The 57,671-nt window shown below is 70.9% G+C and carries 48 protein-coding genes and 3 pseudogenes; 24 read left to right on the forward strand and 27 right to left on the reverse strand.

The window, feature by feature from the left end:
- Together AAW14_RS12550 and AAW14_RS12555 are read right to left on the reverse strand one after the other, a co-directional pair.
- The coding region (locus AAW14_RS12550; protein WP_265563202.1) for a M48 family metalloprotease at nt 1-753 on the reverse strand (753 nt) is incomplete at its 3' end.
- Nucleotides 750-1,121: a BlaI/MecI/CopY family transcriptional regulator gene (locus AAW14_RS12555; protein ID WP_265563204.1), complete on the reverse strand. Its 372-nt coding sequence runs from the start codon at nt 1,119-1,121 to the stop codon at nt 750-752. The genes AAW14_RS12555 and AAW14_RS12550, both read right to left, overlap by 4 nt.
- A 121-nt stretch (nt 1,122-1,242) precedes the next feature.
- Here AAW14_RS12555 and AAW14_RS12560 point away from each other — a divergent pair, with 121 nt between their 5' ends.
- The gene (locus tag AAW14_RS12560; protein ID WP_265563206.1) at nt 1,243-1,977 is read left to right on the forward strand and encodes a phosphatase PAP2 family protein; all 735 of its coding nucleotides are present in this window, start codon (nt 1,243-1,245) and stop codon (nt 1,975-1,977) included.
- 125 nt (nt 1,978-2,102) lie between these two features.
- Here the strand turns inward: AAW14_RS12560 and AAW14_RS12565 are convergent, their stop codons facing one another.
- The 5 genes from AAW14_RS12565 to AAW14_RS12585 all read right to left on the reverse strand — a co-directional run bounded on the left by AAW14_RS12565 (nt 2,103) and on the right by AAW14_RS12585 (nt 7,573).
- Nucleotides 2,103-3,020, reverse strand: coding sequence for an oxidoreductase (locus AAW14_RS12565; protein WP_265563207.1), 918 nt, complete (start codon nt 3,018-3,020; stop codon nt 2,103-2,105).
- 41 nt (nt 3,021-3,061) lie between these two features.
- Nucleotides 3,062-4,432: an RICIN domain-containing protein gene (locus AAW14_RS12570; protein WP_265563496.1), complete on the reverse strand. Its 1,371-nt coding sequence runs from the start codon at nt 4,430-4,432 to the stop codon at nt 3,062-3,064.
- 63 nt (nt 4,433-4,495) lie between these two features.
- Nucleotides 4,496-5,206: a chitinase gene (locus AAW14_RS12575; RefSeq protein ID WP_265563209.1), complete on the reverse strand. Its 711-nt coding sequence runs from the start codon at nt 5,204-5,206 to the stop codon at nt 4,496-4,498.
- A 239-nt stretch (nt 5,207-5,445) separates the two neighbouring features.
- On the reverse strand, nt 5,446-6,768 hold the full coding sequence (locus AAW14_RS12580; RefSeq protein ID WP_265563211.1) for an aldehyde dehydrogenase family protein: 1,323 nt from the start codon (nt 6,766-6,768) through the stop codon (nt 5,446-5,448).
- A gap of 448 nt (nt 6,769-7,216) precedes the next feature.
- Nucleotides 7,217-7,573 (reverse strand): YciI family protein, encoded by a 357-nt coding sequence (locus AAW14_RS12585; protein WP_265563214.1) that lies wholly within the window; start codon nt 7,571-7,573, stop codon nt 7,217-7,219.
- A gap of 98 nt (nt 7,574-7,671) precedes the next feature.
- Here AAW14_RS12585 and AAW14_RS12590 point away from each other — a divergent pair, with 98 nt between their 5' ends.
- A complete protein-coding gene (locus tag AAW14_RS12590) occupies nt 7,672-8,715 on the forward strand; it encodes an acyl-CoA dehydrogenase family protein (RefSeq protein WP_265563216.1) in 1,044 nt (347 codons plus the stop codon).
- Between the two features lie 335 nt (nt 8,716-9,050).
- Here AAW14_RS12590 and AAW14_RS12595 read toward each other — a convergent pair whose 3' ends face one another.
- Nucleotides 9,051-9,239, reverse strand: coding sequence for a hypothetical protein (locus AAW14_RS12595; RefSeq protein ID WP_265563217.1), 189 nt, complete (start codon nt 9,237-9,239; stop codon nt 9,051-9,053).
- A gap of 206 nt (nt 9,240-9,445) precedes the next feature.
- On the opposite strand from AAW14_RS12595, the pseudogene AAW14_RS12600 reads away from it, so the two are divergent.
- From AAW14_RS12600 to AAW14_RS12620, 5 genes and pseudogenes are all read left to right on the forward strand, one after another.
- Nucleotides 9,446-9,673: pseudogene (locus AAW14_RS12600) on the forward strand (NAD(P)H-binding protein); the annotation flags it as partial.
- Nucleotides 9,674-9,722: 49 nt separating this feature from the next.
- A pseudogene (locus tag AAW14_RS12605) lies at nt 9,723-10,144 on the forward strand (DUF2867 domain-containing protein); the annotation flags it as partial.
- Entirely contained in the window at nt 10,141-11,520 is a 1,380-nt protein-coding gene (locus tag AAW14_RS12610; RefSeq protein ID WP_265563220.1) for a cryptochrome/photolyase family protein, read from the forward strand. The pseudogene AAW14_RS12605 and the gene AAW14_RS12610, both read left to right, overlap by 4 nt.
- 530 nt (nt 11,521-12,050) lie before the next feature.
- On the forward strand, nt 12,051-12,947 hold the full coding sequence (locus AAW14_RS12615; RefSeq protein WP_265563498.1) for a YihY/virulence factor BrkB family protein: 897 nt from the start codon (nt 12,051-12,053) through the stop codon (nt 12,945-12,947).
- An 84-nt stretch (nt 12,948-13,031) separates the two neighbouring features.
- A complete protein-coding gene (locus AAW14_RS12620; RefSeq protein WP_265563222.1) occupies nt 13,032-13,472 on the forward strand; it encodes an SPW repeat protein in 441 nt (146 codons plus the stop codon).
- A gap of 88 nt (nt 13,473-13,560) precedes the next feature.
- Here the strand turns inward: AAW14_RS12620 and AAW14_RS12625 are convergent, their stop codons facing one another.
- Nucleotides 13,561-13,836, reverse strand: coding sequence for an SRPBCC domain-containing protein (locus tag AAW14_RS12625; RefSeq protein ID WP_322741069.1), 276 nt, complete (start codon nt 13,834-13,836; stop codon nt 13,561-13,563).
- Nucleotides 13,837-13,991: 155 nt separating this feature from the next.
- On the opposite strand from AAW14_RS12625, the gene AAW14_RS12630 reads away from it, so the two are divergent.
- A complete protein-coding gene (locus AAW14_RS12630; protein WP_265563224.1) occupies nt 13,992-14,198 on the forward strand; it encodes a hypothetical protein in 207 nt (68 codons plus the stop codon).
- A 144-nt stretch (nt 14,199-14,342) separates the two neighbouring features.
- On the opposite strand, the pseudogene AAW14_RS12635 reads toward AAW14_RS12630, so the two are convergent.
- A pseudogene (locus tag AAW14_RS12635) lies at nt 14,343-14,523 on the reverse strand (amino acid permease); the annotation flags it as partial.
- Nucleotides 14,524-14,591: 68 nt separating this feature from the next.
- On the opposite strand from AAW14_RS12635, the gene AAW14_RS12640 reads away from it, so the two are divergent.
- Both AAW14_RS12640 and AAW14_RS12645 read left to right on the forward strand, forming a co-directional pair.
- Nucleotides 14,592-15,776 (forward strand): ROK family transcriptional regulator, encoded by a 1,185-nt coding sequence (locus AAW14_RS12640; protein ID WP_265563226.1) that lies wholly within the window; start codon nt 14,592-14,594, stop codon nt 15,774-15,776.
- Nucleotides 15,777-15,877: 101 nt separating this feature from the next.
- Nucleotides 15,878-18,658 carry a glycoside hydrolase family 2 protein gene (locus AAW14_RS12645; protein WP_265563228.1) on the forward strand — a complete coding sequence of 927 codons (2,781 nt, stop codon included), beginning with the start codon at nt 15,878-15,880 and terminating at the stop codon, nt 18,656-18,658.
- Here AAW14_RS12645 and AAW14_RS12650 read toward each other — a convergent pair.
- Complete coding sequence (locus tag AAW14_RS12650) at nt 18,645-20,102, reverse strand: hydrolase (RefSeq protein ID WP_265563230.1); 1,458 nt, start codon at nt 20,100-20,102, stop codon at nt 18,645-18,647. The two genes, AAW14_RS12645 and AAW14_RS12650, sit on opposite strands and share 14 nt — an antisense overlap.
- Before the next feature lie 368 nt (nt 20,103-20,470).
- On the opposite strand from AAW14_RS12650, the gene AAW14_RS12655 reads away from it, so the two are divergent.
- The gene (locus AAW14_RS12655) at nt 20,471-20,734 is read left to right on the forward strand and encodes a GlsB/YeaQ/YmgE family stress response membrane protein (RefSeq protein ID WP_265563232.1); all 264 of its coding nucleotides are present in this window, start codon (nt 20,471-20,473) and stop codon (nt 20,732-20,734) included.
- 187 nt (nt 20,735-20,921) lie between these two features.
- Here AAW14_RS12655 and AAW14_RS12660 read toward each other — a convergent pair whose 3' ends face one another.
- A complete protein-coding gene (locus tag AAW14_RS12660; RefSeq protein WP_265563234.1) occupies nt 20,922-21,776 on the reverse strand; it encodes a GNAT family N-acetyltransferase in 855 nt (284 codons plus the stop codon).
- Nucleotides 21,777-21,946: 170 nt separating this feature from the next.
- On the opposite strand from AAW14_RS12660, the gene AAW14_RS12665 reads away from it, so the two are divergent.
- The gene (locus AAW14_RS12665) at nt 21,947-22,360 is read left to right on the forward strand and encodes a GNAT family N-acetyltransferase (protein WP_265563236.1); all 414 of its coding nucleotides are present in this window, start codon (nt 21,947-21,949) and stop codon (nt 22,358-22,360) included.
- A gap of 189 nt (nt 22,361-22,549) precedes the next feature.
- Here AAW14_RS12665 and AAW14_RS12670 read toward each other — a convergent pair whose 3' ends face one another.
- Nucleotides 22,550-23,173, reverse strand: a complete 624-nt coding sequence (locus AAW14_RS12670; protein ID WP_416223293.1) for a chaplin — start codon at nt 23,171-23,173, stop codon at nt 22,550-22,552.
- Nucleotides 23,174-23,491: 318 nt separating this feature from the next.
- Here AAW14_RS12670 and AAW14_RS12675 point away from each other — a divergent pair, with 318 nt between their 5' ends.
- Nucleotides 23,492-25,057 carry an alpha/beta hydrolase gene (locus AAW14_RS12675; protein WP_265563240.1) on the forward strand — a complete coding sequence of 522 codons (1,566 nt, stop codon included), beginning with the start codon at nt 23,492-23,494 and terminating at the stop codon, nt 25,055-25,057.
- A gap of 43 nt (nt 25,058-25,100) precedes the next feature.
- Here the strand turns inward: AAW14_RS12675 and asnB are convergent, their stop codons facing one another.
- Complete coding sequence (gene asnB / locus AAW14_RS12680; protein WP_265563243.1) at nt 25,101-26,942, reverse strand: asparagine synthase (glutamine-hydrolyzing); 1,842 nt, start codon at nt 26,940-26,942, stop codon at nt 25,101-25,103.
- A 474-nt stretch (nt 26,943-27,416) separates the two neighbouring features.
- Between asnB and AAW14_RS12685 the strand changes: the two genes are divergently transcribed.
- Nucleotides 27,417-28,469: a Gfo/Idh/MocA family protein gene (locus tag AAW14_RS12685; protein ID WP_265563245.1), complete on the forward strand. Its 1,053-nt coding sequence runs from the start codon at nt 27,417-27,419 to the stop codon at nt 28,467-28,469.
- Between the two features lie 234 nt (nt 28,470-28,703).
- Nucleotides 28,704-30,137 carry a PP2C family protein-serine/threonine phosphatase gene (locus AAW14_RS12690; protein ID WP_265563246.1) on the forward strand — a complete coding sequence of 478 codons (1,434 nt, stop codon included), beginning with the start codon at nt 28,704-28,706 and terminating at the stop codon, nt 30,135-30,137.
- Between the two features lie 45 nt (nt 30,138-30,182).
- Here the strand turns inward: AAW14_RS12690 and AAW14_RS12695 are convergent, their stop codons facing one another.
- Nucleotides 30,183-31,682 (reverse strand): hypothetical protein, encoded by a 1,500-nt coding sequence (locus AAW14_RS12695; protein WP_265563248.1) that lies wholly within the window; start codon nt 31,680-31,682, stop codon nt 30,183-30,185.
- Nucleotides 31,683-31,913: 231 nt separating this feature from the next.
- Here AAW14_RS12695 and AAW14_RS12700 point away from each other — a divergent pair, with 231 nt between their 5' ends.
- Nucleotides 31,914-33,053: an aminoglycoside phosphotransferase family protein gene (locus tag AAW14_RS12700; protein ID WP_265563250.1), complete on the forward strand. Its 1,140-nt coding sequence runs from the start codon at nt 31,914-31,916 to the stop codon at nt 33,051-33,053.
- A 286-nt stretch (nt 33,054-33,339) separates the two neighbouring features.
- The gene (locus AAW14_RS12705) at nt 33,340-35,316 is read left to right on the forward strand and encodes an N-acetylmuramoyl-L-alanine amidase (protein WP_265563253.1); all 1,977 of its coding nucleotides are present in this window, start codon (nt 33,340-33,342) and stop codon (nt 35,314-35,316) included.
- 78 nt (nt 35,317-35,394) lie between these two features.
- On the opposite strand, the gene AAW14_RS12710 is transcribed toward AAW14_RS12705, so the two are convergent.
- The 7 genes from AAW14_RS12710 to AAW14_RS12740 all read right to left on the reverse strand — a co-directional run bounded on the left by AAW14_RS12710 (nt 35,395) and on the right by AAW14_RS12740 (nt 41,467).
- The gene (locus AAW14_RS12710) at nt 35,395-35,892 is read right to left on the reverse strand and encodes a hypothetical protein (RefSeq protein ID WP_265563254.1); all 498 of its coding nucleotides are present in this window, start codon (nt 35,890-35,892) and stop codon (nt 35,395-35,397) included.
- A 194-nt stretch (nt 35,893-36,086) separates the two neighbouring features.
- Nucleotides 36,087-37,004, reverse strand: coding sequence for a universal stress protein (locus tag AAW14_RS12715; RefSeq protein WP_265563256.1), 918 nt, complete (start codon nt 37,002-37,004; stop codon nt 36,087-36,089).
- A gap of 134 nt (nt 37,005-37,138) precedes the next feature.
- Nucleotides 37,139-37,381, reverse strand: a complete 243-nt coding sequence (locus AAW14_RS12720) for a DUF397 domain-containing protein (protein WP_265563258.1) — start codon at nt 37,379-37,381, stop codon at nt 37,139-37,141.
- An 83-nt stretch (nt 37,382-37,464) separates the two neighbouring features.
- Nucleotides 37,465-38,631, reverse strand: a complete 1,167-nt coding sequence (locus tag AAW14_RS12725; protein WP_265563260.1) for a thiolase domain-containing protein — start codon at nt 38,629-38,631, stop codon at nt 37,465-37,467.
- Nucleotides 38,628-39,698 (reverse strand): thiolase domain-containing protein, encoded by a 1,071-nt coding sequence (locus tag AAW14_RS12730; RefSeq protein WP_265563262.1) that lies wholly within the window; start codon nt 39,696-39,698, stop codon nt 38,628-38,630. The genes AAW14_RS12725 and AAW14_RS12730 overlap by 4 nt, the downstream gene beginning before the upstream one ends.
- The gene (locus AAW14_RS12735) at nt 39,695-40,636 is read right to left on the reverse strand and encodes a Zn-ribbon domain-containing OB-fold protein (protein WP_265563263.1); all 942 of its coding nucleotides are present in this window, start codon (nt 40,634-40,636) and stop codon (nt 39,695-39,697) included. Before AAW14_RS12735 ends, AAW14_RS12730 begins: the two co-directional genes overlap by 4 nt.
- Nucleotides 40,637-40,666: 30 nt before the next feature.
- Entirely contained in the window at nt 40,667-41,467 is an 801-nt protein-coding gene (locus tag AAW14_RS12740) for a crotonase/enoyl-CoA hydratase family protein (protein ID WP_265563265.1), read from the reverse strand.
- 186 nt (nt 41,468-41,653) lie between these two features.
- Here AAW14_RS12740 and AAW14_RS12745 point away from each other — a divergent pair, with 186 nt between their 5' ends.
- The 3 genes from AAW14_RS12745 to AAW14_RS12755 are packed head-to-tail and all read left to right on the forward strand — an operon-like array spanning nt 41,654 to nt 44,309.
- The gene (locus tag AAW14_RS12745; protein ID WP_265563267.1) at nt 41,654-43,273 is read left to right on the forward strand and encodes an acyl-CoA synthetase; all 1,620 of its coding nucleotides are present in this window, start codon (nt 41,654-41,656) and stop codon (nt 43,271-43,273) included.
- Nucleotides 43,274-43,308: 35 nt separating this feature from the next.
- Complete coding sequence (locus AAW14_RS12750; protein WP_265563269.1) at nt 43,309-43,842, forward strand: hypothetical protein; 534 nt, start codon at nt 43,309-43,311, stop codon at nt 43,840-43,842.
- A gap of 20 nt (nt 43,843-43,862) precedes the next feature.
- Nucleotides 43,863-44,309: a GNAT family N-acetyltransferase gene (locus tag AAW14_RS12755; RefSeq protein WP_416223295.1), complete on the forward strand. Its 447-nt coding sequence runs from the start codon at nt 43,863-43,865 to the stop codon at nt 44,307-44,309.
- A 170-nt stretch (nt 44,310-44,479) separates the two neighbouring features.
- Here AAW14_RS12755 and AAW14_RS12760 read toward each other — a convergent pair whose 3' ends face one another.
- Genes AAW14_RS12760 through AAW14_RS12770 form a run of 3 tightly spaced genes read right to left on the reverse strand, consistent with a single transcriptional unit; the run spans nt 44,480 to nt 48,626 of the window.
- Complete coding sequence (locus tag AAW14_RS12760) at nt 44,480-46,009, reverse strand: aldehyde dehydrogenase family protein (RefSeq protein ID WP_265563273.1); 1,530 nt, start codon at nt 46,007-46,009, stop codon at nt 44,480-44,482.
- Nucleotides 46,010-46,033: 24 nt separating this feature from the next.
- Entirely contained in the window at nt 46,034-47,431 is a 1,398-nt protein-coding gene (locus AAW14_RS12765; protein ID WP_265563275.1) for a VOC family protein, read from the reverse strand.
- Nucleotides 47,432-47,453: 22 nt separating this feature from the next.
- Nucleotides 47,454-48,626 carry an NAD(P)/FAD-dependent oxidoreductase gene (locus AAW14_RS12770; RefSeq protein WP_265563277.1) on the reverse strand — a complete coding sequence of 391 codons (1,173 nt, stop codon included), beginning with the start codon at nt 48,624-48,626 and terminating at the stop codon, nt 47,454-47,456.
- A 172-nt stretch (nt 48,627-48,798) separates the two neighbouring features.
- Here AAW14_RS12770 and AAW14_RS12775 point away from each other — a divergent pair, with 172 nt between their 5' ends.
- Nucleotides 48,799-49,719, forward strand: a complete 921-nt coding sequence (locus tag AAW14_RS12775; RefSeq protein ID WP_265563279.1) for a LysR family transcriptional regulator — start codon at nt 48,799-48,801, stop codon at nt 49,717-49,719.
- A 158-nt stretch (nt 49,720-49,877) separates the two neighbouring features.
- Nucleotides 49,878-51,521, forward strand: coding sequence for an APC family permease (locus tag AAW14_RS12780; RefSeq protein WP_265563281.1), 1,644 nt, complete (start codon nt 49,878-49,880; stop codon nt 51,519-51,521).
- A gap of 4 nt (nt 51,522-51,525) precedes the next feature.
- On the opposite strand, the gene AAW14_RS12785 is transcribed toward AAW14_RS12780, so the two are convergent.
- Complete coding sequence (locus AAW14_RS12785) at nt 51,526-52,491, reverse strand: LysR family transcriptional regulator (protein WP_265563284.1); 966 nt, start codon at nt 52,489-52,491, stop codon at nt 51,526-51,528.
- Nucleotides 52,492-52,656: 165 nt separating this feature from the next.
- Between AAW14_RS12785 and AAW14_RS12790 the strand changes: the two genes are divergently transcribed.
- Complete coding sequence (locus AAW14_RS12790; RefSeq protein ID WP_265563286.1) at nt 52,657-55,584, forward strand: FAD-binding and (Fe-S)-binding domain-containing protein; 2,928 nt, start codon at nt 52,657-52,659, stop codon at nt 55,582-55,584.
- Between the two features lie 81 nt (nt 55,585-55,665).
- Nucleotides 55,666-56,811, forward strand: a complete 1,146-nt coding sequence (locus AAW14_RS12795; RefSeq protein WP_265563287.1) for a Glu/Leu/Phe/Val family dehydrogenase — start codon at nt 55,666-55,668, stop codon at nt 56,809-56,811.
- A gap of 59 nt (nt 56,812-56,870) precedes the next feature.
- Here AAW14_RS12795 and AAW14_RS12800 read toward each other — a convergent pair whose 3' ends face one another.
- Entirely contained in the window at nt 56,871-57,404 is a 534-nt protein-coding gene (locus tag AAW14_RS12800) for an Imm7 family immunity protein (RefSeq protein WP_265563500.1), read from the reverse strand.
- Between the last annotated feature and the right edge of the window lie 267 nt (nt 57,405-57,671).

Consider the following 57,671-nt stretch of genomic DNA (forward strand, 5'->3'; position numbering starts at 1 on the left):
CCCGCTGGTCGCGGCGGGCGCGAAGGCCGGCCGCTGTTCGTCCGCGGCCCGGGCCGCGAGTGCGGCGCGACCGATCGCCCGGGCGGTCAGCCGCCGGTCCCCGACCACCGCGGCGGCGGCCTCGTCGGCGACGCGCTCGACGGCAAGCCGGATCACCCCGGCCACGGGCCGCAGCCCGGGGTGGCAGAGCGCGGCGAGTTCGGTGACAGCGAGGAAGTAGTGGTGGCCGCCCGCGTTGTGGGCCCGCTCGTGGGCGAAGAGCGCCTCGCGCTCCTGCGGGCTGAGGCTGCGGAGCATCCCGGTGGTGACGACGATGCGATGCGGCCGCCCGGGCAGGGCGTACGCGTCCGGGTGCGGCGAGTCGATGACGCAGAGGTCGCCCGCTGTCGAGCGCAGGTCCGCGTCGGAGGTGGCGGCCCGGAAGGCCCGCGCCTGGCGCAGCACGGTACGGACCACGGTCCACAGGCAGACGGCGAGCGCGCCGACCGAGAAGGCGGCCGCGGGCACGACGAACATGTACGAGCCGGCGCGCAGCGGGCGTACCAGTTCACCGAACGCGGCGAAGAGGGGCAGCTGGAGCAGCCCGGTGAGGACGAAGGCGCCCAGCGCGGTCAGGGAACAGCACACGAGCACGACCGTGGAGCCCGTCACCATCCACAACGCTGTCGCAGGTGCGAGCCGTTCCAGGGCGCGCCGTGCGAGCGGGCCCACCAGGAACGGCAGCGCGAGCGGTACGAGGAGCAGGAAGGTCACTGCTCACCGGATTCCAGCAGGTCCCGCAGGACGCGCTCGTCGGCTTCGCTGAGCTGGGCGACGAACCGGGCGAGCACGGTGTGCCGGTCGCTGTCCCGGTCCAGTTCGGTGTGCATGCGCCGGGCGGTGAGCCCGTGCGCGTCCTGGACGGGGAAGTACGCGTAGCCGCGACCCTGACGCCGACGGCCGACGATGCCCTTCTCGTGCAGACGCGACAGGATGGTGGTCACCGTGGTACGGGCGAGGCCGGCTTCGAGGCTGAGCTGCACCTGGCCGGGGGTCTGGGGCGCCTGCGCCGCCCACAGGGCGGCCATGACGCTGGCTTCCAGCTCGCCCGCCGGGCGACGCTCGTCCTTCGCTTCGGTCATGGAACCCTTCCTCGCCCCGTTGCCGTCTACATTTCTGTAGACCGTCTACAGGATTGTAGTCTTCACGGGTCCGGCCGAGGCCGAATGACCCGCCGGTCCATTATGAAAGGGGCTCACGGGCATGGGCGCATCATGGTTGCACCGCGCCGCGGCACGCCGTCGTCGGGACGCCGTCGTGAAGCGGGCGGACACGGCCGACCTCGCCGGTTCGACGGCGGTGGGCGCTCTGGTGGCGTTCGTGCTGTTGTCGCTGACCGTCACGGGACGGTCCGGCGCCCCGCTGGTCGGCGACAAGGACCTGTTGGACTGGTCGGTCGCCCACCGCCCGCCTGCCGCGGTGACGGTGGCCCGGGCGCTGACGTACACGGGTACCGGGTTCGTGCCGTATGTGCTCGCCGCCCTGGCCGGTCTGCTGATGGGACGCACGGTGCGGCAGCGCGTGCTCACCACGGCGGCCTGCCTCGCCTGTCTGGCCGTCGGCGAGGCCGTGCGGTACGGCGTGATGTCACTGACGGCGCGTCCGCGCCCGGCGACGCGGTACTGGGTGACACACGCGTCGGGCTGGTCGTTCCCCTCCGGCCATACGACGACTGCCGCGATCACCGCCGGACTGCTGACCCTCGCGATCCTGGCCCGTGCGCCGCGGGGCGCGGCCGCGCTCCGGGCCGTGGTCCTCGGATGGGGCGTGCTCGTCGGGCTCACCCGCGTGTATCTGGGCGTCCACTGGTTCTCCGATGTCCTGGGCGGCTGGCTGTTCACCCTGTGCTGGCTGAGCCTGTGCGTATACGTCGCCGCGCGGCTGGCCCCGCACATGGACGCCTGGAGATCACGATCCGCGCGGTCCCCGACGCCCTGAACGGGGCCGGCGGGCCCGGACTCCCCGTGGCCCCGCCCGGAAAATGCGGGCCGGCCGGCTCCTGGCCGACGTGGCGTCAGGACGTGTGCCGTCGTGGCCCCCCCCGGCGTCGGGGGCCACGAGGCTCACTTCCCCTGTCGGTGCAGCGCGTCGAGGCGGGCCATGTCCTTGTCCGTCAGCCGCAGCGCACCCGCGGCCACGTTCTCCACGAGGTGATCCGGGTTGCCGGTGCCCGGAATGGCCAGGACGTGAGTTCCCTGCTGGAGCGTCCACGCCACCCGCACCTGGGCGGGCGTGGCGCCGTGCGCCCGCGCGACGTCCTCGACCACGTCTCCCGTTTCGCCCGCGTCGCCGACCGCGCCGTACTGCCCGCCGTTGCCCGCGACCGCGTAGAACGGCACGAAGGCGATGCCCTGCTCGTCGCAGATCCGCAGGAGTTCGTCCGTGTCCGGGTCGGGTGCGTGCAGCCCGTACTGGTTCTGTACACACACCACGGGCCCAATCGCCTGCGCCTCGGCGAGATGGCGGGGTTCGACGCCCGAGATGCCGAGGTGCCGGATCAGCCCGGCCTCGCGCAGTTCGGCGAGCGCGCCGAAGTGTTCGGCGATCGAGTCCCAGCCGCGCATACGGCGGAGATTGACCACGTCCAGATGGTCCCGGCCGAGCTGCCGCAGGTTCTCCTCGACATGCCCGCGCAACTCGTCCGGACGGGCCGCGGCGCCCCACTCCCCCGAGTAGTCGCGGTAGGGGCCCACCTTGGTCACGATGACCAGGTCGTCGTCGTACGGCGCCAGCGCGCTGTTGATCAGTTCGTTCGCGGAGCGCAGCGAAGAGAAGTAGAAGGCGGCCGTGTCGATGTGGTTGACACCGAGTTCGACCGCCTTCCGCAGCACGGCGATCGACCGCTCGCGGTCGCTCGGCGTTCCGAGGTGGAAGGCGGCACTGCCCGTCAGCCGCATCGCGCCGAAGCCGATGCGGTGGACGGGCAGGTCGCCGAGTTTCCAGGTGCCCGCGGCATCCGCGGTGATCGTTTCGGGGGTCATCCGGGGATCATGCGCAGACTTCGCTCACCGGCGCACCCGGTTTACGGATACGTGTACGTGTTCAAGGTGTTCACGGCGGACGCCGGGTCGCCGAGGTCGTAGCGGTCGACGGCGAGGTAGTTGGGCTTCTTGCGGGCGGCGGGCTGGCAGAACCGCTGGGCGCGGTCGGCGAGTTTGGTGTTGTCCGTCTGTGCCGTGGCCGCGATCGTCACGTCACGGAAGTGGTTCATGACGAACAGCGGGCGAAAGCCCGGCTCGGTGCGGGTGAGCGGGATGGTGGTGTTCGCGTCGTACCAGCGGCTGTAGCAGGACCAGTCGGAGGAGCCGAGGCCCGAGCCCATGGACCAGTAGTTCTCCACCGTCCAGTCCCTCTGGTACATCACGCCGAAACTGTCGCGGGTGAGTCCTGCTGCCTCGTCCGAGGAGCGGCTGTGGTCGGTGAAGATCAGCAGGCGGTGGTTGGCGGCGATCAGATCGGCCACCCTCGGCCAGCCGTTCTGTTTCACACCCGTCCGGTCGGGCCGGTAGAGCACGTCCGGCAGGCCGTTGACGCGGGCCAGTTCGCTGCGCAGGACACCCGGATCGACATAGTCCTCGAGGAAGACGGTGATGAACTGATCGGGGTGGGCCTTGAGGAAGTCCACGATCCGCTGGACGTCCACCCACAGGGCGACCGGGCGGCTGACCAGGGTGCAGCTGTTGTGGCAGAGGATCGCGCCGTCGGGGGTCTGGTGGATGTCCAGCATGAATCCCCGTACGCCCTCGCCGAGTTGCTGGTCGATGCCGCGCACCTGGTTCGGCACCAGGTTCACGAAGGGCGGGGCGAATCCGCCGTCGACTCCGTTGGCGTAGGCGTTGTGCGCGGTGAGGAACGTGACCTGGTCGAGGGTGCGCTGATCGGCGGACGGCATGGGGCCGGTGGGCGACGTGACCGGGGTGAGGTACCAGGAGGAGAGGCCGCCGGGGGAGCCGACGGCCAACTGGGCCGGGTAGTTGGCGCCGGAGGGCTTGGCCGCGACGGTCAGATATCGCTCGGCCCCGGGGGCTTTGAGCGTGTACCGGTCACCATCGACGGGCGCGATCTCCCAGACCGCGTCGGCACTCGTGCACGCGACCGTGCGGGCCTGGTCGCCGGAGCGGCCGAGGCAACTGCCCGCGGTGTCGGCGCTTTCGAGGACGTACGAGGTTCCGCTCGCTCTCAGGTTCCACTGCTGGTGGTCCTCGTTGCCCTTCGGGTTGTGCTGTTCGACGGCTCCCCCGTTGTCGGCCGCGTCGAGCCCGGTGGCGGCGCTCTGGACATAGTAGGCGCCTGCGGACGGAACCGCGGCCGCGGCGCTGGAGGAGGCGGGGGGCACCACGACCGCGGCGGCCAGCGCCGCGGTCGTGGCGAGCAGGGCGTGGGGGGTGCGCATGACGGGTGTGCCCTTCGTCGGCAGATCGGTCAGGTGCATGACACCATCCCCTGCGGTCCGGCGTCAGCAGGAGAGGTTGCCGCCCGGTGAAACTCCGAGGATCTGCGTGAACCGCCGGTAGGCGTCGACGCGGCTCTGCACTTGGGCGGGGTTCTTGCCGTCGCACTCCAGGGCGCCGTTGATGCTGCGGATGGTCTGGCCGAAGCCCGCGCCGTTCACCATGGCGTTGTGGCCGGTCATGGAGCCGGGGCCGGACTGGGTGTTCCAGTACCACAGGCCCGTCTTCCAGGCGACGGCGGCGTCGTTCTGCACCCGGTAGGGGTTGTTGAGCAGATCGATGCCGAGCGCGTCGCCCGCGGCCTTGTAGTTGAAGTTCCAGCTGAGCTGGAGCGGCCCGCGCCCGTAGTAGGCCGACTGGCCCGCCGGACATCCGTACGGTTGGCTCCAGTCGCAGTAGTGCGGGTAGTTGGCGGTGTTCTGCTCGACCACGTACACCAGCCCGCCGGTCTCGTGCCCGACGTTGGCGAGGAAGGCCGCGGCCTCCTGCTTCCTCACCGTGTCGCTGCCGGTGTTCGCGAAGGCCGGATACGCACCGAGGGCGGCCGTGAGCCCGCCGTAGGTGTAGAAGGAGTTCCGGCCCGGGAACATCTGGTTGAACTGCGCCTCGCTCACGACGAACCCGGCGGCGGACGCCGTGGGAGCCGACTGCAGGACCAGGGCGGTGCCCGAGACGGCGAGCGAGGTCAGGACTGCGGCGATGCGGCGCCTCAACACAGGATCAACTCCTTTGTGCGACACGGCCGCTCCCCACAAGGGCAGGGCGGAGCCGAGCCTTGCGCGCACGCGCCGGCGGTACCGGCCACGGCGTGGGGGCGGCCGTGGTGGGGGGTGTGGAGGCACACTCAACCGCTTTGGTCTGTACCAGTCAAGGGTGTAGACCAGTCAACTGTCGTACCGGCAAGACGGCTCGAGCCCGGTCGCAAGCGCGACCGGGCTCGATGACTCGAGGAGACTCAGCCCAGCGGCTTCTCCAGAACCGCCTTGCGGTGGCTGAACGTCTCGATCGAGTAGCGGCCGTGATAGCTGCCCATGCCGCTCTCCCCCACACCGCCGAACGGCAGGTCGGAGACGGTGAGATGGGCGAGCGGCAGGCCGTAGCCGAGGCCACCGGAGGATGTCTCGGCGGCGATCCGCCGCCGGGTGTCGTCGGACTCGGTGAAGACGTACAGCGCCAGCGGCTTGTCCCGGTCGTTGATGAAGTCGATCGCCTCGTCCAGTCCGGACACGGTGACGACGGGCAGGATGGGGCCGAAGATCTCCTCCTGCATCACCGGGGACGTGGGGTCGACGTCGGCGAGGACGGTCGGCGCCATGTACTTCGTCGTACGGTCGCTGCCGCCGCCCACGACCACCCGACCGGAGTCGATCAGGCCACTGAGACGGTCGAAGTGGCGTTCGTTGACGATCCGGCCGTACTCGCCGTGGGCGGCGGGGTCCGTGCCGTAGAGCGCCTCGACGGCCCGGACGAGCGCCTTTTCGAGGCCGGCAGCGGTCTCCGGGTCGGTCAGGACGTAGTCGGGGGCCACGCAGGTCTGCCCCGCGTTGAGGAACTTGCCGCGGGCCAGCCGTTCGGCGACCACCTCGAGGCCGGCGCCCCGGTCGACGAACACCGGGGACTTGCCGCCGAGTTCGAGGGTGACCGGGGTGAGGTGCTCGGCCGCGGCCCGCATGACGATGCGGCCGACCGTGCCGTTGCCCGTGTAGAAGATGTGGTCGAAGCGCTCGGCCAGCAGGGCCGTGGTCTCCGGGACGCCTCCCTCGATCACGGCGACCGCCTCGGTGTCCAGGTATGCCGGCAGCAGACGGGCGAGTGCGGCCGAGGTGACCGGAGCCAGCTCACTCGGCTTGGCGACGACCGCGTTGCCCGCGGCCAGCGCGCCGATCATGGGAGTCAGCAGGAGCTGCGCCGGGTAGTTCCAGGGCGCGATGACCAGGACCACGCCCAGCGGGTCGTACTGCGTCCAAGCCGTCGCGTCCCCGCCGAGATGCGCGGGGACCGGAGCGGGCTCGGGGTTCAGCCACTCGCCGAGGTGATGCAGCGTGTGGTCGATCTCCCGGACCGTGAAGTCGATCTCGGTGCGGTAGGCCTCGGTGGAGCTCTTGCCCAGGTCCGCGTGCAGGGCGGCGGCCAGCTCCGGCCCGTTCTCCGTCAGCATGGTGCGCAGGCTGCGCAGCTGGGCCGTGCGCCACTCGACGGGCTTGGTGCGGCCGGTGCGGAAAGTGGCGCGCAGCCGAGCCACGGCTTCGGCGGGCTGCTCGGTGCTGGGGTGGTTCACGGTGCCTCGCAGGTGGTGCGGGGTCCTTGCGCGCAAGGACGTCTCTGGCCAGTCAGGTGTAAACGCCAACCTTTCAAATGGTCAAATAAATTCCGGCGCCGCGCACCACCCTGCGTATGAGCCTTACGTCACACCCGCCGGCCGCGCGGCCCGGGCCCGTTGCCACGCCACGCCACGGGGAATCAGACGTCCGCCTCTCCTGCGGCCCCACCCCGCCGCCGTTCCAGGCAGTCACCTTGCGCCGGGGTCCCGGGGAGGGCGATGGCCGCCTCGTGGGCGCCCTCGGCGTCGCCGCCCGGCCCGGGCGGCGCAGCAGTTCGGCGTGGACCGCCTGGACCGCTTCCTCTGCGAGGCCGATGTCGCCGAGGAAGATGAAACGGACGAGGACGAAGACCACGCCGCTGTACTCGGCACGTCGGACGGCCTCGGCGTCGCCGGGGCTCCGGCATCAGTCCTCGGCCGGATGCATGAAGGGGCGCACCTCGATGGGGAGGGTGGTCGCTCGGGTCGCCTTCCGGCCCCACTCGAGAGCCGCGTCCAGGTCAGGGGCCTTGATCAGGCAGAGGCCGCCCAGATACTCCTTGCCCTCGGCGTAGGGCCCGTCGGTGATCAGCACCTCGCCGCCCTCGGGCCGCAGGACGGTGGCCTTCTCGGGGCCCTGCAGTCCGCCGGCGAAGACCCAGGCTCCTGCCTCGCGCAGCTCCTCGTGGAATGTCTCGACGTTGTGCATGATCGCCGCGAGCGCCTCGGCCGAGGGCGGCTCGCCCTCGCTCGGCTGGATCACACTGAGCAGGTAGTACTTCATGACGTCCTCCTTGGCTCCATGGGGTTCTGTCACCTCCTACACGAACGGCACAGCCCCGGATCGACACCTCGCCCGAAGACATCGGGAGAATCCTCTTCATGACCACCGCCGCACACCCCCTCGTCGCCCGCGCCCGGCAGCTCGCGGACGACCTGCTCGCCCCACACGCCGAGCGCGTCGACCAGGAGGGCGTGCCGGCGAGCCATGTCGAGGCGGTGAAGCGGTCGGGGCTGCTCGGAGTGAGCGCGCCGGTCGAGTACGGCGGCGCGGCAGCACCCTCCTCGGTGGCCCGGCAGATCGCGGAGATCCTCGCCGGGGCGTGCTGCTCGACGTGGTTCGTGCAGACGCAGCACCACACGCCGGTGCTGACCCTGACGAAGAGCGAACTGCCCGTGCGCGAGCGCCTGCTGGGTCCGCTCGCGCGCGGCGAGCTGATGTCCGGGGTGGCGTACGCCCACCTGCGTGCGCACCCGCGTACCCCGGTTCGGGCCACGCGGGAGCGGGGCGGCTGGCGGTTCGACGGGACCGTCCCCTGGTACACGGGGTGGGGCCTGAACGACGTGATGCTGCTCGCCGGATGGACCGAGGCCGACGAGGCGCTCTTCGTCTTCACCGAGGCGCACGAGCAGGCGGGGCTGCGGGCGTCAGAGCCGGTGCGGCTCGCCGCTCTCACTGCCGCTCGCACGGTGGTGCTGGAGCTGGACGGGCTGTGGCTGCCTGACGAGGCGGTCGCCCTGCGGGCGCCGTACCGGCAGTGGACGGCGACCGACCGCGCGAAGACCGTGAACGCCTCACCGGCGGTGTTCGGCATCGCCGAGGCGGCGCTCGGCCTGCTGGACGAGGACACGGCGCAACCGCTGCGGGCCCGTGTCGACGAGGTGAGGCGCCGAGCCTACGCGCTGGCCGACCACCCCGTACCGCACGAGCACCACGAGGAGCGGCTGGCCCTGAGGACCCAGGCGTACGAGGTGATGCGGGCGGCCACCACCGCTGCGGTGGTGGCCGGCGGCGGCCGGGCGCTGGCTCTGACGAGCAGGGCGCAACGGCTCGCGCGCGAGGGGATGTTCCTGCTGGTCCAGGGCCAGACGGCGGAGTCACGCCGGGCACATCTCGACGTCCTGGTCAGGGGCGGCGCCCCGTGAGCGGGGCGGGGCTGTCATGGTGCTGCACCACCGCGTGGGAGCCACCCGGCACCGGCGGATTCAGAGCGGCGGCCAAGGCAGTGTCCACACTCAACCGGCCACGCTCACCCCGCCAACGGCACCTGGGCCCGAGCAACCGCGTGCCTCCCGAACGGATGCCGCCACAGGCCCCGCGCGGCGAGCCGCGGCAGCACCCCGCGCGGTCAGTACAGGATCTGCACGAGGTGTTCGTGCGCAGGGCGCGGGAGCTGAGCAAAAAACTCGGCTCCCACGCTCCGCGGCCGGGCGAGTCGGCGCCCGGCTCCTCGTGACCGTCCGGTCAGTCGTCGTCCCGGTCAGTCGTCGTCGCAGCCCTGGACCACCACCAGGAACGCGTCCGACTTGAGATCCATGATCACCTTGGCCGGCTCGCCCTGCGCGCGGCGCGCCGCCGCGTACTCCTCCGCCGGCCACGATCCGCGCGGAGCTCCCGCGGGAAACCGCTCCAACACCTTCGCGCTCATAGCGGCAGACACCTCCAGCATCGATCGACGAATCGAACCGACAACTCCCTTACGAACCGCCTGCCCGCGCTCGACGCGGACATGTCGGGCTCGCAGGACTCCTTCGCGGCTCCCCGCCCAGCACCCCCAACGCACGGTCACGACGAGAACCCCGTCGGCGCATCCGGAACGGCCCTCTCCGTGGAAGTGATCGTTGAAGGGACACCGACTGGGAGGAACGGGAACTGATGAACGGCGACGAGGCCGCACCGGGACCGCGTTGTCCGGTGACAGGCGCCGCGGGATGCATCGGCGGCCGGCTCGTCCCCGAGCTGCTCGCCGCGGGATACCGCGTGCGCGCTCTGGCCCGCTCCCCGGGAAAGCTGCGCGACCACCCATGGTCGGGCGAGGTCGAGGTGGCCGGCGGGGGCGTCACACGGTCCGCCTCGGTCGCCCAGGCCATGCGCGGCGTCGACGTCGCGTACCACCCGGTGCACGCCCTGGGCACCGGTCGCGGCTTCGAGCGGCCTGCGGCGCGGTCGACGCGGCGCAGCACGGCTGCGGATCGGCGGCTCATTGGACTTCTGGCGGGTCGAGGAGATCGAGCCGGGACATCTGCTGCGGCTGCGGGCCGAAAAGCGGCTGCCGGGCCTCGCCTTGCCGGAGATGTGAGCCGACAGGGACGCCGCCGGACGCACCCGGTACCGCCGGCGCGCCCTGTTCCATCCGCACAGGCTGCTCGCCCACGCCTGCCGGTGGAGCGTCTTCCCCTTCCACGCCCCCGTGTTCGGCGGATCGGCCCGCAACATCGCGAAGGCCGCGACCAGGGCCCCGCTCACTGCGAAGGGGGCACACGCACCCGCTCGCTGACCCGCGCATCCGCCCGGCCCGCCCCGGCCGGAAGCACCTCACGGCCCCTCCCCCGCATCCCGGAGTCCGCCCCATGAACGTCTCGGTCGTCCTGTTCACCTCCGACCTGCGGCTGCACGACCATCCGCCGCTGCGGGCCGCCCTCGACGGCTCCCGCCTCGTGGTGCCCCTGTTCGTGCGCGACCGGGGCGTGGTGGCGGCAGGTTTCGCCGCTCCGAACCGGCTGGCGTTCCTCGCCGACTGCCTCCAAGACCTCGACACCGCTCTGCGGGCCCGTGGCGGGCGTCTTGTCATCCGCTCCGGGGACGTGGTCGAGGAGGTGTGCCGGGTGGTCACCGAGGCGGACGCCGACGAGGTCCACATGGCGGCCGACGTCAGCGCCTATGCGCAACGGCGCGAGGCACGGCTGCGGCGGGCCCTGGAGGCGGAGGGGCGCCGGCTGTACGTCCACGACACGGTGACCACCGCCGTGGCGCCCGGTGGGGTGACCCCGGCCTCCTCGGACCACTTCGCCGTCTTCACGCCCTACTTCCGGCAGTGGTGCGGGCAGCAGCTGCGCGCCGCCCTCCCCGCGCCGCGCACCGTACGGGTGCCGGATGCCGTCGGATCCGAGGAACTCCCCGCACGCACAGGCCTCCGCGACCTGTCGGAAGGGCTGGCCACCGGCGGCGAGACGGAAGGCCGAAAGCGGCTGGCGGCCTGGCTGCGCGGCGGTCTTGCCGCGTACGCGGACCGCCACGACGATCTGGCAGGCGACGCCACCTCCCGTCTCTCGCCGCATCTGCACTTCGGCACGCTCTCCCCCGTCGAGGTCGTCCGCCGGGCGCGCGAGACGGACGGGCCGGGCGCCGAGGCCTTCGTACGGCAGATCGCGTGGCGCGACTTCCATCGTCAGGTGCTGGCGGCGCGCCCGGCCGCGGCCACAACCGACTACCGTACGAAGCACGACCTTTGGCGGTCCGAGCGTGCGACGCGCAAGGAGGTCGAGGCGTGGCGGGAGGGCCGCACCGGCTACCCGGTGGTCGACGCGGCGATGCGTCAGCTGCGCCACGAGGGCTGGATGCACAACAGGGCCCGTCTGCTGGCCGCGAGCTTCCTCACCAAGACCCTGTACGTGGACTGGCGCGTGGGAGCCCGGCACTTCCTCCGGCTGCTGGTCGACGGGGACCTCGCCAACAACCAGCTGAACTGGCAGTGGATGGCCGGAACGGGCACCGACACCCGGCCCAACCGGGTGCTCAACCCGGTCGCCCAGGCAAAACGCCACGACTCCGACGGCGTGTACGTACGGCGCTGGGTACCCGAGCTGGCGGCGATCGAGGGACCCGCGGTGCACGAGCCCTGGAAGCTCCGGGGTCTGGACCGTGCCGCGGTCGGCGACTACGTGGACCCGATCGTCGACCTCTCCGACGGACTCGCCCGCTTCCGGCGGGCCCGTGAACGGCGCGACTGAAGAGTCGTACCGGGGATCTGACCGGGTGCCGACCTTGACGAAGTGCGCGACCGGGAACGACGGCGCGCGGACGGCCCGGGCACTGCGGCGCCTCGCGATCAACGGTCCGCGTCACCCGGCAGCCGTTCGTACACCCTGCGCCGCAGGACCCGCGGGGGCGACGTGGTCCTCCCCGCCGGGCGTGACGACCTGCCTCCCGGCGACTTCGAGGCACTGCAGCCGGTCCGGGCCGTAACCGACCCCGTTCCGGCCGGAGTTCGCCGCAAGGGATCGGCTGCGGCACCGACTTCCTTCGACCGGGTGACGGAATGACCCCGACTTGACGGGTGAGGGGAAGGGAGTGAGTGAGTGACGAGTCCGCCGGTCGGTGCTGCGCAGGGGACATGCCGGGTGGTGCCACGGACAGCCGCGCGCGACGCGATTCGGACGGAAGGGCAGCCGTGGAAGGGCATGCGTCAGTACCCCGGAGGAGGCGGCCGTGGCCGCGACGGGCCGGCACACCGGCCGGCACCGCTGCGCCGCCCGCCTTGGTGGAGGCCCTCAACCGGCTCCGCGGCTCATGGCCCGTGCTGTGGGCGGCGCTGCGCCGCACACCGGTGGTGATGTGGCGGGACGACGTCTCGGACTGGGCCGCGGCCCTCACCTACTACGCGATCCTCGCGCTGCTGCCCACGCTCTTGATGACGTTCTCCTTGATCGGCGCGGTCAGCCCGCACCTCACGGACGCGCTGATCGCACGCGTCACCGCCTGGGCACCGGCCGAGGCCGGTACGGCCCTGCACAGCACGCTGAGCCGGCTCGCCGGGGAGCGGTCCGCCGCGCTCACGGTGGCCGTGGGCGGCGGGGCGAGCGCGCTGTGGTCCGCCTCCAGTTACCTGGCGGTGTTCCGGCGGGCCCTGCACGATCAGCACGGTGTGGCGGACACCCGCCCCGCCCTGCGCACCGCGCACCGCATCCTGCTCACCGCCATGGCGCTGCTGACCCTGTGGTTCTGCAGTGCGCTGCTGCTCGTACTGGGCGGCCCCCTGGTGCGGGAGCTGGGGCAGCGGGGCGGTCTGGGCGAGGCGGGTTCGACCGCCTGGACCTTGCTGCGCTGGCCCGCCCTGGTCGCGCTGGTGGCGCTCCTGGTGCTCGTTCTCTTCCGGACCGGACCGCCCGCGGCTCGCGTGCTACGGCATGCGGTGCCGGGCGGGGTGCTCGCCGCGGCGCTGTGGCTGGTCTCCTCCGTCTGCTTCACGGCGTACGCGGCGGGGCTCGGCACCTACAGCAGGCTCTACGGGCCGCTGGCGGGAGTGGTGGTCTTCCCCGTGTGGCTGTGGATGACCCATCTGTCCCTGCTGGCGGGCGCCCAGTTCACGGCCGAGCTGGCGCGGGCCGAACGCGGTGCCGGATCCTCCAAGTCCCCAACCCCTACACATAAAGAATAAATAAGCGCAGAATGAGCATGCGCGGCGCTCTACCGCACACCGCACCAGACGCGGTCAGGCCTGCAGAGTCAAAGGAGACGAGTCATGTCTGACGTCTCACACACCAGGGGTGACATCACCACCCACCCCGATGTACACGAAATGCGGGACCGCTACGCCCGCATGCTCGGTGGTCGCGATGTGGCGCTCGTGGACGGACCGGTGTTCCTGCTCGGTCTGTACTGCGCCGCGTCCCCGTGGATACTCCACTACACGACGAGCCAGCCGCCGCTCGTGACGCACAACCTCATCATGGGGATCGCGATCGGCCTGCTGGCTCTCGGATTCACCATCATGCCGGAGCGAATGTACGGCCTGAGTTGGGCGATGTGCGCGCTGGGCGCATGGATGATCATTTCGCCATGGATCGTCGGCACCGCCCCCGACACCGGAGTCGTCGTCAACAGCATCGTGATCGGCGCACTTGCCGTGGTGCTGGGCACGCTGTGCGCGGGCGCGGCGGCAAAGAGCACCTCCCGGGCATAGGCGGCCGTCCGGTCACCGGACACAACGGGAACAGAGGGTAACCACCGGCCGGTCCGCGCACGCGGACCGGCCTCCTCGCACCCGGCCCTCACCCGGCGGCCCCTCGGCGGTCCGGCAGCAGCCACGGCTCCTGCGGCAGCGGACTGCCGGTCTCGATCAGGGACTTCAGATTGGAAAGGACCGCCGCCCAGCCGCCGGCCGCCTGCGCCCGCTCGGCCTCGTCGACCAGATCCTCGTGGGTGACGGTGAGCCCGACGATGTCGCCGTGCGGCTGGATGTCGAAGGTGACCCTGGAGTACTTGTCCTCATGCGCCTCGTGCTCGGGCGCGGCCCAGGTGGTGACCAGGCGGGTCCACCCGGGCAACTGGCGCAGCGACGGCGGTGGTCCGGTCGTCCTGGACTTCGCCGACGCGTACTGGGGCCATCCGCGGTGGACGGTCTGCGCGCGCCCTCGACTTCCTCCCCTCCTCGGCCCGGGCGGCGGCGGCCCCCGCCTGGGCGGACGCCTGGACGGAGCACTTGCCGGGGGGCGATCCGGTCCGCGCCCTCGGGCTCGCCGAACCCCTCGCCCATCTCCCGTACGCCGTCCGCTACCAGGAGTTCCTCGACGGCATCGAGCGGTCGGAGCGGCCGTACCACGAGGGGGACCCGGCGGGGGCGATCCGGCGGGCCGTGCGCTGCCTGGAGCATCCGAGCCCGTTCCTCGCCGAGTTGCGACTGCCATGACCGATCGGACGGAAATGCCGCTCATCGGCGGACTCGCAGGCGTCGGTCCAGGAGGAACCACCCGGCGAGCGGATACCGGCGATCCTGGCGGCGCGGCAGCCGGGCAGGACCCCGCAGGTCCCACCCCGGCCGCCGGCCCCGTTCTCACGCCCCCGCCTCCCGGGGTGCGAGGTAGTCCTCGGTGATCTCCTTCGGGCCGAACGGCCAGACCTTCTCCAGCCGTGCCCAGACCACGAACGCCAGGCAGCCGAGCGCCGGCCAGGCCAGGGACCACTCGACGGGGTGGCCGCCGGGGGGCGTTCTTGTCCGCGTAGCCGTAGATGAGAGCCGATAAAGTCAAGGAGCCTTACTAGACGCGTCGAGGGTGTGTCATGAATGCGTGAGAATGGTGCGATGCCCGACAGCGACGCCGCAGAGCAGCCCGAACAGCCCTGGAGCCGCCGACGGCTGCGCAGCACCAACGAGCGACTGCTCCTGGACCGGCTGCGCGCCGCGGGCAGGGCCTCTCGCGCCCAGCTCGCCCGGGAGACGGGCCTGTCGAAGCCCACGGTCTCCAGCGCGCTCGCGGCTCTGGAAGGGGCCGGACTGGTCCACCAGGTCGGCACGCACACTCCCGAGCGGGGCCGGATGGCCGTTCTGTACGCCCCGGATCCGGCCGCCGGATACGCGCTCGGCATCGACATCGGACGCAGCTGGCTGCGGATCGCACTCGCCGACCTCGACGGCGAGGTGGTGGCCCGGGCGGATGTGCACAACCGGGCCCGCACCTCGGGCGCGATGGCCGACCTGGTCGTCTCCACCGCCCGGCAGGTGGTCGCCACCTCGGGTGTGGGGCCCGAGGAGGTGGCGCACGCGGTGGTGGGCACACCGGGCGTGTACGACGCGGAGCGGCGCCGGGTGCGGTACGCCATGCACCTGCCGGGCTGGGGCCGGGCCGGGCTGTTCGACCGGATGCACGACGAGCTGGGGATCCCGCTGGAGGTCCACAACGACGCCAATCTTGCCGCGCTCGGCGAGTACACGTACGGCGTCGGCGCGGGCAGCCGACTGTTCGCGTACATCCTGATCGGGACCGGACTCGGCATGGGGATCGTCAGCGAGGGCCGCCTGTTCACGGGCGCGCGCGGCGGGGCCGGGGAGATCGGATTCCTGCCGTGGCCGGGGCGGCAGAAGCCCGACACGCTGGAGGACGCGGTGTCGGGTGTGGCGGTCGTCGAGTCGGCGCGGGAGTTCGGCATGACCGGGCACCTCACGGCGAAGGCGGTGTTCGACGCGGCCCGGCAGGGCCATCCCGCCGCGGTCCGGGCGGTACGGCTGGAGGGCGAGCGGATCGCGCACACGGTGGCGGCGGCGACCGCCGTGCTCGACCCCGACCTGGTGGTGCTCGGCGGCGGCGTGGGCCACAGCGTCGACCTGCTGCTGCGGCCCGTACGGGAGACGCTGCGCACGCTCACCCCGCTGCGCCCGAAGATCGCGCCGAGCCGGCTGGGCGAGGACGCGGTGCTCCTGGGTGCGCTGGCGACGGCCCTGGGCACGGCGCGGGACGTCGTCTTCGAGCGCAGGTCGGCGCTGTCCTGACCAACTCTCGGGTGCGCAACGGCGATTGACACGGCCCCCGGGGAGCCCTAGCTTGTGGCGCGTTAGTAAAGTTTCCTAACTTTACAAGGCTGGAGACCGCCGTGTTCCGTCGCCCCGCCACCGGACGCCGTGCCGCCCCCGCTGCGGTCGCCCTGATCCTGGTCTGTTCCCTCTCCTCCGGTGCATGGGCGGGTGCCCGGGACCGGGTCCCGGCGCACCGGCCGCCCGGGCTCACCGCCGTGTCCTCCGTGGCCGGCAGCACCACCGCCCTGTCCGGGTACGCGATCCAGTCCACGGCGAAGGTCTCCGACCCACCGGCCGCCGTCTCCTCTCCCGGCTATCCTGCGAGCGGCTGGTACCCGGCGGGCCCCCGCTCCACCGTGCTCGCGGCGCTGCTCGCGGACGGCCTCTACCCGGACCCGTTCCACTCCACCAACCAGCAGAGGATCCCGAAGGCCGACTTCCAGGTGCCCTGGTGGTACCGCACGGACTTCACGGTCGCCGACACGAAGCGGCGCACCTCTCTGGACTTCAGCGGGGTGATCTCGGCCGCGGACGTCTACGTCAACGGGCGGCAGGTCGCCCCCGCCGCGGACGTGGCGGGCGCGTATACGCACCACGAACTGGACGTCACCTCACTGGTGCGGGCGGGCACGAACACGGTGGCGTTCCGCATCCGGCCCAATGACCCGGACAAGAACCTGACCATGGGCTGGATCGACTGGCTGCAGCCGCCGCCCGACGGCAACATGGGCATCGTCCGTGATGTGCTGGTGCGCCGCGGCGGACCGGTCGCGCTGCGCGAGTCGCACGTCGTCACGAGGCTCGACGTCCCGTCCCTGGCCTCCGCGGACCTGACGGTCAAGACGAAGGCGCGCAACGACTCGGACACGGCGGTCACCGCCACGGTCTGGGGGAGCATCGGTTCCGTCTCCTTCACCAAGGCCGTCCCGCTCGCCGCCCATGAGACGAAGACGGTCACGTTCACCCCGGCCGACGTTCCCGGCCTGCACCTGGCCTCGCCCAAGGTGTGGTGGCCCGCGGGTACGGGCGGACAGCCCCTGTACACCCTCGATCTCGGTGCTTCCGTCTCCGGCACCACGTCGGACACCGCACACGAGACCTTCGGTGTCCGGGACGTGAAGGCGCCGCTCGACTCCGACGGCGCACGGCAGTACAGCGTCAACGGCCGGAGGCTGCTCATCAAGGGCGGTGGCTGGTCACCGGACGAATTCCTGCGCTGGGACCGAACGTACGTCGAGGACCGCCTCAAGTACGCGCTCGATCTCGGGCTCAACACGATCCGTCTGGAAGGGCATCTGGAGCCGGACGAGTTCTTCGACCTGGCAGACCGCTACGGCATCCTCACCCTGCCCGGCTGGGAGTGCTGCGACAAGTGGGAGGGCAATGTCAACGGCGGCGAGCCCGGCGACAAGTGGACCGCCGCCGACTATCCGGTCGCGAAGGCCTCGATGGCCGCCGAGGCCGCCCGGCTGCGCGACCATCCCAGTGTCGTATCGTTCCTCGTCGGCAGCGACTTCGCACCCGACGCCACGATCGAGAAGAACTACCTGGACGCCCTGACGGCCGCCGACTGGCCGGTCCCGGTGGTGGCGGCGGCGTCGGACTCTTCCTCGCCCCGGCTCGGCAGTTCGGGCATGAAGATGACGGGCCCCTACGACTGGATCCCGCCGGACTACTGGTACGCCAAGCGCGAGGGAGGCGCCACCGGCTTCAACTCCGAGACCAGCGCGGGTCCGGACATCCCGACACTCGACACACTGCGGCGCATGATGACCCCGGCCGAGCTGGACACCCTCTGGAAGGACGGGAACGCCAGGCAGTACCACCGCTCGCCGTCGGCGACCTTCGGCACCCTCAAGCTGTACGACGACGCGCTGGCAGGACGGTACGGAGCGCCGACCGGTCTCACGGACCACGTGCGCAAGGCGCAACTCGCCCAGTACGAGAACGTACGGGCCCAGTACGAGGCGTACGGGCGCAACGCCACCGACGCCTCGAAGCCCTCCACCGGAGTGGTCTACTGGATGTTCAACAGCGGCTGGACCTCGCTCCACTGGCAGCTGATGGACCGTTGTCTCGACCAGGGCGGCGCCTACTTCGGGGCGAAGAAGGCCAACGAGCCGCTCCACGTCCAGTACTCGTACGACAACCGGTCGGTCGTGGTGGTGAACAACCGGCACGCGCCGGTGTCCGGACTGACCGCCCGCGTCACGCTGTTCAGCACCGACGGAACGCGGAAGTACGGCAGGACGGTGACCGGGGTGGGCGTCGCGGGCGACGGGGCGCACACGACCGTCGGGACCCTTCCCTCCTCGGCGAGCGGCCTCACGACCACGTATCTCGCACGATTGGTCCTGACGGACCCGGCGGGCAGGGAGATCAGCCGCAACGTCTACTGGCTGTCCACCAAGGCCGACACGCTCGACTGGGCGCACTCCGACTGGTATTACACGCCGACGACGAGCTATGCCGATCTGAAGGGACTCGCCTCGATGGCACGGGTGCCGGTGTCGGCGACGGCCTCCACCAAGGTGGACGCGGACGGCATGTCGATCACGACGGTCACGCTGCGCAACACGGCCGGCGGTGGTACGCCCTCGCTGCTCACGGACGCCCACCTCGTGGACGCGAACGGCAGGCCGGTGCTGCCGGTCCAGTGGTCCGACAACGAGGTGAGCCTGTGGCCTGGCGAGTCGGCGACGCTGACCGCCGTCTACCGGACCTCCGATCTGCACGGCTCGGCGCCGGGTGTACGGATCTCGGGCTGGAACACACCTCAGCAGACGGTCCCCGCGGCCCGAGTGGCAGGGGTGGGCCCAAACTTCGGGCCCACCCCCCGGGGCGTCAGCTCACATTGAGCGCGGTGTCGTCGATGACGAACGACGTCTGGAGGCTCGAACCCTCGGTGCCGGTGAACTTGAGGGTGACGGTCTGCCCGGCGTAGCTCGCCAAGCTGAAACTGCGCTGGGTGTAGCCGTCGGCGGCATTGAGATTGGAGTACGTCGCCAGGGTGCCCAGCACCGTCCCGGAACCGTTGAGAACCTGGACCTTGAGCGTGTCGTAGGCCGTGCCGGTGGAGGTCTCCGCCGTGTCGATGTGCAGAAAGAAGCTCAGGGTGGCGGTGGTGCAGGCGGAGGGGATGGTCACCGACTGGGACAGGGTGTCGGTGTGCGCTGATCCGTAGCCGTCCAGCCAGGCGTAGTACGAGCCCGTACGGGGCGACTCACTGCTGGAGTCGGTGATGACGCCGCTGCTGGCGCTCCAGTTGGTGGCGCCGGACTCGAAGCCGTTGTTGCCGAGGAGCTGAGCGGCCGTGCAGGTGGAGCCCCCGCCACCGCCGCTTCCCCCGCCGCTGCCGCTCGCGCCGGAGAGCCATTCGGTGGCGTTGAGGGCGAGGGCGGCGTTGGTGGCGCCGGAGTCGTTCCAGCCGTCGTACAGCGTGTTGCCGGGCTGGCCGGTGCCGTCGTCGATGGGCGAGCTGTCGCCCCAGAAGGCGACGCGGCCGCTGCCGAAGGTACTGGTCAGGAAGAACGCGCCGGTGTTGCCGGAGTAGCCGGAGCGGTAGAGCAGGCCCTTGACGGAGGAGTTGTCGGAGGGCTTGAGCGTGGCGGTGGTGCCGTTGGCGATCAGGCTCTTGGTGACGGTGCCGAAGGAACCGTGCAGGACAGGGTCGGTGCTGTCGTTGATGGCGGCGGGGTAGCCGGAGGCGATGTTCAGCGAGTCGATCGAGAAGCCGAACGGGTCGGTGGAGTCGACGCTGTTGTTGGTCATCAGATCGTTCAGGATCTTGACCGCGTCATAGCCGTCGTTGTTGCGGTCGGCCCCGGTGTGGTCGGAGACCATGAACAGACCGCCGCCGTTCTTGACGAAGGTCATGATGGCGGTCTTCTCGGCCGCGGTGAACAGGGTGTTGGGCTCGGGCAGGACCAGCGTGTCGAAGTTCGACAGGTCGGTCGAGGACGAGCCGCCGTAGGAGAGGCTGGAGCCCGAAGGAAGCGTCTTGAGGCTGTAGTTGCCCGTCTTCTGCAGGGCGACCCCCCAGGACGAGAGGGCTCCGGTCCAGTCGGTCTCGGTGGACGGGGACGGGTTCTCGCCGAGCGGGTCGGGCTGACTGGTGGAGATGATCCAGTCGGCGTTGCCGGCGGTCTCCGCGTGCGCGTTGTCGAACAGGACGCGGTGTGTCGTGGCCGCGTGGGCCGGTGTGGCGACCGAGGTCGCCTGGACGGCGGCGCCCGCGGTGAGCAGGCCGAAGACGGCGAGAGCCGTGGTGAGTCTGTGTCTGGAGCTGCTGAGGCCGAGCATCGGCGGACCTCCGTGAGGGGTTGGGGAAGGTGTGGTGCAGTGTGCGGCGGTGCAGTGTGGGGTGGTGCCCTGTGGGGTGCTGCGGGTGGTGCCCTGTGGGGTGCTGCGGGGCAGTGCGGGTGCGGTCTCTGCACATCTTCGCGCGTAGAAAGTCCCTCGCGGTCTGCGCGCGTAGAACTCTCTTCCTACGCCACCCGAGCGACGGACTGTTGAACGGTACATGGCATAACGAGGCCTGAACAGGAGAACGGTCCCCCGGCAGGACGAGGATTGACCCCCCATTGACCGGCAGTTGAAGCGGACCGGACTGTTGCCGCGCACGCCGGGCACATGAAAGAGGGCAGAGCCCTTCACATCAAGGGGTGAAGATGGAGATCTCGGGCATCCTCAGTGCCATCGTCATCGGACTCGTCATCGGTGTCCTCGGCCGACTCGTCGTCCCCGGACGCCAGCACATCGGCGTCCTCTGGACGATCGTCGTCGGCATCGTGGCGGCCTTCATCGGGGCCGGGATCGCCTCCGCGTTCGGCGTGGCCCACACCAAGGGCGTCGACTGGATCGAGTGGGTCATCCAGATCGGTCTGGCGGCTCTGGGGGTCGCGGCACTGGACCGGGCACGGGCGCGGCACTGACGGCGCGGACCCTCGTGCCGCATTTCCGTGCGGGACGAGGGCCGTGGCGGCTGCCGTATCTGAACCCGGCGGCTACAAAGCGATGGACGGGGTGGTCGTGCCCGTAAGGCCTCGGCCCGGACCCGAGGCCGAAACCGGCATGCCCCGGTCGTACCGGGCCGGTACGGCAGCGCGGTCCATGCGGGCCCTAACCCAGCTCAAGGGTGGTTACCCCGTACACGCGCTCCGTGGCGTAGGGCCGCACCGGGCCCGTGTACATGCGGGCCGTCTCGAAGGACGGAGTAAGGCCGGAGCGTTCGGCCAGGGACACCGCCGCCCTGTTGGGTTCGGGGACGTCGATGGCGATCTCCCGGCCCGCGGCTTCGGTGCACACCGCGGCGAAGAGGGCATCGGCGCCGTCGGGTGTGTCGGCGAACAGGGGGCCGATGCGCAGGCCGTCACGGGCGGGGCGGATCACCGCATAACCGGTCGGGCGGCCGTCCTCGAACCGGACGAGGACCCGATGTCCCGGGGCGGTGAGCCAGTGCGCCAGAAAGCGGGGGCGGTCGGCGGGGTAGCAGGCGGTGTCGTACGCCACGATGGCGTCGAGGTCGGCCTTCTCTGCCGGACGCACTCCGGGCAGTTCCTCACCGCCGCGGACGACGCCGGTGAACCGCACGGTGCGGTGCGCGAGTTCGAATCCGGACCTGCGGTAGTTGTCCTGCTGCGCCACCACACCGTCCAGACCGACGGTGCGATCGCCGGCGTGGGCGAGGGCCGCCTTCCAGGTGGTCAGCCCCAGTCCGCGGGCACGCAGGTCCGGGCGTACGAGATAGCAGCCCAGGAAGGCGTAGTCGGCACCATAGGTGACAACGGAGATCGCAGAGACGGGTTCTTCGGCGAGTCTGCCGATGAAGAAGCCCCGGGGGTCCTGGGCGAAGAAGGCCGGGCCGTCGGACAGTCCCGGGTTCCAGCCCTCGTCCGCCGCCCAGCCGCTGATCACCGGCCAGTCGTCGAGCGTGGCCCGGGTGATGACGAGGTCTTCGGGACCCGAAGAGGTCATCGCTGGCTCCATTCCGTGGGGGTCGGGGAACGCGGTGATCAGCCGCGCCGTCGGCATCCTTCCCGATCTCCGGTTCGCACGCCATGTGCGACCGGGGCGTTCCGGCCACACCCGGCCGACGCCGGTGCCACAGTGTTGAGCTGCGACGAGGGGTCGTAGGGTGACCGCTCATGACCATCGAACATGTGACGCTGCGACCCGTGGGCGAGGACGATCTGGCCGTCCTGGACAGGTTCCTGACGGACCATGAGGTGGCTTCGTCCTACCAGTGGTTCGGCTGGTGGGACCCGGGCCGGTGGCGGCGCGAGTGGGCCGGGAACGGCCTGCTCGGCGACGACGGGGGCACACTCATGGTGGTACGGGACGACGAGGGGCTCGGTTTCGTCGCCTTCCGGAAGGTCCGGCCCGCCCGCACCGTCTTCTACTGGAACATGGGGATCGGTCTGGTGCCGGCGGCCCGCGGCAAGGGCGTGGGCACCGAGGCCCAGCGGCAGTTGGTCCACTATCTCTTCGCGCACACGCCGGCCGAGCGCATCGAGGCGGACACGCAGGTCGGGAACATCGCGGAGCAACGGGCCCTGTAGAAGACGGGGTTCACTCGGGAGGGCGTCCTGCGCAGCGTCGTGTTCCGTGACGGGCGATGGCGCGACGGGGTGCGGTACAGCATTTTGCGAGGCGAAGCGGCGGTTACCACCCCCCGCTGACGTCGGCAGCAAGAGCGGCCCCGCCGGCCGCCCGTCGGGCGGGGCCCTCCTCGAGGTGACCGAACCGCCTCAGCGGGGCGCTCCCGGCCGGAAGCGGCGGTACAGCACCGTCCCGCCGAGCATCAGGGCCGCGCCTGCCGCGAGCGCGGGCAGGGTGGCGTCGGCGCCCGTGTGGGCGAGGGTGACCACGCGGCGCGGAGCGGAACGCGGCGGATGCGAAGGCGTGCGCACGGTCGGCGGTGCGACGGGCCGCGGAGTGGGGTGGGGCCGGACGCCGGAGGTGTTCGCCGACGTGTTGTCCCCGGCCGCGTTGCCGAGACCGGCCACGCTCACCGTGTTGCCGGTGATGTTCACCGGGAGGCGCACAGGCAGTTGCACACCGTTGTCGGCGAGCACTCCGGATGAATCCTTTCCGCTGCCGTACGCGGAGGCACCTCCCCCCGGAGCGGTACCGTGCCGCGCTCCGCCCCCTCCCCGGTTCCGGTTCGCGCAGGCGTTGCCCGCGGCCGAGTTCAGGAGCCCCGCCACGGTCACGGTGTTGCCGCACGCGTCGACCGGGATGTGCACCGGGAGCTGGATGGTGTTGCCGGAGATCAGTCCGGGCGAACCCGCCGCGGTGCCGTTCGCATCGGAGTCCGCGTGTGCCGGCATCGCCACGGCCAGCGCCCCCGAGGCGGCGGCCGTCGCGATCAAACCATTTCGGGTAACCCGTTTCATAGGTTCCCTGCCTTCCAGACATGTCGCGAGCGTTCGCTCGCACCCGCTAAAACGCCGAGGAGCCAATCCGAGTTATGGCTTATCTTCCTTTCACTCCATCGAGTGGCACGGTTGTCGAACTGACGGGAAAGCAGTCACCCGTACGGCGGCATGCGACGCGTGGCCCGCACCGGCGGCACGCGGGCGACGGCGCTCTGGGCCGCCCCACGGTCCGGAGGCGCACCCCGAAGGGCCCGCCTATCGTGATCCCAGGGACGTCGCCGGATCCGCAGCCGGGACACCCCCGGAGGCAACATGCTGACCCCGCACGGACGCCGCGCGGTCACCACGACGGCGGCCACGGCCGCGGTGCTCGCCCTGCTGGGTGCCGGAATGCCGTCGGTGGCCGCGGCAGGCGTCGGCCCCGATCTGTCCCGCTTCTACCACCAGAAGATCACGTGGTCCGCCTGTCCGGGCCAGGACATGCCCCCGGACCTGCAGTGCGGGCAGGTGACGGTTCCCCTCGACTACGCGAGGCCCGGTGCCGGGACCCTCGATCTGGCGCTCGCCCGTTACCGGGCGACCGGCAGGTCCCACGGCTCGGTGCTGCTGGACTTCGGCGGTCCGGGTGGCCCCGGGATTCCCCTTCTGGCGGCGGAGGGCAAGGACTTCATGGGGCTGACGAACGGCTACGACGTGGTGACGTTCGACCCCCGGGGGGTCGGACGGTCCTCACCCGTCACCTGCGGCGCGGGCACGGACGACGTGCCTGCGGCGAACGGTCCCGCCGACGAGACCGATCCTCGCGCGGCCCTCGCCCGGGTGCGTCAGCTGGCCGAGCGGTGCACCAGGCACGCCGGGCCGGTGCTGCCGCACATAGGCACGATCAACGCCTCCCGCGACATGGACGTGATGCGCCAGGCCCTCGGCGACAAGAAGCTGAACTACCTCGGCTTCTCGTACGGCACCCGGCTCGGTGCGGTCTACGCGGCCCAGTTCCCCCACAACGTGGGCCGGATCGCGCTCGACGGCGTGGACACCCTCACCGAACCCCTGGCCGAGCAGGGGCTGGCGGGCGCGCAGGGACAGCAGAGGGCGCTGGAGGACTTCCTCGACTGGTGCGTCAAGGACCTGGCCTGCCCGTTCGGGCAGGACGCGCGCTCGGCCCGGGACCAGGTCGTCCGGCTCGTCGATCTGCTGGACCGGGAGCCGGCGCCGACCGACCTCGGCATGCCGTTCACGGGTCAGGACCTGGTGGGCGCGATCGGCCAGGCACTGTTCACCAGGCAGCTGTGGTCGACGCTGGAGCTGGCGCTGTCCCAGCTGGTGGATCAGGGTGACCTCAGCGGGGTCCTGCGCCTGTCGGGCGTCGGCGTGTCCCTCCCCGTCGGCCCCCGGGCCCCGGGTGGGCTCGTCGGTCCCGAGGACGTGCCCTCCGACAACCTTCCGGCCGCCCTGATGGCGATCAACTGCGCCGACGACCCGGACCGTCCGAGCGCCGACCGCATCACCCAGGACATCGGCCGGCTGCGCGCCCAGTACCAGCAGGCGTCCCCGGTCTTCGGGCGCTACCGCCTCAACCAGGTGCTGATGTGCTACGGGCGGCCCAAGGGCACCGACTTCATCCGGGAGAGGGTGAAGAACGTGCCGAGCGCGAAGATGCTGCTCGTCGGCACGCGCGGGGACCCGGCGACCCCGTACCGCTGGACCGTGGAGACCGCAAGGCGGCTCGGTTCCTCGGCGGTGGTCCTCGACAACAGGGGCGAGGGCCACACCGGGTACTCGACCTCCAAATGCGTCCACGAGAAGGTCGACTCCTTCCTGCTGTACGGCACCCTGCCGTCCGACGGCAGCTCGTGCGGCCCGGACGTGTCGTACTGAGTCACCACGCCCGGGCTCTTCCGCGACGGCGAGGTGCCCGGCGTCAGGTGAGGGACACCTCCGGCCCGTAGATGTCCAGCCACAGCGCGAGGTCCAGCGCCCGTTCCAGGCCGTGCCGCGACGCCTGCGCGATCTGCGGTGTGTCGCGGTGGGCGAGCCGGTGCAGCCGGTCGCGGTCGATCAGGTCGAAGACCGGATGGGAGGGGCGGGCGAGGAGATCCTTGGCGTGTTCCTGGAGGGCCAGCGCGTACTTGGGGTCCTGCGTGGAGGGGTAAGGACTCTTGACCCTGTCGTACACGGACTGCGGGAGCACGTCCGCGGTCGCCTCCCTGAGCAGGCTCTTCTCCCGGCCGTCGAAGGACTTCAGCGACCAGGGGGTGTTGTATACGTACTCGACGAGCCGGTGGTCGCAGTAGGGCACCCGAACCTCCAGCCCGACCGCCATGCTCATGCGGTCCTTGCGGTCCAGCAGGACCCGTACGAAGCGCGTCAGATGGAGGTGGCAGATCCGCCGCATCCGGTACTCGAAGTCGCTCTCGCCGTCGAGGCGCGCGATGCCCGCGACGGCCGTCCGGTAGCTGTCGGACACGTACGACTCCATGTCCAGCGCCTCGGTCAGGTCGGGGCGCAGAACGTCGGCGTCGTCGCCGAAGTGCCGGCGGAAGCTCACGAGCCAGGGGAAGGCGTCGGCTCGCCGGGCCTCCTCGTCGAAGAACTGGAGGTAGCCCCCGAAGACCTCGTCCGCGGACTCCCCCGAGAGCGCGACCGTGGAGTGCCCGCGGATCGCCTGGAAGAGCAGATAGAGCGAGGCGTCCATGTCGCCGAAGCCCATGGGCAGGTCGCGGGCGCGCAGGACCTTGGCGCGTACGTCGAGGTCGGCGAGCGCCTGGGCGTCCAGGACGATGTCCTGGTGGTCGGTGCCGGAGGAGCGGGCCACGTCGTGCACGAAGGGCGTGTCGGGCGTGCCGCGCAGTTCGTCGGCGACGAAGTTGTCGGCCTGCCCGACGAAGTCCACCGCGAAGCTGCGCACTTTCTCGCCGTGCTCGGCCAGCTGCCGTGCGGCCAGGGCGGTCATCGCGGAGGAGTCCAGGCCGCCCGACAGCAACGTGCAACGCGGTACGTCGGCGACCAGCTGGCGGCGCACGATGTCCTCGAGCAGCGAGCGGACGGTGGCGATGGAGGTGTCGCGGTCGTCGGTGTGCGGCCGGGTCTCCAGCTGCCAGTAGACACGCCGGCGGGAACCCTGCCGGTCGACGGTGACGACGGTGCCGGGCTCGACCTCGTGCATGCCGTCCCACACGGCGTGTCCGGGCGTCTTGACCATCGCGAACAGCTCCCGCAGTCCGCCCAGGCGGACCCGGGCGCGGGACAGGGGGTTGGCCAGGATCGCCTTCGGTTCGGAGCCGAAGAGGACGCCGTCGGGGGTCGGGTAGTAGTAGAAGGGCTTGATGCCCATGCGGTCGCGGATCATCACAAGCTTGTCCTGGCGGCCGTCCCAGATGGCGAAGGCGTACATGCCGTTCAGCCGCTCGGGGAGCGCGTCGCCCCATTCGAGGTAGGCGTGCAGGACAACCTCGGTGTCGGAGTCGGTCGTGAAGCGATGGCCCCGGTCGGTCAGTTCGCGTCGCAGTTCTGTGAAGTTGTAGGTCTCCCCGGAGTAGACCAGTACGACGGTGCCGTCCGGGGTCGTCACGGACATCGGCTGGCGTCCGCCGGGCAGGTCGATGATCGCAAGCCTGCGGTGACCGAGGGCGGCGGGCCCCTCGGCCCATGTGCCGCTGTCGTCGGGGCCGCGGCACGACATGGCCTCGGTCATTGCATCCAATGTCGCGGTCTCGGTCCGCAGATCACGGTCGTAGGAGATCCAGCCGGTAATGCCGCACATATGGTTACCTCCCGCGTCCGGTCCGCCGGGAGGGATCGATGACCTGCGGCTTCTCGAAGCCTCAGCCATTCCCGGGAAACCGGTTGTATCAAGCATCTATATATCGAGCGTGCGGCACGCGCCCCTCACGGTCAACGCGTCCGTAACCGGACCGGCCCCTTGCGCCCCATCGTTTCGGCCGGTTTTTGCGTCCCGTGTACGCGGTGATCGGCCCGTGGCGGGCGGGAGCCGTCAGGTCTCGGCCATCGGCAAAGAGTTCCCCAACATCCGGCGCCGCCGTCCGTCACGGCGGCGAGACGGCGTATCGAGGCGGCGGGACGGCATACCGACGGGAACGGCGCCGGCGGCACCCTGACGACGAGCAGCACCCCCACCGGGGTACTCCGCGCCGCCGGGACCCCCGCCTGGCTGCGGAGACCACCGCCGGGCGGTCTACCCTGCGCGGGGACGGCCTCCGCAGAGGGAGTGCGACTCATGGGTGATCTGCTGGGTGTGGCGGTACTGGGCGCGGGGCACATGGGCGCGGACCACATTCGCCGGTTGGATCATGTGGTGAGCGGAGCGCGTGTGGTGTCCGTGGCGGACCCTGAAACGGATCGCGCCAAGGAGGCCACGGCCGGCATCGAGGGCGTCCTCGTGCACGCCGAACCGGCCGCCGCGCTGGAGGCGCCCGGTGTCCAGGCCGTGCTGGTCGCCTCGCCCGGGCCGGCCCACGAGGAGGCCCTGCTCGCCGCCTTCGCGCGCGGGCTGCCCGTGCTGTGCGAGAAGCCGCTGGTGCCGGACGCGGCCGGGGCGCTGCGCGTGGCGGAGGCCGAGGCCCGACTGGGACGGCGGCTCGCGCAGGTGGGGTTCATGCGACGGTACGACGCCGAGTACGTCCGTCTGAAGTCCCTGTTGGACAGCGGGCGGCTGGGGCGGCCGCTGATGCTGCACTGCACGCACCGCAATGTGTCCTCACCGCCCGGCTTCACCACGGCCATGCTGATCAACAGCTCCGTCTCGCACGAGATCGACACGGCCCGCTGGCTGCTGGGCCAGGAGCTGACCGCGGTGTCCGCGCTCCGCCCCCGGCCGTCCCGCAACGCGCCGGAGGGCCTGGTCGACCCCCAGTTCGTCCTGTTCGAGACCTCGGGCGGCGCGCTCGTGGACGTGGAGATCTTCGTCAACTCCGGCTTCGGCTACCAGGTGCGCTGCGAAGCGGTCTGCGAGGACGGCAGCGCCCGCATCGGGGAGGGGCACACGATGGTCGTCACGACCGCGGACGGGGCGTCCGAAGAGGTCGCGCGGGACTATCTCGTGCGGTTCGCGGAGGCCTACGACCGCGAGGTGCAGGCCTGGGCCGACGCCACCCGGCAGGGGCGGGTCACCGGGCCCTCCGCGTGGGACGGGTACGCGGCCTCGGCGGTCGCCGAGGCGGGGGTGCGGGCACAGCTGAGCGGCGGCCGGGAAACCGTCGATCTCGCCCCGCGCCCGGACCTGTACGGGGGCGCGGGCGGTCGTACAAACGCCCCCCGAACGCACGCGTGAACGGTGACCCATCCGCCTCCGCAGTCCGTCAAGTCACGTAGGCCACATGCGACTTGAGCACCTCCGACGGGCCCCCGCTCGCTCCTCGCGCCCACTCCGCCGCGCCTATGGCATATGCCAGAAGCACCACCTTATCGTGTGTTGCCAAATCCCTTACAGCGCGTCCCGCGCTGTGCAACAGTCGTGGTGGTCCTTCCGTCAGCCTTGGTCGAACCGTCCTCATCGGAGCGCGTCATGCCACCCCCTCTCTCCGCGGACCGGCCCGCCGCCCAGCCGCCCGGCCGCGGCACTCTCGATGCGCTCATCTCGCAGACGAAGCGACTGCGCGGCGACGTGGATGCCGTACGACGGAAGGCACCCGAGGACGGCGCGGATCCGGAGAGCCGGTGGCAGCGCGCACTGTGCGATCTGGCACTGCACCAACTCAGCGACTTGGACGAGCACTTGGCGCAGCTGCGTGACGGTCCGTCGCCCACGCCCGCCGAACCGGCCACGGAACCGCCCACCGCGGAAGGCCGGACAGCCCCGCCCACGTCCCCGGGCGGCTCACTGCTCAGCCGCGTCGGCAGCGCGGAGTGGAATCTGCTGACCGATGCGGCGAGTTGGTCGGGCGAGCTGTACCGGATCCTGGGCCGCGACCCCTCGGCCCCCGCGCTCACCCTCGACGAGCTTCCCTCCGTGGTGCACGACGAGGACCGCCCGCTGCTGACGGCCATGGTCACCGACTGCCTGATCGACGGCAAGCCCATCGACGGGGAGTTCCGGATCCTGCGCCCCGACGGCGAGGTGCGCACCGTGCACATGATGGGCGAGCCCGTGCTCGACGCCGGCGGCAGCACCGCCTCGATGTGGGCCGTGCTGCGGGACGTCAGCGAACTGCGCCGCCACAGGCGGACCGTGCGCGAGACCCGTGACTCGCTGCACCTCCACCGCGAGCGGACCGAGCACCGGCTTGCGGTCGAGCTGCAGGAGGCCGTGCTTCCGCCATGGCGCGGCTCCCTGCGGCTCCCACGGCAGGGCCCCGGGGCCCTGGACGTGGCGGCCCGTTGTCTGCCGTCGTCCACGAACGCGCTGATCGGCGGCGACTGGTACGACGCGCTCGAACTGCCCGGCGGGGACTCGCTGCTCAGCGTCGGCGAACTGACGGGGCACGGGGTGACCGTGGCCTCCGGCATGGCGACGCTCATCGGCGCCCTGCGCGGCATGGCCATGACGGGCACCGAACCCGGCCGGCTGATGGGCTGGCTCAACCAGCTGCTCGACGCCTCCGTCCAGCCGGCCCTGGGCAGCGCCGTGTGCTGCCGTTACCGGCCCCTGACGCGCACCCTGAGCTGGGCGCAGGCAGGCCACCCCGTCCCGCTGCTGTTCCGCGACGGGACGGGGCGCACGCTGACCGCACCGGACGGCGTACTGCTCGGGGCGACCTCGGGGGCCGCCTATGGGCAGGCCGAAGTGACCCTTGCGCCGGGCGACCTGCTGCTGCTGCACACCGACGGGCTGATCCCGCGGCACAGCGGCACGGCGGCCGTCCGGAGGCTGCTCGACCTGGCTCCACGCTTCGGCGAAGCCCGTACGGCCCAGGACTGTGTGCGGACGGTCGTGGAGGAGTTCGGCGGGAGCGGGCACCAGGACGATGCCTGCGTGCTCGTTGCCAGGGTGGTTTCCTGACGATGGGTCGGTACCACCCCTGTCGTACGGGCGGGCTCAGGGCTCCTATGCCTGGGCCGTGTTGCCGCCCCTGGACTTCGACGGTCCCTTCGGAAGGGCCCGTTCGATCTCATCGCGCAGGTCCTGGATCTTCGGGTAGCCGGCGTACTGCGCGGTGAGCCGGTACATCTCGCGCAGCCGGTCCCAGGTGCGGTGGGAGGAGTTCGCCCCCATCGACGTCAGGGCCAGACGGGCGTACCGGTCGGCCTGTTCCGGGTCGTCCGCGATGAAGCACGCGGACGCGAGGGAGATGTGGTCGAAGATCTTCGACCGGTCCCGGCCCGCACCCCGCAGCTCCAGCGCTTCCTTGGCGTGCCGCTGCGCGATGAGGGCCGCGCCGGGCTCGTGTTCGGCGAGGGTGCGGTAGGCCAGGGCCTGCATCCCGTGCAGGTCCGCCTCGTCGAACATCTGCATCCAGCTCGGCGGCGGCACGTCTCCCTTGTCGGAGACGAAGAGGTCCTCCGCCTCGCCGAGGGTGCGCCGCATGGCCTGGCCCTTGCCCATGGAGGCCTGTGCCCAGGCCTCGATGGTGCAGAGCATGGCCTTGGTGCGCGGCAGCACCTGGTCGCCCGAGCCCGTCTTGGCGAGCTGCATCAGATCCAGTGCGTCGTCGGGCCGGCCGAGGTGCACCATCTGGCGGGCGGCGCGGGAGAGCGCCTCCCCGGCGCGGGGCCGGTCGCCGCCCTCACGGGCCGCGTGGGCGGCGATGACGAAGTACTTCTGTGCCGTGGGCTCCAGGCCGACGTCGTGCGACATCCAGCCCGCGAGGACGGCGAGGTTGGCGGCGACGCCCCACAGGCGCCGCTGCAGATGATCGGGGTGGTGGTAGGAGAGCATGCCCCCCACCTCGTTGAGCTGCCCCACGACGGCCTTGCGCTGCAGCCCGCCGCCGCGGGACGCGTCCCAGGCCCGGAACACTTCGACGGAGCGTTCCAGCTCCTCGATCTCCTGCGACCCGATGGGGGCCGCCTCATAGCGGTCGAACCCAGCGGGGTCGGCGTGCAGAGGATCGTCGAAGCGCGGGGCGTCGGCCGCAAGAGCCGGATCGGTGTGCAGCCAGTCGTGCATGGCGCTGCTGAGTGCGGATCCTGCGGCGAGCGCGGCACCCGCGCCCACCAAGCCGCGTCGGTTGAGCATGAGGTCCATTCCCGTGAATTCGGTGAGGACCGCAGCAGTCCGCTCGGGCGCCCACGGCACTCCGTCGGGGTGCTTCGCATTCCCGTCGTCACGTCGTTTCCCCGGGCGCCCGTGCCGGACCAGACCGAGGTCCTCGATGGTCACGACACGGCCGAGTCGCTCGGTGAACAGCGCCGCCAGCACCCGGGGCACGGGATCGCGCGGGATCTCTCCCATGTCGATCCAACGCCGCACCCGTGAGGTGTCGGTCGCCAGCTGGGGGTGGCCCATGGCCGCCGCCTGCCGGTTGACCATCCTCGCGAGTTCCCCCTTGGACCAGCCGGCCAGGCCGAACAGGTCCGCGAGGCGGGTGTTGGGTTGTCCGCTCACATCAAGCCCCCAGGTTCTCGGCTGAGTTGACAGTAGCCCCCTGTCAGTTGCTTGGGGACTATTCGCCAGGGTTCGCCAGGGTGCGCCAGATGGTGTGCCACGGGGCATCGGGTGTCAGGTAGGAAAGCGCCACCCCGACCCGGCCGCCGCGGACATTCCCCAGGGTGCACCAACGGCGTCCGGGGCGGGATCGCGTAACTCAGCAGGCACACGAAGGGATCTGTATCACCCATGTACGCAGCATCGTCCTCCGTGTCCGCCCCGCCCCGGCCGCTTCGCCCCCGCCCGGGCGCCGGCGGCCCCTACCTCGACCCCGCGCGACCCGCGGCCCCCGTGCTCGGTACCGGCAGGACGCGCCGCATGCCGGGTGTCGGCACCCAACCGCTCAGCGGGAGAATCGACTTGTCCGGCCCTCAGGGCGCGCAGCTGCGCACGGCGATCGCTTCGGTGCATCGCATCTGTCCGGAGTTCACTCCGGTGCAGGTGCTGCGCCGAAGCGGGCGCTCCGTGCTCATCGTCGGCACGACAGGGCGCAGTACGGCCGTCGCCAAGTGCTTACTGGATCAATCCCCCATCTGGTCCGACCGCTTCCAGCACGAGATAGCGGCATACCGGTCGTTCGTCCGGCACCGGCCGCCGGTACGAGTGCCCCGGCTGATCGCGGCGGATCCGGACAACTGCACCCTGGTGATCGAGCGGATGCCGGGCCGGGTGGCCGCCCTGCAGCGTCATCCGGCGGAGGCGCCGCCGCGGGCGGACATCCGGGCGGCGCTGGGCGCCATCTGCCGGCTGAACGCATGGCGTCCCCCGGCGGGCACGTTCGACGCCCCGCTCGACTACGCGGAGCGGATCTCCCGCTTCCATGAGCTGGGGCTGCTCACCGACCGGGACATGGGTGATCTGCAGAAGCTGCTGCACGACATCGCCCACGCGGCGGGCCGGCAGGGCATGGGCCAGTTCTGTCACGGAGACGCCCTGTTGTCGAACATCCTGCTCTCACCGGCCGGGCCGGTCCTGGTGGACTGGGAGCACGCGGGCTGGTACCTGCCCGGGTACGACCTGGCGACGCTGTGGGTGGTCCTCGGTGACGCCCCGGTGGCCCGGCGTCAGATCAGTCAGATCGCGCAGACCGCGGGACCGGCTTCGCGCGACGCCTTCCTGGTGAACCTGATGCTCGTCCTGACCCGTGAGATCCGTACCTACGAGACGGCCGTGCAGCGTTCGATGCACGACGCGACCCCGGCGGCACCGGGAGTGGCCCACCCGGCTGCTGCGCCGTCCGGCGAGGAACAGCGGCTGCTGCTGCGGCGGCTGCACGACGACTGCCAGTTGGCCCGGCGGGCCGTACGGGCAGCGGTCGGCACTCGCTGACGGGGACGAAGGTCCGCGGCGCGCTCGCGACAGCGGCGCACCGCGGGCCTTCGTCGTGTCCGGGCCCGGCGCCACCTGCGAGGCTCCCCCGTTCGGGTTCTTTGGTCCACTCCACTGACGCCCCGCAGGCCGTGCCACCACCGCCACGAAACTCCTCGCAACCCCCGCTGACATGGGAAATCGCCCGCCCCTGAGGGTGATTGACGGATCGTCGGGGAGCCGGTACCACTGACCCACGCTCGGCTCCCGCACTCCCCAGAGCGCCCGACCGTCCCAGGAGGCTGCCTTGCGAGGATCCGCCACCGACACCCACTTCCCCGCCGGGCACAGACGTGCCCTCACCACGGCGGGTACTGCCGTCGCCTCGACGGCGCTGCTGCTACCGCTGCTGGGCGCCGCCCCGGCCGCCGGGCACGACACCTCGGACACCCTGCAGAACGCCTTCGCCGCCGCGGCGGCCGAGTACCACGTGCCGCAGAGCGTGCTCCTCGGTGTCTCGTACCTCCAGTCGCGGTGGGACGCGCACCGCGGCGTGCCGAGCGTCTCGGGCGGCTACGGGCCCATGCACCTCACGGACGCCCGCACCGCGATCGCCGAGGCCGCCCATCACGGCGAGGGCACGGAGGACGCGCGCGGCGACCAGGCCCGTGCCGCGCTGCTGCCCACGACGAGGGCGCCGGCCGGCTCCCGGCTGCCGGCCCGGCTGCAGACGCTGCCCAGGGCAGCCACCCTGGCCGGTGTCCAAGCCGAGCGGCTGCGCACCGACCCGGCGGCGAACATCGCGGGCGGTGCCGCGCTGCTCGCCGCCGCGCAACGGCACCTCGGCGAGCCGCTCAGCACGGACCCGGCCGCCTGGTACGGGGCGGTGGCGCAGTTCTCGGGCGCGGACGACACGGCGACGGCGGCCGCGTACGCCAACGACGTCTTCGAGGTGATGCGCCAGGGCGAGCGGCGCACCACGGACGCCGGGCAGAGCGTGACACTGGCCGCGCAGCCGGGCCTGGCGCCCGACACCGCCCAGTTGCAACGCACCGGGCTGCGCGCGGGCGACGCAAGCGGGACCGAGTGCCCGAAGAACGTGTCCTGCGAGTGGATCCCGGCGCCGTACGAGCAGCTCGGGCAGGACGACTACGGCAACCACGACCTGTCCGACCGGCCCACGTCCCAGAGCATCAAGTACATCGTCATCCATGACACGGAAGGCCAGTGGGACGGTGTCATCAATCTGGTCCAGGACCCGACGTATGTGTCGTGGAACTACACGCTGCGCTCCACGGACGGGCTCATCGCCCAGCATGTGAAGGCGAAGGACGTGGCCTGGCACGCCGGCAACTGGTACGTCAACGCCAAGTCGATCGGCATCGAGCACGAGGGCTTCCTCGCCTCGCCGGACGCCTGGTACACGGAGGCGATGTACCGCTCGTCGGCGCGGCTGGTGCAGTATCTCGCCGCGAAGTACGGCATCCCGCTGAACCGGCAGCACATCCTCGGGCACGAGAACGTCCCGGGCCCGACGACCGCCACGATCCCCGGCATGCACACGGATCCGGGCCCCTACTGGGACTGGCGGCACTACTTCGACCTTCTCGGCAAGCCATTCCGTGCGACGGCCGACGCCAAGGGCGGCCTGGTGACGATCCGGCCGGACTACGCCAAGAACCAGCCGCAGTACACGGGCTGCACCGCCCAGGGCGCGCCGTGCCCGGCGCACGGGTCCAGCGAGGTGCGGCTGTACAGCAGGCCGGACGCGACCTCGCCACTGATCAAGGACATCGGGCTGCACCCCAACGGGGACGCCTCCACGATCGACGTGAACGACGTGGGCTCGCGTGCCTCCACGGGCCAGCAGTACGCGGTCGCCGACCGCAGCGGGGACTGGACCGCCATCTGGTACCTGGGCCAGAAGGCCTGGTTCCACAACCCGAAGAAGCAGCCGACGGCGGTGAACGCGTCCGGGTTCGTGGTGACGCCCAAGACCGGTCTCACGGACGTCCCGGTGTACGGCCGTGCGTACCCGGAGAAGGAGGCGTACCCGGCGGGCGTGCCCGTGCAGTCGGTCTCGCCGCTGCCGTACAAGCTGCCGGCGGGCCAGAGGTATGTCGTGGGCGACAAGGTCCCGGGTGAGTACTACTACTCGGTCACCTTCACCACGGACTCGCATCGGGTCGTGGTCGGCAAGGACCTGTACTACGAGATCCAGTTCGGTCACCGGGTGGCGTTCGTGCGGGCGGCCGACGTGACGGTGGTGCCGTCGGGGAAGTAGCGGCGCCGGCTGGACTTCGTCCGGAACGGCGGACGGCCCCCGCGTCCGCGGGGGCCGTCCGTGCGCGTGCGGCTGTGATCAGCCCTGCTGGAACAGCTCCGCGGGCAGCGGCTTCAGGAGCGCGTACAGGTCGTCGGTGATGGGACGGTCCCAGGCGGCGATGGTCACCAGGACGTTGTCACTGCGGTCGAACTGGACGCAGGAGATCCGGCTCTCGGAGAGCTTGAGGCGCCGCACGATGAGGAGGTTGTCACCCTGCATCACCGGGATGTCCTCGGTCCCGACGACGGTGACCTCCTCGTCGTTCTCCAGCGCGAGGAGGAGCTGGGCCACCTCGAAGGGGATCTCGTCCTCGGTGACGTCGCGGGCCGGGGAGCCTTCCGGCAGATTGCCGATGATCATCGCGGGGCCCCGGCCGCCGAACAGGTCGTAGCGCAGGAAGACGCCCTGGCAGCTGCCGTCGGGGGCGGGCAGCAGACCGGCACCGAGATTGCCCGGCCAGTCCCCCGGATCCATGGCCAGTACGTCGAAGTCGGGCCCGGCGGGAGTGGCGCTGCGGCGGCGGAGGAAGGACATGCCGCAATGGTACGTGGCCGAGCGCGGAGCGGGGCCGTGGGACCACCGCCGTCCGGTACGGGTCATCGTTCGAGGGCGACGGCCGCCGTACGGCCATCCGGCGGCGCACGGTCCCGGGCATTCGCGCAGCCCGGCCACCCAGGCGCAAGCGCCGGACCGGGCACGCGGGACGCCTCCGGAGGGCCGCCGCCCCGTCACTGCTCGGCAGGGCCGGGCTCCGCCACCGTCGGGATCACCGCGACGGGGCTCGCCGCGTGGAGCAGGACGGCCTGGGGCACGGACCCGATCATGCGGGCGGGTGCGAGGAGGTGGCGGCGATGGCGGCCCACGGCGACCAGTTCCGCGTCCCTGGAGGCCGCGACGAGATGGCCCGCCGCGTCGCCGGGCGGCGTCGAGAGGTCGACCTGCACATCCGGGTGCCGTTCGCGATGGACGGCGAGAAGGCCCGCGGCCATGGTCCGGATCTCGTCCTCGACGGCGTCCTCGTCCAGGGCCGGGGGCACGGGTGCGCCGGGCGGGGACCAGATCTGGACCGGAGGCCACGGATAGGCGGCGATCACCTGCAGCCGGGCGCGGCGCAGGTCCGCCTCCGCGAAGGCGAAGGCGAGGGTGGTCTCGGCGGGGCTGTCGACGTGCAGGCCCACCACGATGCGCGGTCCAGGCGGGAGGGGCGGGCCCTCATGCACCTCGCGTCCCGGGGGTGGCACCACCACCACGGGGCAGGCCGAGTCCCGTGCGGCCGCCACGCTGGTGGAGCCCAGCAGCAGACTGGCGAAGCCCCCGCGGCCCCGTGACCCGGTCACCATCAGCTGGGCCGTGTCGCCCAGTTCGGGCAGCACGGCGGCCGGTGCGCCCTGCGGCGTCTCGTACTCCACGGCCGGGAGGTCGGCCCGGCCCTCCAGATAGGCACGGACCTGCTCGAGCACCGGGTCCGTGGCCGGTTCCGGCGGCTCGGCGACCAGGATGTCCGGCTGCGCCCGGGGGGCGTACTGCCGCACGTGCACCACGCGCAGCGGCGCCCCGCGCAGCCGCGCGTCGGTCAGCGCCCACTGAAGGGCACGCAGACTCTCGTCCGATCCGTCGACGGCCGCGATGACCGGCGCAGTACTCATCGGTTCCTCGCCTTCCGGACACGGCGTTGATCGTTCCGGGGCCGGCCTGGCGCAGTCGGCGGCCCCGGGACGGGTTCAGCGGCCACGTGTCCGGAAATTCCGGAACGGGCGGGGCCCACCTCGGCGGGCCGGGCTCATGTGAGGTCGAACTCCCCTTCCCGCGCCCCCGACACGAACGCGCCCCACTCCGCGGGGGTGAAGATCAGGGAAGGGCTCTCGGGACGGCCACTGTTGCGCATCGCGATGAAGCCTTCGACGAAGGCGATCTGAACATCCCCGAGCCCTCGGCTGCTGGAGTGCCAGTCGGCGTTGCTGAGGTCCAGCTCCGGCTTCTCCCAGCCCGCGAGCGGCTGCTGCTGGATGGTGCTCTCGGCCACGTCCTCGCTCCTCCCGATTCGTCGTCCGCGGCAAGCCTAGCGATCGCATCCCACCGCCAACAGGTCACGCGAGGGCGATGCCCTCAGGAGGTCGGCGGCCGGTCTCCGACCAGCCACATCGAGAAGAACTGGGACCCGCCGCCGTAGGCGTGCCCGAGTACCCGCCGGGCCCCGTCCACCTGGTGCTCTCCGGCCTGCCCGCGCACCTGGAGCGCCGCCTCGGCGAAGCGGATCATGCCGGAGGCGCCGATGGGATTGGTGGACAGGACGCCGCCGGACATGTTGACGGGAAGGTCCCCGTCGAGTTCGGTCACCCCGGACTCGGTGAGCTTCCAGCCCTCGCCCTGCTCGGCGAATCCGAGGTTCTCCAGCCACATGGGCTCGTACCAGGAGAAGGGCACGTACATCTCCACCGCGTCGATGTCCCGGCGCGGGTCGGCGACCCCCGCCTGCCGGTAGACGTCGGCGGCGCAGTCCTTGCCTGCCTGCGGCGACACGAAGTCCTTGCCGGCGAAGAGCGTCGGCTCGCTGCGCATCGCGCCGCCGAGCATCCAGGCGGGCGGGCGGGGCGAGCGTGCCGCGCCCGCACGATCGGTGAGCACCATGGCGCACGCGCCGTCCGAGGAGGGGCAGGTCTCCGAGTAGCGGATCGGGTCCCACAGCATGGGTGAGGACTGCACCTTCTCCAGCGTGATGTCGTGTTCGTGCAGGTGTGCGTACGGGTTCTTGAGGGCGTTGCGCCGGTCCTTGTACGCGACCAGCGAGCCGACCGTGTCCGGTGCGCCGCTGCGTCGCATGTAGGCGCGTATGTGCGGGGCGAAGAAGCCGCCCGCGCCGGCGAGCAGCGGCTGCTGGAAGGGGATCGGCAGCGACAGGCCCCACATGGCGTTGGACTCGGACTGCTTCTCGTAGGCGAGGGTCAGGACGGTGCGGTGGACGCGGGCGGCGACCAGGTTGGCCGCGACGAGTGCCGTGGAGCCACCGACCGAACCGGCCGTGTGCACCCTGAGCATGGGTTTGCCGACGGCGCCCAGCGCGTCGGCGAGGTACAGCTCCGGCATCATGACGCCCTCGAAGAAGTCGGGCGCCTTGCCGATGACCACGGCGTCGATGTCGGCCCAGGTCAGCGCGGCGTCCTCAAGGGCCCGCCGGGCCGCCTCCCGAACGAGCCCCGCGATGGACACGTCCCGCCGCGCCGCCACGTGCTTGGTCTGGCCGATCCCGGTGACGGCCACGGACTCCTTGCTCATCGCGGGTCTCCCTCGAGTACGGCGACCAGGTTCTGCTGCAGACAGGGGCCGGAGGTGGCGTGGGCGAGCGCGCGGTCGGACTCCCCACGGTGGATACGGGCGGCTGCCTCGCCGATGCGGATCAGCCCGGCCGCCATCATCGGGTTGGCGGCGAGGGCGCCCCCCGAGGGGTTGACCGTGACGCTGTCGCCGAGCCTGAGCGCCTTGCGCAGGATCATCTCCTGCGCGGTGAACGGCGCGTGCAACTCCGCGGTGTCCACAGGCCGTTGGAAGGCACCGGCCCGCTCGGCGGCGAGCCGCGCGGACGGCGAGTCCGTCAGATCGCGCACCCCGAGCCCGTGTGCCTCGATGCGATGGTCGATGCCCCGGATCCAGGCGGGCCGCGCGCACAGCTGTCGGGCTCGCTCGCCCGCCGCAAGGATCACGGCGGCGGCCCCGTCGCCGACCGGCGGGCAGTCGCCGGTGCGCAGCGGCCGCACGACGTATTCCCCCTGTGGTACGCAACCCGTCAGCTGAGCGTGGGAGTTGGCGGCCGCGTCCGCCCGGTTGCGGGCGGCGACCTGGGCCAGTGCGGGCTCGTCGGTCTCGCCCCGGTCGATGAGCGCCTGTGCCTGAAGTGCGGCGAGCGCCACCGAGTCCGGCCACAGCGGAGCCACGTAGTAGGGGTCCAGCTGCCGGGTCAGCACGTCCCGTACGCTTCCGGGCGACGACTTGCCGTACGAGTAGACCAGCGCGGTGTCGGCGTCGCCCGTGAGCAGCTTGGTCCACGCCTCGTACAGCGCCCAAGCGCCGTCCATCTCGACATGCGACTCGGAGATCGGCGGCCAGGCGCCCACCCCGTCGAGAGCGAGAGTGAAGGAGAAGGCACGGCCCGCGAGATAGTCGCTGGAGCCGGAGCAGGTGAAGCCGATGTCGCTGGTATTCAGCCCGGTACGGTCGAGGACCTGGTGCAGGACCGGCATCAGCATCTCGACTTCGGAGAGTTCGTCGCTGGTGCGCCGGTGGTCGGTCTGCGCGAAGGCGACGACGGCGATCTCCCGGTGCCCTGGGGCTTCTTCGCGCGTCACAGCAGCTCCTTGTACGACTCGTAGTCCGCGTCCGGCTCTCCCGTGGGCCGGTAGTGATCGGGATGGCGCGCCCCGGGGGTCCACACCGGTTCGACCCGCAGCCCCATGCGCACCTGGTCGTAGGGGATGCCGCCGATACGGCCGTGCAGTGCGAGGTCGGCACCGTCGAGGGCGATGTGCGCGTAGACATAGGGGACTTCGATGTCCAGGTTCTTCGCCTTGATGTTGACGATGCAGAACGTCGTCACGGTCCCGCGCGGGCCCACCTCGACCTGCTCCGCAGTGGCCACGCCGCAGGTGGGGCAGGCACCCCGCGGCGGGACGTAGACCTTGCGGCAGGACGGGCAGCGCTCGCCGACGGTCCGCCGTTCGGACAGGGCGCCGAGGTAGGCGGACTGGGCGCGACCGGGCGAGTAGGTGTAGTCGAGACGGGCCGGGGCGACGATGCCGGTCACCGTGTCCTCGAACTCGCCACTGTGGGCCCCGGACTCGGCGGGATCGCCGTCGTACGGCTCGAAGCAGGCAATGTCCGTGATGGCGCCGGAGCGTTCGGCCGCCCAACGGATACGGACGCGCATACCGGTGCGAAGGACGTCGGGGCCCGGGGCGTCGAGTGCGTGCAGGAGGGAGGTGTCGGCGCCGTCGAGCCGGACCAGGGCCCACCCGAAGGGGGTGTCGAGGGGCTGGCCGCGGCGTGGCGCGTGGTTCCAGGCCCAGGTGGTGACGGTGCCGGTGGGGGCGACCTCGACGAGGTCGCGCAGTTCCTCGGCCGTGACCGGGTCGTACTCGACGGGCGGGACGAGGGTGCGGCCGTCGCCGGTCCTCACCCCGAGGACGACACGTTCGCGCAGGCCGGTGAGGAAGGCGCTCTGCACGGGTCCCAGGGAGCGGGTGAAGGGGAACTCGACGACGAGGGGGGCTTTGAGGACTTCGGGCATCGCGGATCTCTCCTTGTGTCTCCCGGCGGCTCAAGCGCGCCGGTAGACGGGCGGGCGTTTCTCGGCGAAGGCGCGGGTGCCTTCCTTGGCGTCGGCGGTGGCGAAGACCGGCCAACCGCGCTCGAGTTCGGCGGCCAGTCCGTCTGTCTCCGTCATCTCGGCGGTCTCGTACACGGATGCCTTGACGGCCTCGACGGCGAGCGGCCCGCAGGCATTGACCTGTTCGGCGATCTCCAGGGCGCGGGCGAGCGCGGTGCCGTCGGGGACCACATGGCCGACGAGTCCGATGCCGACGGCTTCGCGTGCCGTGTACGGGCGTCCGGTGAGCAGCATCTCCAGGGCGTGGGTGCGCGGGATCTGCCGCTGGAGGCGGACCGTCGAGCCGCCGATGGGGAACAGTCCGCGCCTGACCTCGAACAGGCCGAAGGTGGCGGAGTCGCCCGCCACCCGGATGTCGGTCCCCTGCAGGATCTCGGTGCCGCCCGCCACGCAGGGTCCCTCGACGGCGGCGATCACCGGTTTGCGGGGGCGGTGGTGGCGCAGCATCGCCTTCCAGTGCAGATCCGGGTCGGCGGTCAGCCGGTCGCGGTACTGCTGCCCGTCCATCCCCCGGCCGGCCAGGGCCTTGAGGTCCATCCCGGCGCAGAAGGAGCCGCCCGCGCCGGTGAGCACGATCGAGCGGACCGCGTCGTCCTCGTCGGCCTCGATCCAGCCGTCGTACAGCCCCACCAGCATCGGCAGCGAGAGCGCGTTCCTGGCCTCGGGCCTGTTGAGCGTGAGCACGAGTGTGGCGCCTTCGCGCTGCACGGTGAGGTGTTCCGTCCCACCCATCGCTTCCTCCCGTCTCCGGAACGAGAACAGGTTGCAGGAGGCGCGGAGACAGGACAAGGGTTTTCTGACAGACAGTCAGATTTCTTCTGCGGGGCCCTTCACAGTTGCGTCCCCCTTTGCTCTGATGACCGGCGGACCGATGCATGCCCCTTTCTTCGCCGAGCGTCGCCTGGGTCAGGAGGAGCGGTGGAGTACAACCTTGCCGACCTGTTCGAGTCGGTCGTCGACGTGGTTCCGGGCCGCGAGGCGCTCGTGTACGTCGACCACCCGGGCACGGGCGCGGAGCGTCGTCTCACCTACGCGGAGCTGGACGCGGCGGCCAACCGCATCGGACACCATCTGCTCGAGGCCGGCATACGGCCGGGGGAGCACCTGGGCCTGCATCTGTACAACGGGGTCGAGTACCTGCAGACGGTACTGGGGTGCCTCAAGGCCCGCATCGTGCCGGTCAACGTCAACTACCGGTATGTCGAGGAGGAGTTGGTCTACCTCTACCGGGACGCGGACCTCGCGGCGCTGGTCTTCGACGCGGAGTTCACCGACCGGGTGGCGGCGGCGCTGCCCCGGGCGCCGAAGCTGCGGCACATGGTGCGCGTGGGGACCCCCGCGCCGGGTGCCGCCGCGCTGCCCGCCGTGGACTTCACCGACGCCGAGGCCGCCGCCTCTTTCGGGCGCGGCTTCCCGGCGCGCTCGGCGGACGACCAGTTCATCATCTACACCGGCGGCACGACCGGTATGCCGAAGGGCGTGATGTGGCGCCAGGAGGACCTGTTCTTCGCCGGACTCGGCGGCGGCGCCCCGACGGGCGAGCCGGTCACGAAGCCGGAGGAACTGGCCGAGCGGGTCGCGGCCGGCGGTGAGGGCATCACCTTCTTCCCGGCTCCCCCGCTGATGCACGGAACCTCGACGCTCACGGCGTTCATCGGCTTCAACTTCGGCCAGCGGATCGTGATCCACCGCAAGTTCGTGGCGGAGGAGGTCCTGCGGACCGTCGAAAAGGAGAAGGTAACCAGCGTGTCGCTGGTGGGCGACGCGATGCTCCGGCCGCTGGTCGACGCGCTGAACGGACCCATGAAGGGCACGGACTGCTCGTCCCTGTTCAGCGTGTCGTCGTCCGGGGCGATCATGTCGGAGACCGTACGCACGCAGTTCCAGGCGCTCGTCCCGAACGCCATGCTGCTGAACAACTTCGGCTCGTCGGAGTCGGGTTTCAACGGCACCGCGACCCCCGACTCGGGACCGGGCAGGGGTTTCCGCATCCGCGTCAACTCCCGTACACAGGTGGTGGATCCGGTCACCCACGCGCCGGTCGCGGCGGGCGAGCCGGGGCGCATCGCACAGCGCGGGCACGTGCCGCTCGGCTACTACAACGACCCGGGCAAAACGGCCGAGACCTTCTTCGAGACGGACGGCGACCGGTGGGTACTGCTCGGCGACATGGCAACGGCCGACGAGGAGGGCGTGATCACGGTTCTCGGCCGCGGCTCGCAGTGCATCAACACCGGCGGCGAGAAGGTGTACCCGGAGGAGGTCGAGCAGGCGCTCAAGTCGCATCCGGACGTGTACGACGCCCTGGTCGCCGGGGTGCCGGACGCCACGTGGGGCAACCATGTGGCGGCGGTGGTGCAGTTGCGCGAGGGCGCGCCCCACCCGTCCCTGGAGGACATCCAGAACCACTGCCGGCCCCATCTGGCGGGCTACAAGGTGCCACGCCAACTGGTCATCACGGACACCATCCAACGCTCGCCCAGCGGCAAGGCGGACTACCGCTGGGCGAAGGAGGTGGCGGTGGCGGCGGACCGCTGAGCGCCCTTCGCAGCCCACGCGTGCATCATGGTCGTATGACCGATCTTGGAGAGTCCCAGCTCGACCAGCCTCTGACCTCTGTCAATTCGTCTACGTTGCTGGCGCTGGCTGATGGCTTCCACGCCCGCACGGTACGGCCACTGGGCAGCCGCGCGGTTGCCGGGCATCTGGTGAAGCCCTATGCGATCGAGGCGCCGGGACGGAGTGTGACGGACAAGGATCTGCAGACCGCACTGCGGGTCGCCGCCGATCACCTGTCATCGGCGTATCTGCGGGGTTCACTCGGGCTCGCCGTGGTGCTCGTCCACGCCGGTGGTGACGGCGACTACGTCCTCGTTCACACATGGATCGAGGGGTACATGTCCGACCTCGCCGTCTTCGTCGGTCCGGCCGGCGATGCTGCACAGCTCCGCCCCGGCCGGTCGGGCCTTGCTCCGTGTGTGTGGGAAGCGGCGGTCCTGGCTCACGAGCGGGATGCCGTCACCCGGCACGTGCTGGACGGGCGGGGTTTGCTCGACGAGCGGCTTGTGGCCTGGCGCGGCGATGTGCTCGAGGGTGAGGTCCGGTGACGGGCACCGGTTTGGCCAGGGTGCGCCGCGCACGCGTTGCCGATCTTCCTCATGTTGCCCAGCTCGTGTTCGAGCACGCCGCGTACGAGAGGGCGGCGCCCCCACCGACTGGCTTGGCCCGGCGGCTGGAGGCGCTGCTGTTCGCTTCGGAGACTCCGAGATTGCGGTGCTTCGTAGCGGAGTTGAACGACGGCGAGATCATCGGGTACGCCACGTGCACTCCGGAGGTGTCCACGTGGGACGGGGCAGAGTATCTCCACATGGACTGCCTGTTCCTGCGGGATGGTCACCGGGGTCTGAAGGTCGGCCCCCTGCTGGTGGAGGCCGTGGTGGCGGAAGCACTTGAGCTGGGGCTCGGACAAGTCCAGTGGCAGACCACGCCCTGGAACACGGACGCGATCAGGTTCTACGACCGGCTGGGAGCACAGGCGAAGGAGAAGCTGCGGTATCACCTGTCAATCGGCTGAACTCCGGTGGCCGGAGCCACAGACTGATCGCGGCCACCGTGACGGTGCCGTGAAACACTGGTCGGCGAGGTCTTGGACCAGAGGCCATCCTGACCACAGGCGGCCATCCTGACCATGGGCCGTATCCATCCCACCCCGGAGGACCGTTCACCCGGTCGCGAGGGACCCGATCAGAGGAAGCTGACGCCCTGGGCGAGGGTGAGTTCGCTGGAGTAGTTGATGGTGTTGGTGGCGGAGCGCATGTACGCCTTCCAGGCGTCGGAGCCGGACTCGCGGCCGCCGCCGGTGTCCTTCTCGCCTCCGAAGGCGCCGCCGATCTCGGCGCCGGAGGTGCCGATGTTGACGTTTGCGATACCGCAGTCGGAGCCGGCGGCGGACAGGAAGATCTCGGCCTCCTGCTGGTCGCGGGTGAAGATGCTGGACGACAGGCCCTGCGGGACGTCGTTGTGCAGCGCGATCGCCTCGTCGAGGGTGTCGTAGGTGAGCACGTACAGGATCGGCGCGAAGGTCTCCTCCCTTACGACGTCGCTCTGTTCGCCGACGCGGACGAGGACGGGCTCCGCGTAGGCGGCCGCGGGCGCGTCCTCGGTCAGGCGGCGGTTGCCGCCGGCCAGGATCTCGCCGCCCTGCGCCTGGACGCGGGCCAGAGCCTGCTGCATGCGTGTGAAGGCCTCGGTGGAGATGAGGGGACCGACCAGCGTGGTGTCCTCGAACGGGCTGCCGATCGGGAGCTTGCGGTAAGCGGCGGTCAGCCGCTCGACGAGGGTGTCGGCGATGTCGCGGTGGACGATGAGGCGGCGCAACGTCGTGCAGCGCTGACCCGCCGTACCGGCCGCGGCGAAGACGATGCCCTGGACGGCGAGGTCCAGGTCGGCGGAGGGAGCGACGACCGCGGCGTTGTTGCCGCCGAGTTCCAGCAGGCTGCGGCCGAAGCGGGCGGCGACGCGGGGGGCGACCTCGCGGCCCATGCGGGTGGAGCCGGTGGCGCTGACGAGGGCCACGCGGGGGTCGTCGACGAGCTTCTCACCCACCGCCCGGTCGCCGAGCAGGAGACGGTGCACATCCCGAGGAGCCCCGACCTCCTCGGCGGCCCGGGCGAGCAGGTGGTCACAGGCCAGGGAGATCAGCGGGGTGAGCTCCGAGGGCTTCCAGACCACGGTGTCGCCGCAGACCAGCGCGACGGCGGTGTTCCACGACCACACGGCCGCAGGGAAGTTGAAGGCGGAGATGACGCCGACCACCCCGAGCGGGTGCCAGGTCTCGGCCAGGCGGTGGCCGGGGCGTTCGGAGGCGATCGTACGGCCGTACAGCTGACGGGACAGACCGACCGCGAAGTCGCAGATGTCGATCATCTCCTGGATCTCACCGAGCGCCTCGGAGCGGATCTTGCCCGCCTCGATGGTGACGAGGTCGGCCAGGTCGCTCTTGTGCTCGCGCAGCAACTCCCCCAGTCGCCGCACGAGTTCACCCCGGCGCGGCGCGGGCGTGGTGCGCCAGGTCAGGAAGGCGGCACGGGCGGCCGCGATGGCCTCTTCGACATCGGTGTCGGTGGCGGCCGTCAGCCCGAAGAGGGGCTCGCCGGTGAGGGGGGTACGGGCATGGAAGTCGTCGCCCTCCGCCACCTCCACACCGACGTTCCTGAGGCCGGCCAGGGCGCGGGCGCGCAGATCGTCCGTGGTGGGCAGTGCGGTGCTGGTCATCGTGGTCCTTGTGGGTGTGAGGGGTCAGCCGAGGGCGCCGGTGAGGTCCAACTCGTGGGCGACGTGTGCGAGGGAGCGGTTCTGCTGCCGCTCGTAGAGGGCGAAGGGGTCGAGGACCTCGCGTCCGAGGGCACCGGAGAGCCAGACGGCGTCGTAGGCGGTGCCCTGCTGGTCGTTGTCGCGGGTGCCCTCGCCGCTGAGGTTGGACTGGAAGATGCCGGCGGCGGAGCGGGGCAGGAAGTCCTCGTAGACGATCGGCTCGGCGTGTACCCAGCCGTGCTCCACCAGTTCGCCGATGCTGGTGGGCGGCTTGCTGCCGTCGCGGGGGCGTTCGTCGGCGAGCCGGTAGGTGAAATAGGCCAGCCCCTCGGCGGCGAGTTCCTGCTCGCTGCCGGGCATGTGCCGCTCCCACACGGCGCGCGCGATGTCGCCTCGAGCCGCGGTGGAATTCCGCGAGGCCTGCTCGTCGATGTGGCTGAGGAGTTCGTCGTAGAGGGCGCGGCCCTCACGGGTGAGGGCGATGCCGCGGGCCTCGACCTCACCGAAGCGCACGCGCAGGGCGCCGCTTTCGACGCTGCCGTCCGCGAGGCGCATCGCGCGCGGCTCGGCCAGGGCGCGGAAGGAGGTCTGCCGCAGCAGGAGGTCGGGGCCCTTCCAGGCCGGCGGGCCCTGGATGGTGTCGATCATCTCGATGCCACGGTCCGTCATACGGCGGTACAGCTCGTCGATGTCCAGGACGCGTGGCGTGAGGTGGTTGATGTGCGTGCTGCGGACGCCGCCGATGTCGGCGGCGACGGCGGAGATCCGCTCCAGGGTCTCGTACCACGCCTTGTCGACCGGCTCGCTGGACAGCTCGAAGGCCGCGACTGCGAGTTGCAGGAAACGCTCGGCCTCGTCCTCCGGCAGTTCCCTGTCGGCTTCGGCCCGGTCGGCCAGCGCCAGCAGCTCCGGGGGAAAGAGTTCACGGCCGGCGAGGAAGGCTTCCAGGCGCGAGCGCAGGTCGGCGTCGAAGAAACGGGGGTCGGCGGGGGTGAGCATGGAGGTGAACACCCGGAAGGGGTTGCGGGCCAGTTCCTCGCCGTCGATGGGCCGGAAGGCGGTGGAGACGACGGGGACGGCGCTGGCCGCGGCCTCCCGCAGGTCGTAGAAGCCGACCGGGTGCATGCCGAGGGCGGCGAAGACGCGGGCGACCTCGTGCAGTTCCCGCGGTGTGCCGACGCGGATCGCCCCGTGCCGCTCGGCGGTCACGCGGCCGATGGAGCCGAGGCGTTCGGCGTCGGCTCCCTGCGCGCGCAGGACGTCCTCATTGACCTCGCGCGACACGTCCACCAGCGTCGTGTAGGCGGGAACCTCCTGGCCGTACATCTCCGACAGCCGCACCGCGAACGCGGCCCGCAGCTGCCACTGGCTGATCGTTGACATGGTTCGGCCTCTCGGTCGGGGTTCACACCACGTGAGCCTCGGGGCGGGTCTCGGCGCCGTGGCGGAATCGGTCGGCGCTGAGCGGGGTGATGTCGGTGAACGGCTCGCGCTCCAGGTACAGGTCGCGCAGGACCTCGCCGACCGCCGGCGCCTGCAGGAAGCCGTGACCGGAGAACCCGGTGGCGTACAGGAAGCCCGGCAGCTCGCCGGAGCGGCCGATGAGCGCGTTGTGGTCCGGCGTGACCTCGTACAGGCCCGCCCAGCCGCCGACGGTCTTCATGTCGGCCAGGGCCGGGGCGCGGTGGCGGGCGACGGTGCGGAACAGTTCCAGCCATTCCGGGGTCCAGGTGGTGTCGAACCCGTCCTTCTGGTCCGGGTCGGCCAGCCCGAACAGCAGACCGTCGTCGCTGTTGTGGAAGTAGGCGGCCGACGAGAAGTCGATGGTGAACGGGATGCGCGGGGCGGGCGGCGTGAGCGGCGCGGTGAATGCCAACTGCCGTCTGACGGGCCGGACCGGGAGGTCGATGCCGACCATTTCTCCGATCTGTGCCGACCAGACCCCGGCGGTGCAGATGACGGTGGAGCACGCAATGCGGCCCTGGTTGGTGCGCACGCCGGTGATGCGGTCCCCGGCCGTGTCGATGCCGGAGACCGCGGTGTGGGTGGCGATCGTGACGCCGGCCCGGGCCGCGGCCTGTACGTATCCCTGGATGACCAGTCCGGGGCGGGCGTGCCCGTCGGCCGGGGAGTACACGGCGGCCACGAGGCCGTCGGTGCTGACATAGGGGCACAGGCGCTGGGCGTCGTCGGGGCTGATCATGCGGCTCGGCACGTTCAGGCTGTTCTGGAGCCTGACGCCGGCCTCGAAGTCGCTCGCCTGCTGTTCGCTGTTGAGCAGGAACAGGTAGCCCACGGTGTCGAGCTTGATGTCGGCTCCGGGCCGGTGGGGGAACTCCTGGTAGGCACGCAGGCTGCGGTGGCCCAGCTCGATGTTGAGCGGGTCGGAGAACTGGGCGCGCACGCCGCCGATCGGCTTGCCCGAGCTGCCGCAGCCGAGCTCGCCGCGCTCGACGACGACGATGTTCTTCACCCCGGCCTCGGCGAGATGGAACGCGGTGCTCGCACCCATCACACCGCCGCCGATGATCACAACATCGGCGGAGGCCGGAACGGTGCGGAAGGCGGAGGAGGACAACGGGCCACTCCCTTCCGGGGGCCACCCAGTCGGACGAAGAGGGTCCGTTTCCGGGGGCGGCGGGGCTGTCAGTGCAGAGCGATGCCGATCAGCTATCTGTGCGTCATCGTGCAGCAACCCCACCGTTGACGTCTATCAACGGTTAATGCTTCATATCTTTTAGGATTCCTATATGGACTGGACGAGTGCGCAGCTGCGTTCGCTGGTGGAACTGCCGAGGCGCGGCACCATCACCGCGGTTGCGGAAGCCCTGGGGTACACCCCCGGCGGCGTCTCACAGCAGATCACCGCGCTGGAGAAGGCCACCGGCATGCAACTGCTGCGGCGAGTGGGGCGCCGGGTGGAACTCACCGACGCCGGGGCGACACTGGCCCTGCACGCCGAGCGCATCCTCACGACGGAGGCAGAGGCCGTCGAAGCGCTGGAGCGCACCCGCAACGAGATCTCCGGAACGCTGCGGATCGGGCTCTTCGCCACGGCCGCCGCCGAGCTCCTGCCGCCGGCTCTGCGACAGGTACGCGAGATGCATCCGGGCGTGACCGTGCGCAGCCGGGACATGGACGTGGACGAGGTGTACGACGCGGTCGCCGGCGGAAGCGTGGACCTGGCCTTGGGCCTGGACTACCCGGACGTACCCATCCCGCGAGATCCGTCCCTGCGGGTGATGGAGCTGTCCAGGGAGCGCTTCTCTCTCGCGGTTCCCACCGGAGCCATGCCCGGCCGGCCGAAGGTCTCGCTCGCCGACGCCAGGGAACTGGGATGGATCCTGCCGTCGGTCGGCAGCTACTACGGCCGCGCCGTGCTCACGGCCTGCCGGCGAGCCGGTTTCGAACCGCAGGTGCTGCACGAGGTGACGGACACGGCCGCCACCCTGGCTCTGGTCGAGGCCGGCGTCGGGGTCAGCGTGGTGACCGATCTGATGCTCCGGCTGCGTCCGTCCAGCCTCGAAGTCCTGGAACTGCACGAGACGATGGAGCGGCACATCGTGGTGGTGTTCCGCTCCTTCGCCGAGCACCGGCCGACGGTGGCCGCCCTTGTCGATGTCCTGCGCACCTCCGCGGGCAGGCACTCGCCGACCCCGACCCAGGCGTAAGCAGCGAGCCGGCAGCACACTCCTGACCGCCCGAGCAGAGCAAGATTCCCTTGGCCTCAGAGATGAAAGTTGTCGCGCTGCTGAGTCTTCCGGGTGTGGCACCCCCTGGGCAATGGTTTCAGGCCAGCCACCACCCCGACTCCACGGCGGGAGCCCGAATGACGGCCACATCCACATCTGCTGACGGCGGCTTGAGCGCCGGATCGCGACACCTCCGGCGAAACGTCGGTTTCTGGGGTCTGATGTTCGTCTCACTCGGATCGATCATCGGCTCCGGATGGCTGCTCGGGGCGCTGACCGCCGCCACGGTGGCGGGACCCGCATCGCTGCTGTCATGGATCCTGGCAGCCGCGATGCTGCTCGTCCTCGCGCTGGTGCACGCCGAACTCGGCGGCGCGTACCCGATGGCGGGCGGCACCGCCCGCTTCCCGTTCTTCTCCTTCGGCCCGCTGGCCGGATTCGCCTCCGGATGGTTCGGCTGGGTGCAGGCGGTGACCATCGCCCCGATCGAGGTCGAGGCGACGCTGTCCTACGTCTCGCACCTCGGCTGGGTGAAGGACAACATCGACATCCTGCACACGGACGGCACGCTCACCGGCACGGGCATCGTGATCGCCAGCGTCTTCATGCTGCTGTTCACGCTGATAAACGCGGTGGGCGTGAAACTGCTCTCCGACTCCAATGCGGTCATGGTGGTCTGGAAGGCGCTCGTCCCGCTGCTGACCGTTGTCGTGCTGCTGACCGTGTCGTTCCACTCCGGAAACTTCACCGCAGGCGGTTTCGCCCCCTTCGGGGCGCACGGAGTGTTCGCGGCGCTGCCCGCCGGTGTCGTCTTCGCGACGATGGGCTTCGAGCAGGCCATCCAGATGGCCGGTGAGGCGCGCAACCCTCAGCGGGACCTCTCCCGTGCGGTGGTCGTCGCCATGATCGTCGGCGTGGTCATCTACCTGCTTCTGGAGGTCGCCTTCGTCGGAGCCCTCGACCCGCACAACCTGGTGCACGGCTGGGCCAACCCGATCGGGAAGGGCAACTTCGGCCCGTACGTGACCCTCGCGTCCTCTGCGGGGATCGTCTGGCTGGCCGTCGTCCTCTACATCGACGCCGTGGTCTCCCCGGCCGGTACCGGCCTGCTCTACCTGGCGACCTCGTCCCGCCTGTCGTACGCGATGGGCAGTGAGCGGACGCTGCCGCGGTTGCTGTCCCGGGTGAGCCTGCGCGGTGTGCCGCTCCCCTCGATCATCGTGTCCTTCGTGGTCGGCGAGATCGTCTTCCTGCCGTTCCCGAGCTGGCAGTCGCTGGTCGGCCTGATCACCTCGGCCACCGTGCTGATGTACGCCTTCGGCCCGGTGTCACTGCACGCGCTGCGGCTTCAGGACCCGGACCGTGCGCGTCCGTACCGGCTGCCGGCCTGGAAGGTGCTCTCGCCGGTTGCCTTCGTCTGCGCCAACCTGATCATCTACTGGTCCGGTTTCGAGGCGGCATGGAAGCTCGGTGCCAGCCTGCTGATCGGTCTCGCACTCTTCTTCGGCACCCGGTTCCTCGGCGTCCCGGCGCATGAGCGCCCCGACCTCCACTGGAAGGCTTCGGCGTGGATGTGGCCATGGCTCGGTGGGCTGGTCCTGGTCGGCTACCTCGGCCGGTACGGCGGCGACGAGACCATTCCGGAGTGGTGGGACCTGGCCGTGGTGACCCTGTTCAGCCTGGCCGTGTACTACGGAGCCGTGCGCGCCCAGATGCCGCGTGAGTACGTGAACAAGGTCCTCGCCGCGGACGAGGAGGTCGTCCTGACGTCCAACGGGTAGGCCCTCACCGCAGCGGCCGTCGGTGTATCCGGCCCCGGGCCGAGATCTGCTCCGCCTGTCCGTCCCGGGTCGGGTGCACGTACGGCTCTCCTGCCGGTACCGCGCTGCGCAGGGAGCGGATCATCGTGCCGAGCAGCGGGTTGCTGTTCTCGCTTCGGTGCAGGGCCATCACCCGGCGGAACGCGGACCGGTGCGTGAGCCGGGTGGCCTCCACCGACGGGCTGGGCGCGTGCCCGAGCCCCGGCACGATCGCCACGCCGAGTCCGGCGGACACCAACTCCCACACGACGGCGTAGTTGTTGCTGCGGAAGGCCACCTCGGCCTCGAACCCGGCAGCCGCGCAGAGCCGGGTGAGTGAGAGGGCACCGGCCGTCCCCTCCCGGCTGGCGATCCAGCGGACTCGTGACAGCCCGGCCAGGCGTGGGCTCAGACCGCTGTCACGGGCTCTGAGCAGCACAAGGTCCTCGCGCACGAGCTGATGGCGGACCAGACCGTCCGGCCACTGCAGAGGACTGAGCCCGTACTCGTACACCAGCGCCACGTCCAGATCACCGTCGTTCAGCGCGGCGACGAGCTCGTCCGGCTCGCCCTCTTCCAGCTGGATCTGCGCCCGCGGATGGGTCGCGGTCAGCGCCGACAGCGCCGGTGGCACGAGCCGCACGCTTGCGGTGGGGAAGCTGCCCAGCCTCAGCCGACCGGTGGCGCCGGTGGCGAGCTGGTGCACCTGGTGGCCGAGGTCGTCGATGGCGGCCAGCACCGGGATGCTGAGGTCGACCAGCCGTTGGGCGGCCGCGGTCGCCCGGATGCCGTGCGCCTCCCGCTCGAACAGCACCAGCCCGGTCTCCTTCTCCAGCGCCGAGATCTGCTGCGAGATGGCGGAGGCGGTGTAGCCGAGGTCGCGGGCCGCGATGACGAACGAGCCGGTGCGCACGACGGCCCGCAACGTGAGCAGCTGCTGCGGCTTGAGCAATGTCTTCCTCCTGCCGGCCTCCAGAACGGATATTCGAGCATAAGCAGTGCTTTCCCTGGAGGGAGAATTCCTTCGTGCTGCTGGCTCTTGTGGGCCGCCGCACGGGTGCGGATCGTAGCCGTGACGAGGTCGTATGTGACCGATGAGGAACAAGGAGCAACCGCAGTGACGGCGACAGTGCAGGACCCGGAACGTCTCGACGCGGCAGCCGTGACCGAGGCGCTCGCGCAGGGCGACTGCGGTGAGGTGGACGGCGATGCCGGACGCCGGGCCCAGTACTCGGCCGACGCCTCCAACTACCGTCAGATCCCGTTGGCCGTGGTCTTCCCCCGCGAGCGCCGGCACGTGCTCAACACGATCACCGTGTGCCGCCGCCTGGGTGTCCCGATCACCTCGCGCGGCGCGGGCACCAGCACCTCTGGCCAGGCCGTCGGCTCCGGCGTGGTCATGGACTTCTCCCGCTACTTCAACCGCCTCCTCGCGCTGGACCCCGACGCGGGCACGGCGACGGTGCAGCCCGGCATCGTCCTGGACGACCTGCAACGGGCCGCCGGCGAACACGGCCTGGTCTTCGGCGCGGACCCCTCGACCCACAGCCGCTGCACGCTCGGCGGCATGATCGGCAACAACGCGTGCGGCTCGCACTCCGTCGCCTGGGGGCGAACCGCGGAGAACGTGCTGGAACTCGAAGTGGTCACCTACCGCGGGACCGTGCTGCGGCTCAGCGAAATGACCCAGGCGGAGATCGACGCAGCCGTCGCCGCCGGCGATGACCGCGCCCAGCTCATCGCGGCTCTGCACCGTCTGGCCGAGCACAATCTGGCCACCCTGCGCACCGAGTTGGGCCGGTTTCCCCGGCAGATCTCCGGCTACGCGCTCGAACACCTGCTGCCGGAGCGACGCTTCAACCTCGCCCGGGCGCTGGTCGGCAGCGAGGGCACACTCGCCGTCATCCTCTCGGCCACCGTCCGCCTGGTGGCTCCGCCGCCCGCCCGGGCCCTGGTCGTGCTCGGCTACCGGGACGCCTGCGCCGCCGCCGACGCCGTCCCGGCCCTGCTCAAGCACCGGCTCCTGGCGCTGGAAGGACTCGACCAGGCCCTGACCGACATCGTCACCCGGCCGGAGACCCGTCGGACGATCGACACCCTGCCTCGCGCGCAGGCGTGGTTGTTCGCCGAACTCGGCGGGCAGCAGGACGAACTCCCCCGGCTGGCCGAGGAACTCACCGCGGCGGCCGGCCGGACCGACGGGTTCACCGGCCATGAGATCGTCACCGATCCCGTACGGGACCGTCAGCTGTGGCGCATCAGGGAAGACGGAGCCGGCCTCGCCACCCGCCTGCCTGGGGGTACCTCGCAGCCCCCCAGGGCCGGGGGAGGCTCCGAGGCCTGGCCCGGCTGGGAGGACGCGGCCGTACCGCCCGACCAACTCGGCTCCTACCTACGCCGGTTCACCGAACTGCTCGGCCGTCATCAGCTGCAGGGAGCCGTCTACGGGCACTTCGGCGAGGGCTGCCTGCACGTACGCATCGACTTCGACTTCACCACCGAAGCCGGCACCGCCGTCTTCCGGGCCTTCGTCACCGAAGCCGCCGAACTCGTCGCCGCACACGGCGGCTCCCTCTCGGGAGAGCACGGCGACGGCCAGGCGCGCTCCGAACTGCTGCCGCTGATGTACGGCCCCGAAGTCATCGCCCTGTTCGAGCAGTTCAAGGGCGTCTGGGATCCCGACAACGGCCTGAATCCCGGAATGATCGTCGACCCGCTGCCCGTTGACGGCAACCTGCGGGTCAGCCCGCACCGCACCCCCCTGCCGCTGACCACCGTCTTCCCCTTCCACGCCGACGACGGCGACTTCGCCAAGGCCACCCGCCGGTGTGTCGGCGTCGGCAAGTGCCGCACGGCCGCCCCGCGCGGCGACGTCATGTGCCCCAGCTACCGCGTCACCCTCGACGAGAAGGACTCCACCCGCGGCCGCGCCCGCCTGCTGTACGAAATGACCCAGGGCGAGGTCATCACCGACGGCTGGCGGTCCACCGAAGTGCGCGACGCACTCGATCTGTGCCTGTCGTGCAAGGGATGCAGCGCCGACTGCCCGGTCGGCGTGGACGTGGCGACGTACAAGTCGGAATTCCTGCACCACCATTACAAGGGACGTCTTCGTCCGGCATCGCACTACACCATGGGCTGGCTGCCCCTGCTGTCCCGGCTCGCCGCCCGCATGCCCAGGCTGGTCAACGCCCTCACGGGATCCCGCCTCGCACCGGCGATCAAGCGGCTGAGCGGCATCGCCGCCGAGCGCGACGTTCCGCGCTTCGCCGACCGGACCTTCCTGGCCTGGTTCCGCGCCCGCACTCCCGAGGGCGACGGGCGGCGCGGCCCGGTCATGCTGTGGGTGGACTCCTTCAACAACCACTTCACGCCCGACGTCCTCAAGGCGGGTGTGGCAGTCCTGGAGCACGCCGGATACCGGGTCCAGGTGCCGGACGGCACCCAGTGCTGCGGGCTCACCTGGATCACCACCGGACAGCTGGGCGTCGCCCGACGTATCGCCCGCCGCACCGCCACCGCGCTCGCCCCGGCCACCAGCGCCGGCGTTCCGGTCGTGGGCCTGGAGCCGAGCTGCACGGCAGCGCTGAGATCCGATCTGCCCGAGCTCCTGGACGGTGACGCCGGCGCCCGTGCGCTCGCCCGGTCCACCCTCACCCTCGCCGAACTCCTCCTCCACCACACCCCGGGCTGGCAGCCTCCGCACCTCGACGCCCGCTCCATCAGCCAGACCCACTGCCACCAGCACGCCACCAGCGGTTTCACCGCCGACAGCGAACTCCTGGAAGCCATGGGCGTCGACAACAGCGTTCTGGACTCCGGCTGCTGCGGCCTGGCGGGAAACTTCGGCTTCGAACGCGGCCACTACGAGGTGTCCGTCGCGGCCGGCGAACAGGTCCTCCTGCCCGCGGTCCGGGCTGCCGCACCGGACACCGTCGTCCTGGCGGACGGCTTCAGCTGCCGCACCCAGATCACGCAGCAGACCGACCGCGGCGGGACGCACCTCGCCGAGCTCATCGCCCGCGCCCTGCCCCCGCAGCCCTGACCCACCGGCCCGTTTCCTCAGCCGGTTTCATCAGCCCGTTTCATCAGCAGGCGATTCATCAGCAGACAAGGAACCCGCACCGTGACTGACGCACTGTCTCTCGTCGACGACTGGGGCCCCGAAAAGATCGTCGTCGTCTCCCACCGGCGCACCGGCATGAAGGGCGTCCTGGTCATCGACAACACCGCACGCGGCGTCGGCAAGGGCGGCACCCGGATGAGCCCCACCGTCTCCGTCGGCGAAGTCGCCCGCCTGGCCCGTGTCATGACGTGGAAGTGGGCCGGCGTGGACCTCTTCTACGGCGGCGCGAAGGCCGGCATCGTCGCGGACCCGGCCTCGCCCGACAAGGAGGCGATCCTGCGAGCCTTCGCCCGCGCCCTGTCCAACGAGGTGCCCCGTGAATACGTCATGGGCCTCGACATGGGCCTGACCGAGGACGACGCGGCGATCATCCAGGACGAGCTCGGCGACCGCGGCGCGGCCGTCGGCACCCCGGCCCACCTCGGCGGGGTCGCCTATGACAAGCTCGGCGTCACCGGATACGGAGTCGCAGAGGCCGCCGACGCCGCCGCCGGGCACCTCCAGCTGCCGCTCAGCGGTGCCAGGGTCGCCATCCAGGGGTTCGGAGCCGTCGGCCGCGCCGCCGCCACGCGGTTCGCCGAACTCGGCGCCACCGTCGTCGCCGTGTCCACCGCCAAGGGAAGCCTGCACGACCCCACCGGACTGGACGTGCCCGCCCTGCAGGCCGCCAAGGAGGAGCACGGCGACGACTTCGTCACCCGCCACCACCAGGGCGCCGTCATATCACCCGGCAAGGAACTCACCGTCGACTGCGACATTCTGGTCCCGGCGGCCCTGCAGGACGTCATCGACGACACGACCGCGCACCAGATCAAGGCCAAGCTGGTCGTGGAGGGCGCCAACCTGCCCACCTCACCCCGGGCACAGTCCATCCTCGCCGAACGCGACATCCCCGTGCTGCCCGACTTCGTCGCCAACGCCGGCGGTGTCGTCGCCGCCGCCTTCGCCATGGACGCCCGCTACTCCGGATTCCGCCCCGAAGCCTCAACCATCTTCGAGACGATCTCCAAGCGACTGCGCACCAACGCCGTCACCGTCCTCGAAGAAGCCCAGCGCCGCGCCACCACCCCGCACATCGCCGGCCGCGGCCTCGCCGAGGAACGCGTCCGCGCCGCCATGCTCAGCAAGGGCCGCGTCGGCTCCTGACCCGACGAACCCGACGCGACTCAGTGGCCACCATCGACAGTCGGCCTCCTCGAAGCAGATCAGGGAGGCCGACGGCGAAGGGAGGCAACACGCCGGGACTTGATCGATGAGTGGATTTCCCTGTGTTGTGGACCTTCAGCCTCGCCGGTCGCCGGTCGCCGATCGATGCGGTCGATGGCCGCCCGAAGCTCGACCAGCCCCTCCTCCAGGGTTCCCGCGTCCGCCTCTTCGGGGGACTCAGCGATGCCGAACCAGCCGTGGAAAAAGCACCGTCGCTTCCCAAGCCGACGACGCCCGCCGGTCTCTACGCGGGCCTCGACCGGCCAACCCAGCTGATCGCGCAACCTGCCCGGATCGCCGCCGCGCCACTCGGGCCAGGGCTTGGACCAGGTCTGACCCTCCTCGGGAGGAACGTTGACCGGAAGGCCCGCCGCAAGGAATGCGCGGTGGTCGTCCGCGAACTCGAAGCCGTACTCCCGCTCGATGCGCGCGAACTCGGCATCTGTCAGCCCCGGCTCGAACTCACAGAGCCCTGTCTGCGCCAGGAGCCGTGCGGCCTCAGCGCCCAGGCGTGCCCCCTCATTGCTGATCACCGACGCACGGTAGCGCCGACCAGCGCCCGCCGTCACCCGAGTTGTGCACGGGCTCCGTCCCAGTTTCCGTCTCATCCGGCACCGTCCACGGCCGTACGGGCGAGCCCGGCCCAAGTCGAAGCCGGGACCAGAAGCTGGGACGTAGACCGATCAGGTACGGGACAATAGCGGCCGTGAATGACACGGTCGCGGTTGCCTTGGTCACTTCTTTGTCAACGCTGACCGCTGCAGCGCTGGCGGGCTCGGTCTCGGCCTGGACAACCAGTA

Origin of the sequence: Streptomyces hygroscopicus, assembly GCF_026168105.1 — a bacterium.
Taxonomy (GTDB): Bacteria; Actinomycetota; Actinomycetes; order Streptomycetales; family Streptomycetaceae; genus Streptomyces; species Streptomyces hygroscopicus_D.

Coding starts and splice junctions, on each gene's coding strand:
- AAW14_RS12555 (WP_265563204.1), bottom strand. CDS start 1,121: ATGACCGAAGCGAAGGACGAGCGTCGCCCGGCGGGCGAGCTGGAAGCC.
- AAW14_RS12560 (WP_265563206.1), top strand. CDS start 1,243: ATGGGCGCATCATGGTTGCACCGCGCCGCGGCACGCCGTCGTCGGGAC.
- AAW14_RS12565 (WP_265563207.1), bottom strand. CDS start 3,020: ATGACCCCCGAAACGATCACCGCGGATGCCGCGGGCACCTGGAAACTC.
- AAW14_RS12570 (WP_265563496.1), bottom strand. CDS start 4,432: ATGCGCACCCCCCACGCCCTGCTCGCCACGACCGCGGCGCTGGCCGCC.
- AAW14_RS12585 (WP_265563214.1), bottom strand. CDS start 7,573: ATGAAGTACTACCTGCTCAGTGTGATCCAGCCGAGCGAGGGCGAGCCG.
- AAW14_RS12590 (WP_265563216.1), top strand. CDS start 7,672: ATGACCACCGCCGCACACCCCCTCGTCGCCCGCGCCCGGCAGCTCGCG.
- AAW14_RS12595 (WP_265563217.1), bottom strand. CDS start 9,239: ATGCTGGAGGTGTCTGCCGCTATGAGCGCGAAGGTGTTGGAGCGGTTT.
- AAW14_RS12610 (WP_265563220.1), top strand. CDS start 10,141: ATGAACGTCTCGGTCGTCCTGTTCACCTCCGACCTGCGGCTGCACGAC.
- AAW14_RS12620 (WP_265563222.1), top strand. CDS start 13,032: ATGTCTGACGTCTCACACACCAGGGGTGACATCACCACCCACCCCGAT.
- AAW14_RS12640 (WP_265563226.1), top strand. CDS start 14,592: ATGCCCGACAGCGACGCCGCAGAGCAGCCCGAACAGCCCTGGAGCCGC.
- AAW14_RS12650 (WP_265563230.1), bottom strand. CDS start 20,102: ATGCTCGGCCTCAGCAGCTCCAGACACAGACTCACCACGGCTCTCGCC.
- AAW14_RS12655 (WP_265563232.1), top strand. CDS start 20,471: ATGGAGATCTCGGGCATCCTCAGTGCCATCGTCATCGGACTCGTCATC.
- AAW14_RS12660 (WP_265563234.1), bottom strand. CDS start 21,776: ATGACCTCTTCGGGTCCCGAAGACCTCGTCATCACCCGGGCCACGCTC.
- AAW14_RS12665 (WP_265563236.1), top strand. CDS start 21,947: ATGACCATCGAACATGTGACGCTGCGACCCGTGGGCGAGGACGATCTG.
- AAW14_RS12675 (WP_265563240.1), top strand. CDS start 23,492: ATGCTGACCCCGCACGGACGCCGCGCGGTCACCACGACGGCGGCCACG.
- asnB (WP_265563243.1), bottom strand. CDS start 26,942: ATGTGCGGCATTACCGGCTGGATCTCCTACGACCGTGATCTGCGGACC.
- AAW14_RS12685 (WP_265563245.1), top strand. CDS start 27,417: ATGGGTGATCTGCTGGGTGTGGCGGTACTGGGCGCGGGGCACATGGGC.
- AAW14_RS12690 (WP_265563246.1), top strand. CDS start 28,704: ATGCCACCCCCTCTCTCCGCGGACCGGCCCGCCGCCCAGCCGCCCGGC.
- AAW14_RS12700 (WP_265563250.1), top strand. CDS start 31,914: ATGTACGCAGCATCGTCCTCCGTGTCCGCCCCGCCCCGGCCGCTTCGC.
- AAW14_RS12710 (WP_265563254.1), bottom strand. CDS start 35,892: ATGTCCTTCCTCCGCCGCCGCAGCGCCACTCCCGCCGGGCCCGACTTC.
- AAW14_RS12715 (WP_265563256.1), bottom strand. CDS start 37,004: ATGAGTACTGCGCCGGTCATCGCGGCCGTCGACGGATCGGACGAGAGT.
- AAW14_RS12725 (WP_265563260.1), bottom strand. CDS start 38,631: ATGAGCAAGGAGTCCGTGGCCGTCACCGGGATCGGCCAGACCAAGCAC.
- AAW14_RS12735 (WP_265563263.1), bottom strand. CDS start 40,636: ATGCCCGAAGTCCTCAAAGCCCCCCTCGTCGTCGAGTTCCCCTTCACC.
- AAW14_RS12740 (WP_265563265.1), bottom strand. CDS start 41,467: ATGGGTGGGACGGAACACCTCACCGTGCAGCGCGAAGGCGCCACACTC.
- AAW14_RS12750 (WP_265563269.1), top strand. CDS start 43,309: ATGACCGATCTTGGAGAGTCCCAGCTCGACCAGCCTCTGACCTCTGTC.
- AAW14_RS12760 (WP_265563273.1), bottom strand. CDS start 46,009: ATGACCAGCACCGCACTGCCCACCACGGACGATCTGCGCGCCCGCGCC.
- AAW14_RS12765 (WP_265563275.1), bottom strand. CDS start 47,431: ATGTCAACGATCAGCCAGTGGCAGCTGCGGGCCGCGTTCGCGGTGCGG.
- AAW14_RS12775 (WP_265563279.1), top strand. CDS start 48,799: ATGGACTGGACGAGTGCGCAGCTGCGTTCGCTGGTGGAACTGCCGAGG.
- AAW14_RS12780 (WP_265563281.1), top strand. CDS start 49,878: ATGACGGCCACATCCACATCTGCTGACGGCGGCTTGAGCGCCGGATCG.